Source organism: Stenotrophomonas sp. Bg11-02 (genome assembly GCF_002836635.1).
GTDB classification, from domain to species: domain Bacteria; phylum Pseudomonadota; class Gammaproteobacteria; order Xanthomonadales; family Xanthomonadaceae; genus Stenotrophomonas; species Stenotrophomonas lacuserhaii.
Genome location: NZ_PJAY01000067.1, coordinates 57,672 through 115,342, shown reverse-complemented (window position 1 = coordinate 115,342; position 57,671 = coordinate 57,672). Strand labels below are relative to the sequence as shown.

Genomic DNA, 57,671 nt, shown 5'->3' with positions numbered 1-57,671 from the left:
CCAGGTCATCCGGGGTGAACGGACGCTCGGACTGGATGTCGTAGTAGAACCCTTCGGCGATGACCGGACCGATCACCATCTTGGCGTCCGGGTACAGCTGCTTGACTGCATGACCGACCAGGTGCGCGCTGGAGTGGCGGATGATCTCCACGCCCTCCTCGTCCTTGGCGGTGATGATGCGCAGGGTCGCGTCCTTGGCGATCACGTCGCTGGCATCGACCAGCACGCCATCGACCGAACCGGCGATGGTGGCCTTGGCCAGGCCGGCACCGATCGACTGGGCCACCTCCATGACGCTGACGGGATGTTCGAATTCGCGGCGGCTGCCGTCGGGAAGAGTGATCGTGATCATCGAAATGGCTTCTTGCTGTGCCCGCGCGGCGGGCTGGCATGCGGATCCGGGCAAGGCCCGGGCAATAAAAAAGCGCCGCGAGGGCGCCTGGATGGGAGCCTTCGGGTGCAGGTCAGCAGTGGGCGATGGTAGTGCTCATGTCACACGCTCGGCCGGCGCTTGGCGCGGGCCACCTGGATCCAGTGGGAGGGCTGTGGTTGATCTTAAACCAGCGCGGCACAAAGCCCAAGGGCATCGGCCGCAGTCGCCTGAATAGCGGATACTGGATCGCGCAAAAGTCAATGATTACCATACGCGTGTGTCGCTGCACCTTCTACCCTCCGGATCCCCGATGACCCCGCTTCCTGATCGTCGTCCCTCGTTGTACCTGGCGGGACTCCCACGCTGATGCAGGTGCCCACCATCGGATTGTCCTCGCTGGGCTTCTGCTCGCTGGCGATGCTGGCCACCGCACTGTCCGCACTGGCGTTCTATGCCGCTTCGCCTCATTGCCGCTGGCCACGGCTTCATCGCGCCGGCCGGCTGGGCCGGGAGATCGGCACCGTGGCCGCCGTTGCCGGCCTGTGGCTGTGGATGGCCGACCTGGGTGTCGGCGCCGGCCTGGTGATCGCCCTGTGCGTGTGGATGGCGATCGCCATGCTGCTGCCCACGCTGGCGGCCTGGCACCGTCCGGCCGCGCTGCCGGCCAGGAAGCCGCGCTGATGTGGCCGCGCGCCTTTGCCGGCCTCATTGCGGGCCTGTTCGTGGCCGCCGCGATCACCGGACTGGTCGCATGGTTGCCGCCCGGCCCCTGGGCCTCCGCGCTGGTGCCCAGCCTGATCGCCTTCATCCCGCTGTGGATGCTGGCGGCGGTGTGGGCCTTCAGCTTCCGCAGCGGGGCGCGCGCATGGGCCGTAATGGGCGCCTGTGCTACCGGTGGCTTCCTCCTGCTGTGGCTGCTGCGCCTGTCCGGCGCAGTGCAATGAGAATGATCCAATGAAGTTCAGCTCGCAGACCCTGCGCACCTTCACCACGCTGCATACCTGGGTCGGCCTGGTGGCCGGCTTCGCGCTGTTCGTGGCGTTCTACGCCGGCGCGCTGACGGTGTTCCACCATGACATCCCGCTGTGGCAGACGCCGGCATCGGTGGACCAGCCCGCCGCCACCCTGGCCGACGCGCAACGCCTGTTGGACGGCGTGCTGGAACGCCATCCGGCCGCGCGCGCGCACATGGGCATGACCTTCCCCGGCGGCGACCATCCGCAGCCGATCGCCTACTGGCAGGACGCCAAGGGAACCTGGCAATACGCCTGGCTGGACCACTACGACGGCAGCCTCACCCCGCCGCAGACCGGGCTGGCCGAACTGGTCAACGAACTGCACTACACGCTGGGCCTGCCGGTGGCCGGCATCTACCTGATGGGCATCGTCAGCCTGCTGTACGGCGTGGCGCTGCTCAGCGGGCTGGTGATCCACCTGCCGAAGCTGGCCGGCGACCTTTTCGCGCTGCGCCCGGGCCGCAACCTGAAACAGTTCTGGCAGGACGCGCACAACATCATCGGCGTGCTCAGCCTGCCCTTCCACCTGATGTTCGCGGTCACCGGAGCACTGCTGTGCCTGGTGTTCCTGCAGATGGCCCTGCTCAACCCACTGATCTACGACGGCAAGCTGATGCAGGCGGTACCGTCGGCGATGGATACCGCGCCGGTCCGGGCAGCCCGCGGCACCGCCGGCGACGCGGTCAAGCTGGCCGACCTGCATGCGCGTTCGCTGCAGGTGGCCCGCGATCAGGGCGTGCAAGGCTTCGAACCGGCCTACCTGAAGCTGGCCAACGCCGGCGACGCCGCCGCCACCATCGAGATCACCGGCGAGTCCGAAGGCACGCTCGGTCCTGCCGGCGCGGTCGCCTTCGACGTCGCCAGCGGGCGCCTGCTGGCCAGCCAGTTGCCGGGCCGCCGCGATGCCAACCATGCCACCCTGAGCGCGGCCTATGCCCTGCACTTCGGCGAGTTCGGCAATGGCGTGGTGGCCTGGCTGTATTTCCTGCTGGGCCTGGGCGGCGCCTTCCTGTTCTACTCCGGCAACCTGTTGTGGATCGAATCGCGGCGCAAGCGGCGACAGGTCGAGCAAGGCCGCGCGCAGGTCAACATGGCGCGCGCCACGGTCGGGGTCTGCATCGGGCTGGTGGTGGCGATCTCGGCCGCCTTCGTCGCCGCGCAGGTGCTGGAGCGCGTGGCACCGCCGTCGGTGGAGGCCGGCATCCGTTGGGTGTGCTTCCTGACCTGGGGCGCATGCGCACTGTGGGCCGCACTGCGTCGCCCGGCCCAGGCCGCGCGTGAACTGCTGTGGGCCGCCGCCGTGGTAACCGCACTGGTACCGCTGGCGCACGGCGCGCTGAGTGGGTGGTGGTGGTGGACCAGCGCCGGCCATGGCCACTGGGCGTTGTTCTGGGTGGACGCGGTGGCGCTGGCCATGGCGGTGGGGTTTGCGGTGCTGGCGCGTGCGACGACGCGACGGGCCCGGCATGGCGATCCACACAGCGTGTGGGCGGACTGACGATCAACGCATGCGCAGGATCACTCACTGCACGCGCAGGCGCCCAGGCACGGATGGACCCGTCGCGTGCTATCGACATTGCCCATGCGCCAACGGTAATGCCCTAGCCATCATTGCGCTTTCGACCCGCCCTTTCCTGGTGCATTTTCCGCTGCCGCCAGCGCGCTGGTGAGCTGAAGCTTGACGCACCAACCGGTCCGTCAAAGCGAGGTCAGCCAATGAAGCGTCATGATTTTCCCGCCACCGACACGGCTCAGGCGGTCCCCCGCGACCCCGTCCGCAGAAGACTGATGGCCGCTGCGGCACTTGGATGCACGTCTCTCGCAGCCGGTTCCCTGCAGGCCTCGCCAACCCGGCAGACGACGCTCCGGATCGATACCCGGCTACCCGCCATCACGGCGCCCAGCGAGCCAACCGGCGAGCTCTACGACCTGATGCGCGAGTCAACGCTTGGCGCCCTTTATCAAACTCCCGTGGTGGGTGGGCTGCTCTCCTACGTGGGAGCCCTGTTTCTTCCCAAACAAGGCAAGACGCCTGAGCAGATGTGGCGCGAATACACCGACAAGCGCATTTCTGAAACCGTGTTCAATCAGGTGAAGGCCGATCTTGAAGGATTGACCAGCGTCTCAAGACTTTACCGGGATGCAGTAACGGCGCAGGATCGTCCGACAATCCATTCGCAGAGCATAGCGAGCAATACCCAGTTCTCGGCGCTCATTCCACGCTTCCAGCTGCAGGCTGAGCAGATAGCGTTGCTACCTCTGTTCGTCGTCGCTGCGACGCTGCATCTGACGCTGCTGAGGGATATCGCCCTGACCGGACTGGGGATCGGTTTCAGCGTCGAATCGGTGCAGAACTACAAAAGCGAGCTCAGCAACCGGATCGAAGCCTATACACGCCACGTCGACGCTACCGTGGAAGCGGCCATCGCCAAAGCGCGCAGGGAGAACCCGAACGACGGCACGCCCCTCCGACGCAACCAGCCACTATCGGCGATGCTGGCCGAGAAGGCGCGTCTGCAGCTTGAAGTCATCGACCAGCGTGACACCTGGTACGCATTCGATGCGGCAAAGTACCCCGACAAGAAACGCGTATGGCTGCTGCGGGAGATTTTCTCCCCGATCGCCGGCTGGTGGGACCTGGATTCACGCGCACCCGACGAAATTCCGGACTGGAAGACGCCTGGGACACGCATCAACAGGCTCGAAGTCTGGGTTCGTTCGCAGTGGCGCACTCACTGGTTGTCTGCAGTAAAGCTGCATTACGACCAGACGGACGAGACATTGCAGACCGGCGAGATCTGGGGGGAGCGTTCTGAACTCGCTATTGACCCTTCCTTCTGGTTCAAAAGCGCAGTGACGGCGCACAGCGCCGGCGTCGCCCAGATGGCATTGACCGACAGTCATGGGCGGACCGTACGTGCGGGGAGACGCGAGCTCGAAGGCAGCGAAATCAAGGCAAAGAGCGGCTATGCACAACATGGGCTCCAATCGATCCGCAGCGTGGGCAAAGGCCGCAGCAGTAGCGCAGCGCATGGCGCGATCAGCGGCCTCGTCTACGGTTTTGGCCTGGAGCGACCCGGCGTCATGCGCATCCACCCGGAAACCGATGCACGGATTGCTCCCGTCATTGCGCCCCACCTGATCGATTGGATACGCAGACCGGTGCGCTGACAGCGAACTCCACAGCATGTTCCGCCGGGAGAAAGCGGGCTTTACGCCCACTTTCTCTTCCAGGAGCCCACTGCTGGCGCATCGGTTGCCTGCGATGAAGGGGTCTTCAATGACCGTTACTCAAGCAGACATTCTTGCCCAACAGGCGAGACCACAATGGTTCAGTCCGCAATCCATCTGAGCAACTGCGGCGCCATGTTGGGCGCCAGCCGATCGTAGCTCTGCAGACTGATCGGGACGGCCTCCTGGTTGAGCAACTGGAAGCCCACGATAAGGCTGCCCACTGAGGTCAGCGCGGGCGCCCGGCCATGACCCACCGACCTGATGGATGACACGCGATGCCCCGCGTAGCTGATGGAGGCTGTATTGGCGCCGGAGTTGGGACCGCCACCCTGCCAGAACGTTCCGTTGTTATGGTCGACTTCCAGACGCGTAATGCCCTGCAGGTATCTCGCCCTGACCCTGCTCAAATGGAACGAGGTGTTCCGCAGGAACAAGCGCTTGCCTTGGGTCGCACGAGATCCGGTTTCCAGCTCGGATCCATCCTGGTAAACGACGTGGATTCCCTGGAGCCATGACGCACCGCCGGCTGTGCTGAATGTGCTCAATCCCAGCTCTTTTATCCGCGATGCCGGCGGCTGCCACGTCGGCAGGGCGTCTGGCGAAATATTCTTCCTGTCCCACTTGCCGATGATTGGAGAGAGAACTTCGCGGTTCAGCCGGACCGCGACCGGCGCGGGGAAGCGTACCGGATCGAACGCATACCAGGTATCGCGCATGTCGATGACGGCGATCTGCAGTGCTGCCTTTACCTGCAGCATCTGCGTCAACGGCTTGTTGCTCTCGTAGTAATCCCCCTTGCGCCAGTCGTAGGGATTGTTCACCCTGGCCGCCTGGATGGCGGCGGCGACGTATCGGTCAACATGCGCGGTGTAACGGGCAATGCAGTCCTTGGCCTGTGCTTCCAGCGTACTGCGATAGGCCGGCGTGTAACCCAGGTCGACCGCCTTCAATGCCATGTCGCGCAGCAAAGCAAGATGCAGCGAGGCGGCAATGACGTAAAGGGGGAGCAAGGATACTTCCTGTCCCACCTGGGCGAAGCGGGGCACAGCGCCCACGAACTGGGTATTGGCGGCAATGCTCTGCGTGCTGATCGCTACCAGGTCCCCGGAGCGCACCGCATCGGCGTACAGCTGCACTACCCCGGTGAGGCCAAAGAGATCAGCCTTCACCAATTGCAACAGCGCCTCGGAAATCCGCGCGTCGACAATCTCACGCCACAGCTGCTCTGCGGAGTTTCCGACGGCAGGAATGAACAGCGCGCCCAGGTAGGAAAGGAAGCCGCCCACTACCGGCACCAGATTCAGCCCTGCCAGCAGTGACTCGCGCAGGACCGTGAGCGCATCGTCACCAGCGCTGGCTTTGGCTTCCCTGCCAATGGGTTCACCCCATGAATCCACCAAGCCTTGGTGGGCCAGCAACGGTGCCGCTACCAGGCAGGCTGAACCGGCCAGCGCGGACTGCATCAGGCGGCGCCTGCCGGGATCCTCGATCGGAGCGACCGGGTTACGGAGATGGGAATTACGGAATTCTGACGACATGGGCGTGGACCTCTTTGACTTCTGCGTGGATGCGCCAACACCAGAGGAGTTCTTCGCGACGGGGACCAGGTCCTTGCCCGCAAGAATCACGATGGTGGCGGCGTGCCCACTGTTGGTCAGCCAGGGTCGACCCCGCGCATCCCCGGTGCATCGCCTGCCATGTACAGCACCCTGCATCGCAGCTGCCCCTCATCCGGATGTCCGGGACGCAGCCGTCCATGCCGATGGCGCGCCCCGGCGTGCCGTCGGTGCCCCGTTCCGTGCCGGAACCACAGGCAAAGAAAAAGCGGGCCGAAGCCCGCTTTTTCATTCCAGCAGAGGTACGGCGGCCGATTACTCGGCAGACACACCCTCGCCTTCTTCGACGGCCTTCATCGACAGGCGGATACGGCCCTGCTTGTCGACTTCCAGCACCTTGACCTTGACCACATCGCCTTCCTTCAGCACGTCGCCGACCTTCTCGACGCGGTCGCTGGAGATCTGCGACACGTGCACCAGGCCATCCTTGCCCGGCAGGATGGTGACGAAGGCACCGAAGTCCATGATCTTGGCGACCTTGCCTTCGTAGATGCGACCCGGCTCGACGTCCGAGGTGATCTGCTCGATGCGGGCCTTTGCAGCCTGCGCAGCGATGGCATTGACCGAGGCGATGATGATGGTGCCGTCATCCTGGATGTCGATCTGGGTGCCGGTCTCCTTGGTGATCGCCTGGATGGTGGAACCGCCCTTGCCGATCACTTCGCGGATCTTGTCCGGGTGGATCTTGATGGTCAGCAGGCGCGGCGCGTAGTCCGACAGCTCCTGGCGCGGTGCCGTCAGGCCGTGGGCCATCTCGCCGAGGATGTGCAGACGGCCGGCCTTGGCCTGCTGCAGTGCCTGCTTCATGATCTCTTCGGTGATGCCTTCGATCTTGATGTCCATCTGCAGGGCGGAGATGCCCTCAGCGGTACCAGCCACCTTGAAGTCCATGTCACCCAGGTGATCTTCGTCACCCAGGATGTCGGACAGGACGACGAAACGCTCGCCTTCCTTGACCAGACCCATGGCGATACCGGCCACCGGCGACTTGACCGGCACGCCGGCGTCCATCAGGGCAAGCGAGGAACCGCACACCGAGGCCATCGACGAGGAGCCGTTGGATTCGGTGATTTCCGACACCACGCGGATGGTGTACGGGAAGGCTTCCAGCGATGGCATCACGGCGAGGACGCCGCGCTTGGCGAGGCGGCCGTGGCCGATTTCGCGACGCTTCGGGCCCATCATGCGGCCGGTCTCACCCACCGAGTACGGGGGGAAGTTGTAATGGAACAGGAAGTTGTCCTTGTACTCACCGGACACGGCGTCGATCACCTGACCGTCGCGGGCGGTGCCCAGCGTGATGGTCACGATGGCCTGCGTTTCACCGCGGGTGAACAGCGAGGAGCCATGGGTACGCGGCAGGATGCCGGTCTTCACGGCGATCGGGCGGACGGTGTCCAGCGCACGGCCATCGATGCGGACCTTGGTGTCCAGCACCGAGTTGCGCATGGTGCTGTATTCCAGCTCACCGAACTCCTTGGACAGCTCGGCCGGATTCCAGCCTTCGGCGGCCACGCGGCCAGCCAGCGACTCGAACACGTCCTTCTTGATCGCCGAGATGGCGTCACGGCGCTGCAGCTTGTCGCGCACCTGGAAGGCTTCGCCCAGGCGCGGGCCGATGGCTTCCTGCAGGGCGCTGATCAGCACGTCGTTCTTGGCCGGGGCGGTCCAGGTCGACGGCTTGGTGCCGGCTTCCACGGTCAGCTCGTTGATCGCGTTGATGACCTTCTGCATTTCGCGGTGACCGAAGGTCACGGCGCCCAGCATCACGTCTTCGGACAGCAGCGCGGCTTCGGATTCGACCATCAGCACGGCGTTGGAGGTACCGGCGACAACCAGTTCCAGCTCCGAATCCTTCAGCTCGGTCACGGTCGGGTTGAGGATGTACTCACCGTTCTTGTAACCGACCTTGGCAGCGGCGATCGGACCCTTGAACGGGGTGCCGGCCAGCGACAGCGCGGCCGAGGCACCGATCAGCGCGGCGATGTCGCCGTCGATGTCCGGGTTCAGCGACATCACCGTGGCGATGATCTGCACTTCGTTCTTGTAGTCTTCCGGGAACAGCGGACGGATCGGGCGATCGATCAGGCGCGAAATCAGCGTCTCTTTCTCGGTCGCACGGCCTTCACGCTTGAAGAAGCCACCCGGGATACGGCCACCGGCGTAGAACTTCTCCTGATAGTCACAGGTCAGGGGGAAGAAGTCCTGGCCCTCACGCGCGCTCTTTGCGGCAACGGCGGAGACCAGCAGCACGGTATCGTCGAACTTGACGATGACGGCACCGCCGGCCTGGCGGGCGATTTCGCCGGTCTCAAGCGTGACGGTGTGTTTGCCGTACTGGAAGGTTTTGGTGATTTTTGCCACGGAGGGTGTCCTTGGGATGCTGTCTGCGAATGGACCGTCGGCGACCCGTGCCGCCTGCGGGTGACCGGTCGTTCCGGTCTGAATGCGATGGGTATTACGGTGCTACAAAACAAAACCGCGGCGCATTGCTGCGCCGCGGAGGATTCGTTGCTTAGCGACGCAGGCCAAGCTTTTCGATCAGACCCTTGTAACGGGTCACGTCTTTCTTCTTCAGGTAGTCGAGCAGGCTGCGGCGGCGGTTGACCATCTGCAGCAGGCCACGACGGCTGTGGTGATCCTTCTTGTGGGTCTTGAAGTGGCCGGTCAGCAGTTCGATGCGGGCGGTCAGCAGGGCGACCTGGACTTCCGGGGAACCGGTGTCGGCGGCGCTGCGCTTGTTGTCTTCAATAACCTTCTGGGTGTCGATCGACATTTTCTTTTCTCTTCTGATGCGGGGCCAGCAGGAACGTGTTCACGCACCGCTTGGCTCGCCGTAGGCTGATGATGATCCTGCACGACGCAGGGTGCCCGTGAAAGGGCCGCAAAATTGTAACGGGAGCGCCCTCCCGGAACAAGGTCCGGGGCTGAATGGCCCCGGCGGATGTCACCGATTGAAGCGCCGCTGGGACGCCAGCAGCCCGCTTTCATCGACCTGCCCCAGCCCGCAGGCAGCGCCGTCAGCGCCATGGACCACCACCAGGCCTTGCGGCCAGCGGGTGTCGCGTTGACGCTGGCCCAGGCAGAAGCGGGCCGCCTGCTGTTCATCCAGGTCGACCCGGGGGTAATCCACCAGCCCGGCCGAAAGCGGCAACAACAGGGCTTCCATACCGGTTTCATCACCGGAATCGGCCATGCTGCGCAGCTGATCGACGGTGACCATCGCCGGTTCGGCGAACGGCTCCACCCACAAGCGGCGCAGCGCGCTGATGTGCGCCCCGCAACCCAGCGCCTCGCCGAGGTCGCGGGCGATGCTGCGGATATAGGTGCCCGAGCCGCAGGTGACGCGCAGCCGCAGGCGGTCCGGCTGCTGCTCGAGCACCTCGATGGAGCGCACTTCGACGTCGCGTTCGGGCGCCTCGATGGCATCGCCACGACGGGCCTTCACATACAGCGGCTCCCCACCCTGCTTGAGCGCGGAATAGATCGGGGCACGCTGGCGGATGTGGCCGGTCAGCGCCGCAAGTGCAGCCTGCAGGGCATCGGCACTGATCTCCGGCACCGGGCGCTGCAGCAGCACCTGCCCTTCAGCATCATCGGTATCGGTGGTCTGGCCGAGCACGACTTCCGCATCGTAGGCCTTGGCCGAGCCGAGCAGCAGGCCGGCGATCTTGGTGGCCTCGCCGAAACACAGCGGCAACAGGCCGGTGGCCAGCGGGTCCAGGCTGCCGGTGTGGCCGCCCTTCTCGGCACGGAACAGGCGCCTGGCGACCTGCAGGGCCGCGTTGGAGCTCATGCCGCTGGACTTGTCGAGCAGCAGGATGCCGTCCAGGCGACGGAATTGGATACGTGTCATGGATATTCATCGTAGCGCCGCGCACTCCGCGGCGGGCAGGATCCGTGATGCAGGCAGTCGCCGGGCTTCATCCGGCGCCAGCGGACCCTTACTCTTCGTTGCCTTCGCGCTTCTTTTCCGCCGCGACGGTGTCGGGCAGCTCACGCAGCAGGTTGTCGATGCGCTCGCCGCGATCGACCGAATCGTCGTAATGGAAATGCAGCTCGGGCACGTGGCGCAGCTTCATCGCACGCGCCAGTTCCATGCGCAGGTGCCAGGCCAGTTCCTTCAGACCCTTCATCGCCTCTTCGGAGCGCTCGGCCATCAGCGCGGTCACGAAGATCTTGGCATGGGACATGTCGCGGGTGATTTCCACATCGGACACGCTGACCGAGGGCAGCCCGTGTTCGCGCACGGCGTTATGCACCAGGGTGCCAAGTTCGCGGCGGATCTGGGCGGAAACACGGTCGGTTCGATGGAAAGTCTTGGGCACGCGGCAGGGCTCTTTTATTTGGGGGGTGACACGGTGAACGGTGATGCCTTGAAGCAGGACCGGGCCTTTCGGCCCGGTCCCTTGCAGCATTACAGGGTGCGCGGCACTTCGATACGCTCGAAGCACTCGATCTGGTCACCCGGCTTGACGTCGTTGTACGCCTTCACGCCGATACCGCACTCGGTACCATTGCGGACTTCGTCGACGTTTTCCTTGAAGCGACGCAGCGATTCCAGCTCGCCCTCGAACACCACGACACTGTCGCGGAGCACGCGGATCGGCTTGTTCCGCTTGACGATGCCTTCCACGATCATGCAGCCGGCGACAGCGCCGAACTTCGAGCTGCGGAAGACGTCGCGGACATCGGCGATACCGATGATCTCTTCGCGGATCTCCACACCCAGCAGACCGGAAGCCACCTGCTTCACCTGGTCGATCACGTCATAGATGATCGAGAAGTAACGCAGGTCGACGCCGTTGGATTCAATGATGCGACGGGCCGAAGCATCCGCACGCACGTTGAAGCCGATCACGGTAGCCTTCGAAGCCACCGCCGAGTTGGCGTCCGATTCGGTGATGCCGCCCACGCCGGAGTGGATCACGTTGATGCGGATGTCGTCGTTGGACAGACCCACCAGCGCCTGGCTGAGTGCCTGCACCGAACCCTGCACGTCGGCCTTGATGACCAGGTTGAGCACCTGCTGGCCCTCGCCCTTGCCGAGCGTGGCCATGATGTCTTCCATGCGGCTGCCGGCGGACTGCACCAGGCGCGATTCACGGCGCTTGGTTTCGCGCTGCTGCGCCACGTCCTTGGCCAGACGCTCGTCTTCGACCACCACGAAATCATCGCCCGCTTCCGGCACGCCGGACAGACCCAGCACCTGCACCGGGATCGACGGACCGGCCTGGTCAGGCTGCTTGCCGGTTTCGTCGAACAGGGCACGCACGCGGCCGTACTGGATGCCGCACACCAGGTAGTCGCCCTTCTTCAGCGAACCCTGCTGCACCAGCACCGTCGCGACCGGGCCACGGCCCTTGTCCAGCGAGGATTCGATGACCACGCCGCTGGCGCGGCCGTCGGCCACGGCCTTCAGTTCCAGCAGTTCGGCCTGCACGGAAATGGCTTCCAGCAGGTCGTCGATGCCGAGACCGGCCTTGGCCGAGATCTCCACCATCTGGATGTCACCACCGAAGTCTTCGGATACGACCTGCTCGGTGAGCAGTTCGTTCTTCACGCGCATCGGGTCGGCACCGGACTTGTCGATCTTGTTGATCGCCACGATCAGCGGCACGTTCGCCGAACGCGCGTGCTGGATCGCTTCCTTGGTCTGCGGCATGACGCCGTCATCGGCAGCCACCACCAGCACCACGATGTCGGTCAGCTTGGCGCCACGGGCACGCATGGAGGTGAAGGCGGCATGGCCCGGGGTATCCAGGAAGCTGATCACGCCCTTCGGCGTTTCCACGTGGTACGCACCGATGTGCTGGGTGATGCCACCCGCTTCGCCGGTGGCGACCTTGGTGCGGCGGATGTAATCCAGCAGCGAGGTCTTGCCGTGGTCGACGTGGCCCATGATGGTGACCACCGGCGGACGCGAGACGGCTTCGCCGCGCTCTTCACCGGTAGCAGCCAGCAGTGCCTCTTCGACGTCGTCATTGCCGGCGCGGACCACCACGTGGCCGAGTTCTTCGGTCACCAGTGCCGCGGTGTCGTGGTCGATGCTCATGGTGATGGTCGCCATGACGCCCATCTTGAACAGGGCCTTGACCACTTCGCCGCCCTTCAGGGCCAGCTTCTGCGCCAGGTCGGCGACGGTGATGCTGTCGCCGATCGCCACTTCACGCACGACCGGAGCCGTCGGCCGCTCGAACGCGTGCGGACCACTGTTCTGGCTGCCGCGCATGTCGCGACGGCCCGGCTGCGGGCGGCTGCCCGGACGGCCACGGTTGTTGCTGTTGCTGTTGCCACGGCGCGCACGGTCGGCGGCGGACAGATGCATCTGGCCGGCGAAACGATCACCACCCGGGCGATCGGTACGGGCCGGGCCGCGGTTGTTGCGGTCATCCGAACGCGGCGGTGCGGCACCACGCGGCGGCGCGGACGGGCCACCGGCCGGCGGACGTGCGGCGCGCGGGGCGGCCGGCGCGGCATCGGCAGCCGGGCGCGCAGCAGCCGGACGGCTGGCGGCAGCGGCTTCGGCGGCCTTGGCGGCGATGGCAGCTTCTTCAGCAGCCTTCTTCTCGGCCTCGGCACGTTCCTTGGCGGCAACTTCTTCCTCGCGCTTGCGCACGATGGCTTCATCGCGCAGGCGGTCCTTCTCCGCCAACGCTGCCTGTTCATCAAGATTGCGCTGGCGGGATTCCTCCAGCTTGCGCAGGATGTCGGCGCGCTCCTCATCCGGGGTCATGCGCGCGGCCGCCTTGTCGTAGGTGCGCTTCTGGCGCACTTCCACGTTCACGGTGGTCTTGCTGCGACCCGCGTTCACCGTCACTTCCTGGTGCTTGCGGCGGTTCAGGGTGATTTTCTTGGAAGCATCGGTGGCTTCTTCGACGGCCTGCTCGGGCTTGCCGTGGGCACGACGAAGGAAGCCCAGGAGCTTCACTTTCTCGGTGCTGGTCACGACCTGTTCGGGACCGCTGAACTTCATGCCGGCACCCGCCAGCTGTTCCAGCAGTTTTTCAACCGGTGTATTGACCAGTTCGGCAAGCTTGCGGATGGTGGTTTGCTGCGACATTCGGATCCTATGATCTTGAGGGCGCCCCCCCGTTTGTGGAGGTAGCGCGGATTCTACGCCCTGATCGGCTCAGGGCCCTGTTCATTGCCGGCTCATTCGCCGCGTTCCAGTCGGGCGATCTCCTCGGCGCGGGCGGACAGGATCAGCGCCGCGGCGCGCTCCTGGTCCAGCCCCTCGATGCCGAATTCAACCACCTCGTCGGCAGCCAGGTCCGACAGGTCCTCACCGGTGCGCACGCCATGGCTGGCCAGGGCGTAGGCGGTAACCTCGTCCATGCCTTCCAGGGCGAGCAGGTCGTCGGCAGGAACGCCGTCTTCCAGGCCTTCTTCAACGGCCAGCGCCTCGTTGAGCAGCGCGTCACGGGCACGTGCGCGCAGTTCTTCGACGATGTCCTCGTCGAAGCCTTCCACCGCCAGCAGTTCGCCGACGGGTACATAAGCGATTTCTTCCACGGTACCGAAGCCTTCGCTGACCAGGATGCCAGCGATTTCCTCGTCCACTTCCAGCTTGTCCATGAACAGCTGGCGGGCCGAGGTCTGCTCGGCTTCGGACTTGGCGGTGACCTGGTCCTGGGTCATCACGTTCAACTGCCAACCGGTCAGGCGGCTGGCCAGGCGCACGTTCTGGCCGCCCTTGCCGATCGCCTGGGCCAGCCGGTCTTCGGCGACAGCCAGGTCCATCGAGTGCTTGTCTTCATCGACGATGATCGACTGCACTTCTGCCGGCGCCATCGCATTGATGACGAAGTTGGCCGGGTTCTCGTTCCACAGCACGATGTCCACGCGCTCGCCATTGAGCTCGTTGGACACCGCCTGCACGCGCGAACCACGCATGCCGATGCACGCACCGATCGGATCGGTACGGGTGTCGTGGGCCAGCACGGCGATCTTGGCGCGGTCGCCCGGATCACGTGCACAGGCCATGATTTCCACCAGGCCCTGGCCGACTTCCGGCACTTCCAGCTTGAACAGCTCGATCATGAACTCCGGCGCAGCGCGGCTGATGAACAGCTGCGGGCCACGCGGTTCGGAGCGCACTTCGGCCAGGTAGCCGCGCACGCGGTCGCCGGCACGCAGCACGTCGCGCGGGATGCCCTTGTCCTTCGGGATGAAGCCCTCGGCGTTGCCGCCCAGGTCGACGAAGATGTTGCCGCGCTCGGCGCGCTTGACCACACCGGTGATCAGCTCGCCGACGCGATCCTTCCAGGCATCGACGACCTGCTGCCGCTCGGCTTCGCGCACACGCTGCACGATGACCTGCTTGGCGGCCTGGGCGGCGATACGGCCGAAGTCCGGGTTTTCGATCTGTTCTTCGACGTAGTCACCAACGTCGACGCCTTCGGCTTCGTCGATGGCGTCCATCAGGCGGATCTGGCGGTCCGGGGACTCCATGACCACGTCGTCTGCCACCACTTCCCAGCGGCGGAAGGTCTGGTAGGTGCCGTCCTTGTGGTCGATGACCACGCGCGCCAGCACTTCCTCATCGGGGTAGCGCTTCTTCGCCGCCGAAGCCAGGGCGGCCTCGATCGCGTCGAAGATCACTTCACGCGGCACGCCTTTTTCATTGGCGACCGCGTCAACTACCAGCAGAAGTTCCTTGCTCATTGGCTCACTCCGCGCGCGGCTTCTTGGCCGCAGGCTCGTTGGATGGATTTTTGGTCGGCTTCGGACGCTTGGCCGGACCGGTCGGCTTGCTCGGGGCCAGCCCCAGCGCCACCCAGTCGGGCATGATGCGTGCCTTGTCGATGTTGTCGGCCGACACCACCAGGGTGGTTTTGTCGACGGTGAAGCTGATCGTGCCCTGCTCGGCATCGACCGAATCGATCCGGCCCTGCAGGCGGCGACGGTTGTCCTGCGGCAGCTTCAGCTGCACCTTGGCGTTCTGGCCCAGGTGCTGGCCGAACTGCGCCAGGTTGAACAGCGGGCGATCCACGCCCGGCGAAGACACTTCCAGCGTGTAATTGCCGCTGATCGGGTCTTCGACGTCCATCTGCGCGGACACTTCGCGACTGACGCGCTCGCAGTCCTCGACGTTGATGGTGCGCTCGTCCTGCTCGGCGATCAGCACGTCGATGTAAAGACGCAGCGTAGCGCCGCCGGGTGCGGGCAGATACTCGACGCCCAGCAGTTCCAGGCCCAGCGCATCGACGGTGGGGCCGAGCAGATTCGCGATTTCGGTTGCCTTGTCGCTCACAGCCTGCCTTGTTGTTGAATGTGGAAGATATCCGGACCGCGGTGGGCCCGTTCCGGAAATGCAAAAGGGCCCGCTGGGCCCTTTGTCCGGTGAAATCCGGTCATTGGATTCCGGCCGCAGGGCGCGCTGACGCGATCCCCTGCGAAGCCCAGCTTCTGGTCGAAGCCGGTGGCGGGATGATCGCGCTCCATGCAGAGCCAACCATCAGATATACCGCCAGCCCGCTGATGATAGACCTTGCACCGGGTTGGTGCAAGCTGCGCGCGCCTTTGAAGCCCCTGAAACGAGAAAAGCGACTCCGTTTCCGGAATCGCTCTCGTCTGATGCCCAGTTGGTAGCGGGGGCAGGATTTGAACCTGCGACCTTCGGGTTATGAGCCCGACGAGCTGCCAGACTGCTCCACCCCGCATCAGAAGTGGTTGAATTGCTGCCCCGCGAGGGAGGCCTCTTGCAACGATGTTCTGGCAGAACCGCTGCAGTCACAACTCAGGAAACGAATATTACACTAATTGCGCAGCTTTGTATCGTTTTTCAGGAAATATGTGCAAATGCCTGCTGGCACCACACCATGATCGGGTTCCAGGCCAGGCCCAGCGCCAGCAGCGCCAGCGCGTTCACGCCCAGCACCACGCCCAGCACGCGGTCGTTGTTGCGCGGCAGCGGCTCGCCCACCGGCTCATCGAAGTACATGACCTTGATCACGCGCAGGTAGTAGAACGCACCGATCACCGCGCAGATCACACCCAGCAGCGCCAGCCACAGCATGCCGCCGTTGACCGCCGCGCCCAGCACGGCCAGCTTGGTCCAGAAGCCCAGGAACGGCGGAATACCCGCCATCGACGCCATGATGCACAGGATCAGCGCCGCCATCCACGGGTTACGGGCGTTCAGGCCCTTGTAGTCGTTGATGTTCTCGGCTTCGAAGCCGTTGCGCGACATCGCGATGATCGCGCCGAAGCCGGCGGTCGACATGATCGCGTAGCTCACCGCATAGAACAGCGCGGCGGCATAGCCCTGCGAACCACCACCGGCGATGCCCATCAGCAGGAAGCCGATGTGCGACACGGTGGAGAAGGCCAGCATGCGCTTCAGGTTGTGCTGGGCGATCGCCATCAGGTTGCCGATCACCAGCGACAACGCGGCCAGGCCACCGATCAGGAGCTTCCACTCATCCGACAGCGGACCCACGCCGACTTCCAACAGGCGGTAAGCCATGCCGAACGCAGCCAGCTTCGGGGCCGAGCTGATGAACAGCGCGACCGGTGCCGGGGCACCCTGGTAGACATCGGGCAGCCACATGTGGAACGGCGCCGCACCCAGCTTGAAGGCCACGCCGGCGATCATGAACACCGCGCCGGTCAGCAGCAGCATGCGCTCATCCGACTGCGGGATGGCGGCATTGATCGCGTCCAGGTGCAGCGAACCGGTGGCGCCGTAGATCAGCGACATGCCGTACAACAGCAGGCCGGAGGCCAGCGAACCGAGCACGATGTACTTCATCGCCGCTTCCGAGGCCAGGCCGTTGTCACGGTTGCTGGCGACCAGCGCGTAGGAGCACAGCGCCAGCAGTTCCAGGCCCAGGTAGACCATCAGCAGGCTGCCGGCGGAGACCAGGATCATCATGCCGGCGGTGGCGAACAGCACCAGCACCGGAATCTCGCCCTGGAACAGGTCGCGTTCGCGCAGGTAGCTCCAGCCGTACACCAGGCTCAGCCCGCTGCACAGCACGATCACCACCTTCATCACGTCGGCAGCGGTGTCACGCACGAACATGCCGTGGAAGACCTCCCCCTGCCCGCCCGTGCCGGTGGCCAGCATGACCAGCACCACCGCCAGTGCGGCGAGCGAGAACAGATGGGTGATCAGCTTGTTCTGCTTGCTGACGAACAGATCGAGGATCATCAGGGCGAAGGCGCTCGCGACCAGCACCAGCTCGGGAGCGAGCGGGGGCAGGTCAGCAGCGGTCAGTGGCAGCAACGGCGAGGTGGTCATTATCAAATCCTGGAATCAGTTCGCTCGGCGGGCCGATCAGAGCAGTTTGCTGGAAGCAATCTGCATCGCCAGCTTGGCGATCGACGGCTCCATCAGGTCGGTCAGCGGCTTGGGGTAGATGCCCAGGGCCAGTACGCCAATGGCGAACACGCCCAGCACCAGCCACTCGCGGCCGTTGATGTCCTTCAGTTCGGCGACGTGGGCGTTGGCCACTTCACCGAAGAAGATGCGCTTGTACAGCCACAGCGTGTAGGCGGCGCCGATGATCAGGGTGGTAGCAGCGCCCAGTGCGATCCACGGATTACGCTGGAAGGCCGCCATGATGACCATGAACTCGCCTGCGAAACCGGAGGTGCCCGGCAGGCCGGCGTTGGCCATGAAGAACAGCATCGCGAAGGTGGCAAACCACGGCATCACGTTGACCACGCCGCCGTAATCGGCGATGCGGCGGCTGTGCATGCGGTCGTACAGCACGCCCACGCAGGAGAACATCGCACCGGACACGAAGCCGTGCGAGATCATCTGCACCATCGCACCCTGCAGGCCCAGGCGGGCGGCGTCGGCATTGCCGGCCTCACGCACCAGCCACAGGGCGATGAACGTACCCAGGGTGACGAAGCCCATGTGCGCGATCGACGAATAGGCGATCAGCTTCTTCATGTCGTCCTGCACCAGGGCGACCAGGCCGACGTAGATCACCGCGATCAGCGACAGCGCGATCACCAGCCAGGCCCATTCCATCGAGGCGTCCGGGACGATCGGCAGGTTGAAGCGCAGGAAGCCGTAGCCACCGATCTTCAGTGCGATGGCGGCCAGGATCACCGAACCGGCGGTCGGGGCTTCCACGTGGGCGTCCGGCAGCCAGGTGTGCACCGGGAACATCGGCACCTTGACCGCGAAGGCGATCAGGAAGGCGAAGAAGATCCAGGTCTGCTCGGTGGCGGTCAGCTGCAGCGCATACAGGTCTGCCAGCTGGAAGCTGCCGCCCTTCAGGTACAGGTAGACCAGGGCCACCAGCATCAGCACCGAGCCGAGGAAGGTGTACAGGAAGAACTTCAGCGCGGCGTAGATGCGGCGCGGGCCGCCCCAGACGCCGATGATCAGGAACATCGGGATCAGCATCGCTTCGAAGAACACGTAGAACAGCATCGCGTCGGTGGCAGCGAAGATGCCGACGGTGACGCCTTCCAGGATCAGGAAGGCCGCCACGTACTGGTTCACGCGCTTGTCGATGGCACTCCAGGCGCCGATCAGCGCGAGCACGCTGACCAGCGTGGTCAGTGCGATCAGCGCGATGGCGATGCCGTCCACGCCCAGGTTGTAGCCGATGTCGTAGGCCGGGATCCAGGCGCGGGTCTCGACGAACTGCAGCGCGTCGATGCCCGCGTCGTAACCGGTGAGCAGCGGGATGCTCAGGGCGAAGGTCAGCAGCGCGACACTCAGCGACGCCCAGCGGGCGGTCTGCGCATCACGGATGGCAAGGACCAGGGCGCCACCGATGATCGGCAGCCAGATGAGGACACTAAGTAGGGGCCAGTTCGACACGTTTTCTTATTCCGTACAGGTCATCAACGCAGGTAATGCATCAGCAGGCCCAGGAGGGCAATCAGGCCGATGATCATCGCGAAGGCGTAGTGATAGAGGAAACCGGATTGGGTACGACGCAGCACATTGGCTGCCACGTCCGCCCCACGTGCGACCAGGTTGACGGTGCCGTCGACGATGTTCGTGTCGAGCCAGCGTGCCACCCTGCCCAGCTTGACGCTGCCGCCGGCAAAGCCGTCGATCCACAGCGTGTCCATGCCGTACTTGTTTTCCAGCACCGACACGATCGGCGCGAAGGTCCTGCGCGCCCGGCCCGACAGGTCCGGCTTCCACAGGTAGAAGATCACGGCGAGCAGGAAGCCTGCCACGGTCAGGAAGAACGGCCAGGCGGTCATGCCATGCAGCGCGAACGCCACCGGGCCATGGAAGTGCTCGCCGAGGAAGCCCACGGTGTTCTTGGCCGGGTCGTAGAAGTCCACGATGCCGGTGAAGAAGTTGGTGGCCTGACCCTTGATGCCTTCATGGGCGTGGTGCCCGGCCCAGTCGGTGCCATGCAGCATCGGACCGATGCTGAAGAAGCCGATGATGATCGACGGGATCGCCAGCAGGATCAGCGGCAGCGTCACCACCCACGGGGTTTCGTGCGGCTCATGCGGGCCATGGCCATGACCATGGTCGTCGTGGCCGTGGTCGGCATGTGCATCGGCGTGGTGCGCATCGGCGGCATGGGCATGGTCATCGTGCGCATGCGCATCGTGGCCATGGCCGTGGTCGTCATGCGCCACGTCACGGAAGCGCTCCTTGCCATGGAAGGTCAGGAACAGCAGGCGGAAGCTGTAGAAGCTGGTCACCAGCACGCCGCCCAGCACCGCCCAGTAGGCATAGGTCGCCACCCAGCTGCTGGACATGTGCGCGTGGATCTCGGCCGCCTCGATGATGGTGTCCTTCGAGTAGAAGCCGGAGAAGAACGGGGTGCCGACCAGGGCCAGCGTACCGATCCACATGGTGATGAAGGTGATCGGCATGTACTTGCGCAGGCCGCCCATCCTGCGCATGTCCTGCTCGTGGTGCATGGCGATGATCACCGAACCCGCACCGAGGAACAGCAGCGCCTTGAAGAAGGCGTGGGTCATCAGGTGGAACACTGCGGCCGAGTACGCCGATACGCCCAGCGCCACGGTCATGTAGCCCAGCTGGGACAGCGTGGAGTACGCGACGACGCGCTTGATGTCGTTCTGCACGATGCCGATCAGGCCGGTGAAGAACGCAGTGGTGGCACCTATGAACAGCACGAAGTTCAGCGCGGTCGGCGACAGCTCGAACAACGGCGACATGCGGGTCACCATGAAGATGCCGGCGGTGACCATGGTCGCGGCGTGGATCAGGGCCGAGATCGGGGTCGGGCCTTCCATCGAGTCCGGCAGCCAGACGTGCAGCGGCACCTGTGCCGACTTGCCCATCGCGCCGATGAACAGGCAGATGCAGATCACCGTGGCGCTGGCCCAGACGACCGGCTGTTCCAGTACCTGGATGGTATGCAGGCCGAACAGATCGATGGAACCGGACCACACCTGGATGGCACCGTTGGCCAGTTCCGGATCCATGATCTTGGCGAACACGGTGGCGTAGTCGAGGGTGCCGAACACCCACAACACGCCGCCGATGCCGAGCAGGAAGCCGAAGTCACCGACACGGTTGACCAGGAAGGCCTTCATGTTGGCGAAGATCGCGGTCGGGCGCTTGAACCAGAAACCGATCAGCAGGTAGGACACCAGGCCCACCGCTTCCCAGCCGAAGAACAGCTGCAGGAAGTTGTTGCTCATCACCAGCGTCAGCATGGAGAAGGTGAACAACGAGATGTAGCTGAAGAAACGCTGGTAACCCGGGTCTTCTTCCATGTAGCCGATGGTGTAGATGTGCACCAGCAGCGACACGAAGGTGACCACCACCATCATCATGGCGGTGAGCTTGTCGACCATGAAACCAACGTGCGCCGAGTACTGGCCCACTTCGAAGAAGGTGTACAGGTTCTCGTTGAACGGCTGCGCGCCGCCCCACAACAGCTGGTAGAACACGTACATCGACAGGGCGCAGCTGACCGCCACGCCGAGGATGGTGATGGTCTGCGCGCCGAGGCGCCCGACCTGACGACCGAACAGGCCGGCGATGATGCTGCCGAACAGCGGTGCAAGCACCACTGCGATCAACAGACTCTTGGCGAGTGTGATTTCCATCTGTTAATCAGCCCTTCAACGAATCGACTTCGCCGACATTGATCGTTCGACGTGTACGGAACAGGGTCACCAGGATTGCCAGGCCGATGGCGGCCTCGGCGGCTGCGACGGTGAGGATGAAGAACACGAACAGCTGGCCGGCCGTGTCACCCAGTTCGCGCGAGAACCCGACGAAATTGATGTTCACCGACAGCAGCATCAGTTCGATGGACATCAGCAGGACGATGACGTTCTTCCGGTTGAGGAAGATGCCGGCCAGGCTGATGCAGAACAGCACCGCACCCAGCGCCAGGATATGGCCCAACGTGATCATGGCTTGGTCTCCTCGCCGGCTGCCGGCATATCGACGGCGGCCTTGGTGTTGCTGTGCACGAACGGCTGGTCGACGTCCATCTTGACCACGGTGAGGCGGTCACGCGACTTGACCATGGTCTGCTCGCCGGGGTTCTGCGTCTTGATGCCGGTGCGATGACGCAGGGTCAGCATCACGGCGGCGACCACCGCGACGGTCAGGATGACCGCGGCGAACTCGAACGGCAGCAGGTACTCGGTGAACAGGCTGCGGGCCAGCCAGGTGATGTTGGACGTGTCTGCGGCCAGCGCAGCGGCGTTGTCGGCCGGGAACGGGTTGACCGCCCTGCCCCGCACGCCGATCAGGGTGACGATCTGCAGCAGCATCACCACCGCGACCACCAGCCCGACCGGCAGGTAACGTACCCAGCCTTCGCGCAGGTTGTCGGTGTCGATGTCCAGCATCATCACCACGAACAGGAACAGCACCATCACCGCGCCGACATACACCAGCACCAGGGCCACGCCGAGGAACTCAGCGCCGACCAGGATCCAGATGCAGGCCACGGAGAAGAAGGTCAGCACCAGGCAGAGCACGGCGTTGACCGGGCTGCGCGCACTGATCACCGCCGCGGCCGAAACACCGGCTGCGATGGCGAAAACCCAGAAAGCGATATTTACCCAATCCATGTCTCGACCTCAGCGGTAAGCGGCGTCGGCGGCACGGCGCTCGGCGATTTCGGTTTCAAGCCGATCACCCAGGGCCAGCAGCTGCGGCTTGGTAACGATGTTTTCGCCACGATTCTCGAAGTGGTACTCGAGGATGTGGGTCTCCACGATCGAGTCCACCGGGCAGCTTTCTTCGCAGAAGCCACAGAAGATGCACTTGAACAGATCGATGTCGTAACGCGTGGTGCGGCGGGTGCCGTCCTCGCGCTTGGCCGAATCGATGGTGATGGCCAGTGCCGGGCAGACCGCTTCGCACAGCTTGCAGGCGATGCAGCGCTCTTCACCGTTGGGATAACGGCGCAGGGCGTGCAGGCCGCGGAAGCGCGGGGACTGCGGGAACTTCTCCATCGGGTACATCATGGTGTACTTCGGCTTGAAGCTGTACTTCAGCGTCAGCCACAGCCCGGCCAACAGCTCCAGCAGCAGCAGGCTCTTGAAGTAATGGGTAATCCTGTTCATTACGTTAGACACCCTTTTGAATCACGCCGAAGAACACCATCAAGGCGGTGACCGCGATCCAGAAAATGGTCAGCGGGATGAAGACCTTCCAGCCCAGCCGCATGATCTGGTCATAGCGGAAGCGCGGGAAGCTGGCACGGAACCAGATGTAGGCGCTGGCGAAGAAGAACACCTTGATGAACAGCCACGGCCAGCCACCGGTCCAGATCCAGTCGATGAACGGCGAGATGGCGCCCGGGTTCACCCAGCCCTGGATCGGGCTCAACCAGCCACCGAGGAAGAAGATCGCGATCAGGAAGCTGATCAGGATCATGTTCGCGTATTCGGCCAGGAAGAACAGCGCGAAGGCACCGCCGGAGTATTCCACCATGTGGCCGGCGACGATTTCCGATTCGCCTTCCACCACGTCGAACGGCGCGCGGTTGGTTTCGGCCACGCCGGACACCCAGTACACGACGAACAGCGGGAACAGCGGCAGCAGGAACCAGTCCAGGAAGCCGGAGTTGCCGGCCTGCGCCATCACGATGCCGGTCAGGTTGAGGCTGCCCGAGGCGATCATCACGCCGACCAGGGCAAAGCCCATGGCGATTTCGTAGCTGATCATCTGCGCCGAGGCGCGCATCGCACCGAGGAAGGCGTACTTGGAGTTGGATGCCCAACCGGCCAGGATGATGCCGTACACGCCCAGCGAGGTCATCGCCAGCAGGTACAGCAGGCCGGCGTTGGCGTTGGACAGCACCAGCTGCGCATCGAAGGGCACCACCGACCAGGCCGCGAAGGCCGGCGCCAGGGTGATCAACGGCGCCAGCAGGAACAACACCTTGTGCGCGTTGGCCGGCTGCAGCACTTCCTTGAACAGCAGCTTGAAGACGTCGGCGAAGGCCTGGAAGATGCCCATGCCCACGTACATCGGGCCGTGGCGGACGTGCATCCAGCCGATCAGCTTGCGTTCCCAGACCACGTAGAAGGCCACCGAAATGATCACCGGCATGGTGATCACCAGGATCTTCAGGATGATCCACAGCAGGGCGCCGATCTCACCAAGGCCAAGCAGCCACTGGTGCAGCGGGTCCACTGCGTTCAACAGCAATTCGTTCATGCAGCCACCACCGTTACGCGTGCGGCGCCCAGCGGTGCGGTTGCACCGTGGCCCGATTCAATCCAGACCGAACCCGCGGCGACGCGGGCGTCGACCACCACCTGCAGCGTGGCGCGGCCGGCCTCGGTGCCGACCTTGGCCATCTGGCCTTCCTGCAGCTGCAGGCGGGCGGCATCGGTGGCATTGAGCACGATGCGCGGGGCGGTGTTGAGCGGATGCGACTGCAGCGCCGGTGCACGACGGACCACCGCGTCGGTGCGGTAGATCGCCGCGGTCGAAGCCACTTCCAGGCCTTCGCTGGCCACGGGAGCGGCCGACGAAGCGGCGACGGTCACGCTCACCGGTGCCAGGCTGGCGCGCAGGCCGGCCAGGTCGATGAACTCGAAACCGGCCAGTGCCATTTCGCCACCCAGGGCGCGCAGCACGCGCCAGCCCTCGCGGGCCTCACCCGGCAGCTTGCCGCCGGCGCGTGCCGACTGCGAGCGACCATCGAGATTGGTCAGCGTGGCGTCGATTTCCGGCAGTGCGCCGATCGGCAGGATCACGTCGGCGACATCGCGGGTGGAGGCGCAGGCGAACTGGCTGAAGGCCACTACCTGGGCACCGGCCAGCGCCTTGCGGGCGGCGGGGGCGTCGGCGAAATCCAGGCCCGGCTCCAGGCCGTAGACGACGTAGGCCTGGCGCGGCTGCGCCAGCATGCCCGCCACATCCTTGCCGGCCGGCAGCACGCCGGCGCGGGTCAGGCCGATGGCGTTGGCGCCCTGCGGGATACGGCACAGCCTGGCACCGGTTGCAGCGGCGAAATCACGCGCAGCGGCGCGGATCGCAGCGGCCTGCGGGTGGTTTTCGGCGATGCCACCAACGATCAGCACGGTGTTGCGACCGCCCTGCACCGCCGAACGCAGGTCTGCGTTTTCCAGCGCGCCGGCGAAGGTCGACGGGGCGACGATCTGCTTGCTGGCGATGCTGAAAGCGAAGTCGAAATCGACCGGGTTGACCACGTGGATCTTCGCGCCATTGCTGGTCTGCGCCTTGCGCAGGCGGGCATGCAGCAGCGGAAGTTCGTGACGGATGTTGCTGCCCAGCACCACGATCTGGTCGGCACCTTCGATTTCGGCCAGCGGCAGCCCGAACACTTCGGCGGTGGAGGCGTCGGAGAAGTCGCGGTTGTTGATGCGGTGGTCGATGTTGGTCGAACCCAGGCCCGATGCCAGGCGGGCCAGCAGCGCGCCCTCCTCGTTCGAGGTGGACGGGTGTACCAGCACGCCCAGGGCGTCGCCCTGGTGGGCCTTCAGGATGTCAGCGGCGGCAGCCAGGCCTTCGGCCCAGCTCACTTCCTTCCACTCGCCATTGACCTTGCGCAGCGGCTTGACCGCACGGTCTTCGCTGTACAGGCCCTGGTGCGAGTAGCGGTCACGATCGGACAGCCAGCATTCGTTGACCAGCTCGTTGTCGCGCGGCACGGTGCGCAGCACTTCGCCGCGACGCACGTGCAGGAACAGGTTGGAGCCCATCGCATCGTGGTAGCCCAGCGATTCGCGCGCGGTCAGTTCCCACGGACGCGCACGGAACTGGAACACCTTGTTGGTCAGCGCGCCCACCGGGCACACATCCACCACGTTGCCGGACAGCTCGGTGGTCAACGGCTTGCCGTCGTAGGTGCCGATCTGCAGGTTCTCACCGCGGTACATGCCGCCCAGTTCATAGGTGCCGGCCACGTCGGCGGTGAAGCGGACGCAGCGGGTGCACTGGATGCAGCGGGTCATCTCGGTGGCCACCAGCGGCCCCATGTCCTCGTCCACCACCACGCGCTTGCGCTCGTTGAAGCGGCTGACCGAACGGCCATAGCCCAGCGATACGTCCTGCAGCTCGCACTCACCGCCCTGGTCGCAGACCGGGCAGTCCAGCGGATGGTTGATGAGCAGGAACTCCATCACCGAACGCTGGAACTTCAGCGCTTTCTCGCTGCGGGTGGCAACCTTCATGCCATCCATCACCGGCGTGGCGCAGGCAGGCGCCGGCTTCGGCGACTTCTCCACGTCCACCAGGCACATCCGGCAGTTGGCGGCGATCGGCAGCTTCTCGTGGTAGCAGAAGCGCGGGATCGGGATGCCTGCCTTGTCGGCGGCCTGGATGATCATCGAACCCTTGGGCACCACCAGCGACTGGCCGTCGATTTCGACGGTCACGTGGTCCGGTGGCACGTTGGGCGTTACGGGTTGCGCGCTCATGCGGCAGCAGCCTCCACCTTCTTGCCGTCAACCATCGAATGACCGTTGACGATGTAGTACTCGAATTCGTCCCAGAACTGGCGCAGGAAACCCTGGATGGGCCATGCCGCCGCTTCACCGAACGCACAGATGGTGTGGCCTTCGATCTGGCCGGCCACGGCCTTCAACTGGTGCAGGTCTTCCATCGTGGCCTTGCCGGCGACGATGCGCTCCAGCACCCGGTGCATCCAGCCGGTGCCTTCACGGCACGGGGTGCACTGGCCACAGGATTCCTTGTGGAAGAACTGGCTGATGCGGCAGGCGAACTTGACGCAGCACACGCTGTCATCCAGCACCACGATGGCGCCCGACCCCAGGCCGGTGCCGAGTGCACGCAGGGTGTCGTAGTCCATCTGCAGGCCCTTCAGCTCGTCGGCCTTCAGCACCGGCATCGACACGCCGCCCGGGACCGCGCCCTTCAGCGTGCGGCCCGGCTTCAGGCCGCCGGCCATTTCCAGCAGCTCGTCGAAGGTGGTGCCGAGCGGTACCTCGAAGTTGCCCCCCTTCTGCACGCAGCCGGACACCGAGAAGATCTTCGGCCCGCCGTTCTTGGTCAGCGACAGGCCCTGGAACCATTCCGGTCCATTGCGGATGATCGCCGGCACCGAGGCATAGGTCTCGGTGTTGTTGATGGTGCTGGGTTTGCCGTACAGGCCGAAGTTCGCCGGGAACGGCGGCTTGTAGCGCGGCTGGCCCTTCTTGCCTTCCAGCGATTCCATCAGCGCGGTCTCTTCGCCGCAGATGTAGGCGCCGGCGCCCAGCGCACCGTAGATATCGATGTCCACGCCGCTGCCGAGGATGTCCTTGCCCAGCCAGCCGTTGGCGTACGCGTCGGCCAGGGCCTGTTCGAAGTTCTCGAACGGCTCGTGGTGGAACTCGCCACGCAGGTAGTTGTAGCCCACGGTGCTGCCGGTGGCGTAGCAGGCGATCGCCATGCCTTCCACCACCGAATGCGGGTTGTAACGCAGGATGTCGCGGTCCTTGCAGGTACCCGGCTCGGATTCATCCGAATTGCACAGGATGTACTTCTGCATCGTGCCCTTGGGCATGAAGGACCACTTCAGTCCGGTCGGGAAACCGGCGCCGCCACGGCCGCGCAGGTTGGACTGCTTGACCATCTCGATGACCTGCTCCGGCGGGATCTTCTCTTCGAGGATCTTGCGCAGGGCGGCATAACCACCGGTCTTGAGGTAGCTTTCGTACGACCACGGGGTGTCGTAATGCAGGGTGGTGTAGACCACCTGGTGCGGCAACGGTGCGGGACCGACCGGACCACTGGGTGCGTGATGATGTGCCATGGCTTACTCCAACCCGTCCAGCAGCTCGTCGACTTTCTCGACGGTCAGGCGCTCGTGGTAATGGCCGTTGATGACCATCATCGGTGCACCGGCACAACCGGCCAGGCACTCTTCTTCGCGCTTGAGATAGATACGTCCGTCAGCGGTGGACTGACCGGTGCGGCAACCGAGTTTCTTCTCGGCGTGCGCGACCAGGTCCTCGGCACCGTTCAACCAGCAGCTGATGTTGGTGCAGAACGCCACGTTGTGGCGACCGACCTTCTCCAGCTCGAACATCGAGTAGAAGCTGGCGACCTCGTAGGCCCACACCGGCGGCAGGTCCAGGTACTTGGCCACCCCGGCGATCAGCTCGTCGGTCAGCCAGCCGGCATTCTGCTCCTGCGCGGCGTGCAGGCCCTGCAGCACGGCCGAGCGCTTGCGGTCCGGCGGGAACTTGGACAGCCAGTGATCGATGTGAGCACGGGTCTTGTCGCTCAGCACCACCATCGGATCGACGTCGCGCGCCGCCTCGAAATTACCTGTCGCCTTCATCGGCCGACCTCAGCGAAATGCATGTCTTGGAATTCCATATGCTGCGGCGCCGGCTTGCGCCGGCTGCCTGCAGGAAAGAGGGTCAGATCGGCCGGGTTCACCGGTCGACCTCGCCGAACACCAGATCGTAGGTACCGATCATCGCCACCACGTCGGCCAGCATGTGGCCGCGCACGATCGAATCGATCGAGGACAGGTGGGCGAAGCCCGGCGCACGCAGGTGCACGCGGAACGGCTTGTTGGCGCCGTCGGACATCAGGTAGCAGCCGAACTCACCCTTCGGCGCTTCGACGGCGGCATAGGTTTCGCCGGCCGGCACGCAGTAGCCTTCACTGAACAGCTTGAAGTGGTGGATCAGCGCTTCCATGTCGTCCTTCATCGCCTCGCGGGACGGCGGCGCGACCTTGAAGTTGTTGACGATCACCGGGCCCGGGTTGGCCTTCAGCCACGCTACGCACTGCTTGATGATGCGGTTGGACTCGCGCATCTCGGCCACGCGGCACAGGTAGCGGTCGTAGCAGTCGCCTTCCTTGCCCAGCGGGATGTCGAAATCGACGGCATCGTACTTGGCGTACGGACGCTTCTTGCGCAGGTCCCAGGCAACGCCCGAACCCCGCAGCATCACGCCGGTCATGCCCCACTGGTGGGCCAGCTCCGGGGTGACCACGCCGATGCCGACGGTACGCTGCTTCCAGATGCGGTTGTCGGTGAGCAGGGTTTCGTACTCGTCGACGCGGCCCGGGAATTCGTTGGTGAAGTTCTCGATGAAATCGAGCAGCGAGCCTTCGCGCGATGCGTTCAACTGCTTCAGGGCGTTGCCCTTGTGCCAGCGCGATTCCTTGTACTTCGGCATGTGGTCCGGCAGGTCGCGGTAGACGCCGCCCGGACGGTAGTACGCCGCGTGCATGCGGGCGCCGGACACTGCTTCGTAGCAGTCCATCAGCTCTTCGCGCTCACGGAAGGCGTACAGCATCACCGCCATCGCACCCAGGTCGAGCGCGTTGGAACCCAGCCACATCAGGTGGTTCAGGATGCGGGTGATCTCGTCGAACATGGTGCGGATGTACTGCGCACGCTCCGGCGCTTCGATCCCCATCAGGGTCTCGATGGCACGCACGTAAGCGTGCTCGTTGCACATCATCGACACGTAATCCAGGCGGTCCATGTAACCGATGGACTGGTTGAACGGCTTGGATTCGGCCAGCTTTTCGGTGCCACGGTGCAGCAGGCCGACGTGCGGGTCGGCACGCATGATGGTTTCGCCGTCCATTTCCAGGATCAGGCGCAGCACACCGTGCGCGGCCGGATGCTGGGGGCCGAAATTCATCGTGTAATTGCGGATTTCCTGCCGGTTCTCGGCAGCGTTGCTGGCGAAGGCGCCGTGCGCCTGTTCGACCGGCTTGATGACCTGTGCACTCACTTCATTGCCTCCTGCGAACGCTCGCCGGCTGCGGTCTGCAGGCGGGCGTCGTCACGGATCACGCGCGGCACGCCGACGCGCGGCTCCACCGAGGTGACCGGCTCATAGACCACGCGCTTCTTCTCTTCGTCGTAACGCACTTCGACGTTGCCGATCAGCGGGAAGTCCTTGCGGAACGGATGGCCGACGAATCCGTAGTCGGTCAGGATGCGGCGCAGGTCCGGGTGGCCTTCGAAGATGACGCCGAACAGATCGAACGCTTCGCGCTCGAACCAGTTCAGGCCCGGCCACACGTCGGTCAGCGAACGCACGACCGGCAGGCCCTCGTTCGGAGCGAAGCAGCGCAGGTGCAGCATCAGGTTGTGCTGGTACGAACGCAGCTGCGCGACCACGGCAAAGCGCTGGGTCGGCATGTGCTGCGGCTGTGCGCCGCCGGCATCTTCTTCGCTGGGGAATTCACCCCAGGCAAAGCGGCCCGCGCCCTTGCCTTCGACACCGCGGCTGAAGCCCTGCGAGGACACGTCAGCGGTGTCCCATTCGTCAGAGCCGTAACCGAGGTAATCCACGCCGCACAGGTCGACGGACTGCTCGAAACCAAATTCGTCACGCAACGCGAGCGCGGTGGCGTGCCAATCCGAGGCAGGCACTTCCAGCGTCACTTCGCCGCGGGGTTCGACCACGATGACCTTGCCGCCGGTGAAGCGGGCGGAAAGTCGGTCGATGAAGGATGCTTGCTCTGCCATGGGGGCTTGGCGCGCTCTTGTAGTGTGGAAGGGTCAGCGGGCGATGGTCTGCGTACGCCAGATCTTCTTCTGCAGCTGCAGGATCCCGTACACCAGCGCTTCGGCGGTTGGCGGGCAGCCCGGGACGTAGATGTCCACCGGCACCACGCGATCGCAACCGCGAACAACCGAATAGGAGTAATGGTAGTAGCCGCCACCGTTGGCGCAGCTCCCCATCGAGATGACCCACTTCGGGTCCGGCATCTGGTCGTAGACCTTGCGCAGCGCCGGGGCCATCTTGTTGACCAGCGTACCGGCCACGATCATCACGTCGGACTGGCGCGGCGACGGGCGGAACACCACGCCGTAACGGTCCAGGTCCAGGCGCGCGGCACCGGCGTGCATCATTTCAACGGCGCAGCAGGCCAGGCCGAAGGTCATCGGCCACATCGAACCGGTACGGGCCCAGTTCAACAGGGCATCGACGCTGGTGGTGACATAGCCCTTTTCCAGCAGCGGATTATCGCCAGCCGGTCGCAGGATGTCGTCAACCCGCCCTTCCGGGGTGGGGTTGTTCATCAGGCCGTCGAGAGTTTGGATCACTCCCATTCCAGCGCTCCCTTCTTCCAGACGTAAATGAAGCCGAGGAACAGCATGCCCACGAACAGGCCCATGGTGACCAGCGAACGCGCGCCGAGCTCCATGAAGACCTGGGTCCAGGGCACGATGAAGATGATTTCCAGATCGAAGACGATGAACTGGATCGCGATCAGGTAATAACGCACGTCGAACTTCATGCGTGCGTCTTCAAAAGCCTCGAAGCCGCATTCGTACGGCGAGAGCTTCTGCAGATCGGGACGGCGTGGGCCGAGGAATCGTCCAATCAGCATCAGCGTGATGCCGATACCGGTAGCGACGATCAGAAACAGCAGAGACGGCAAATATTCGGCCAGCACAGCGATTCTCTCTTGCCTCTGCCGCCGCGCCTGCAGGCGCTTTGGCATGGGGGAGTGGACGGGGACAACGCTACCCGGCGCAGAGCGCGCCGGACGTACCCGCTTTACTTACTAAATGGTGCCCAAGAGGGGACTCGAACCCCTACGACCTAAGTCGCTACCACCTCAAGGTAGTGCGTCTACCAATTCCGCCACCTGGGCTTACGATCACGCTGGACTATCCATCCAGTGCGCGGCGTATTGTAACCGTCTTCAGTCTTTCTGGGAGCCTTCCGGCTGCTTTTCTTCGCCAGAATTTGAAGATTCCGCCTGAGCCGGCACAGTCGCGGCCGGAACCGGCTGCTGGGCAGGCTGCTGCACCGGCACCGGATCGGCCGCCGGCACGCTGGCCGGACGCTCACCCGCTGGTGCAGCCGGGACGCTGGCGGCCGGCGCGGCCATCAGGCCGAGGCCCTGCTGCTCGGCCGGGCGGCTGCCATGGCCGGCATACCACGCCATGAACAGGCTGATGCCAAAAAACACCACGGCCAGCCACTTGGTGGACTTGGACATGAAGTTGGAGGCACCACGCGCGCCGAACACCGTGCCCGAGGCGCCGGCACCAAAGCCCGAACCAGCGGCGGCACCGGAACCACGCTGCATCAGGATCAGCGCGATCATGGCCACTGCGACCAGCACGTAAACGACATTGAGGATCAACATCAGCATCTGGAATCCGTCCTCGGACTACTTCTAATCAGGTTGCAGCCGCCGCCTGGGCGATGGCCAGAAAATCGGCGGCCACCAACGAGGCGCCACCCACCAGCCCGCCATCGACGTCGGGCTGTGCGAACAGCTCGGCGGCATTGTCAGGCTTCACGCTGCCACCGTAAAGGATGGTCAGGGAATCGGCGATTCTAGCATCCACCTTGGCCACTTCGCCACGGATGAAGGCATGCACCTGCTGGGCCTGCGCCTTGCTGGCGGTGCGCCCGGTGCCGATCGCCCAGACCGGCTCGTAGGCCACCACGGCGTTTTCGAAGCCCTGCCCGCCGACCAGCGCCAGCACCGGAGCCAGCTGGCTGGCGATCACCGCTTCGGTCTGGCCGGCTTCGCGCTGCTCCAGGGTCTCCCCCACGCACAGCACCGGCACCAGGCCGGCATGCAGCGCGGCGGCGAACTTGCGCGCGACCAGCTCACTGCTCTCGTGATGGTACTGGCGGCGCTCGGAATGCCCGACCAGGCCATAACGGGCCCCCACTTCGTGCAGCATGCTGGCCGAGACTTCGCCGGTGTAGGCGCCCTTCTCGTTGCTGCTGACGTCCTGGGCACCAAAGGCAACGGCGGTATCGGCGAAATCATCGGCGAGCTCGCCGAGGTACGGCAGCGGCGGCAGGATCACCAGCTCGACCCCCTGCTCCGGCGCCCCGTTGGCGATGTCGGTGACCAGGGTGGTGGCGAACTCACGGGTTCCGTGCAGTTTCCAGTTTCCGGCGACGATCTTGCGGCGCATGGGCGATGGCTCCGTTTCGTATCAGCCGGACATGATAACGAATGAAATTATCCGCCGTTGGGCCGTAACCGGTTACATCGTGTCTGCGGGTAGTCGAACGGGTGAGACCCCCTCGCGGCTGGCTTGAGAGGTGGAGCTGCGGGTGGGCCGGGCGGGGAGGCTATGCGGGGCACGCGCAAGTACGTCCCTGTAGCTCTTCGCGGCTCCTGCCGCTCAAGGCCCCGCATAGCCTCCCCGCCCGACCCATGACAGGTTCCGGGCCGCCAGCCGCGTAATAAAAGAAAGAAAAGCGGTAGCGCCGAAGGCAGCGGCAGGAGCCGCTGCCAACGTCGCTTGCGACGGCCCGCAGGGTGCCGGTCAGGACGACCGGCATAGCCATGGTCGGCGAGCGCAGCGGGCCTTTGGCGGAAACATTCCGCCGACCATGGGTCGGCGCTACCAAGGCCGCCGTGGACCTGTCGATGGCGGGGCGGGGTGGCGTGTCCTGCACAGCCACCCCGCCCCGCCAACACACAGCCCTGCAGCCTTTGTCGTTGCCGTGACGTTGCCTGATTGCCGGCCAGCGGCCGGCACTACTTCAGTTTGATTTCGCGCAGGCGCTCTTCGAGGAAGCCGTGGGCGGTGATCGGCTCCGGATACCGGCTCGGATTTTCCGGGGTGATGCACGAGGGCAGCACGTCGATCAGGTAATCCGGGTTCGGATGCAGGAAGAACGGCACCGAATAACGCGGCTGGCGCGCCAGCTCGCCCGGCGGATTGACCACGCGGTGGATGGTCGAGGGATACACATGATTGGTCAGCCGCTGCAGCATGTCGCCGATGTTGACCACGATGGTGTCCGCATCCGAAGTGAACGGCACCCACTTGCCATCATGCGACTGCACTTCCAGGCCGGCGGCACTGGCGCCGACCAGCAGCGTGATGAAGTTGATGTCGCCGTGCGCGCCCGCGCGCACGTTGGGAATGTCGTCGGTGGTGATCGGCGGGTAGTGGATCGGACGCAGGATCGAATTGCCGTTGTTGGTCTTGTCGGCGAAGAAATCCTGCGGCAGCCCGATGTGCAGCGCCAAGGCAGACAGCACCCGCGAACCCAGGTGGTCCAACGCCTGGTACAACGCATAGCCACGCTCACGGAACTCCGGCACTTCGCTCGGCCACAGGTTCGGCGCCATCACCTCGCGGTATTTGGAATCATCGGGAATCTCGCGCCCGATGTGCCAGAACTCCTTCAGGTCGAAGTGGCTGGAGCCCTTCGCCGTTTCCACGCCGAACTGGGTATAGCCACGCGCGCCGCCGCTGCCGGCGACGTGGTAACGGCGCTTGACCTCTTCCGGAAGCGCGAAAAAGGCCTTGAAGACGTCGTAGGCCGCGTCGATGTCGGCCTGCGGAATGCCATGGTTGCGGATGCCGGCGAAGCCCCACTGGCGGTAGGCGGCGCCCAGCTCGGCCACGAAGGCCTCGCGGTCGCTGTCGAAGCGGGTGATATCGAGGGTGGGGATCTGGCTCACAACGGTACCTGGTTGGTCATGGGTCTGGACAGCGGCAAACGCTGCCTACGGGCCGCGTTCCGCGCCTGCATTGTGACAGATCAGGCTGCGGCACGTTGCCTCCCAGGCGGCCCCAGGCGCGCCGCCACCATGTCGCATCAGGCCCGACGGCCCACGCCGGGCACCCCTCCGACCCGGCCGATATCGTCCCTGTATGTCGCAGTGAACATCGTTGATCTCCAGCGCACGTTCCGCCGCTCGAGCGCCCGCATCTTCCGCGTCACGCTGGCCTCCCTGCCCCATCGCGTGCACTGGCTCCACATGCAACGTCCCCTGCGCATTCTGCATACCGAAGCGGCGATGGGCCTGGGTGGCCAGGAGATCTACATCTTCCGCCACATGATCGCCATGCGGGCGCGCGGCCATGATGTCTCGCTGCTATGCCAGCCAGGCGCTCGCCTGGGCGCATTGGCGCAAGCCAATGGATTCATCGTGCACCGGCTGCGGATGGGCGGATTGGTCCGGCTGCTGCGGGGAATCGACCAGGTAGCCGCGCTGGTAAGGTCGCATCGCTTCGACGTAGTGAACACCACCAGCCGCCGTGACGCCCTTATCGCCGCGGCCGGTGCGCGCCTGGCGCGCGCGCCGCTGGTGGTGCGCTCACGCCATCTGATGAGCCCGGTGAACTCACTGTTGACCTACACCGGCCTGCCCCATCGCGTGCTGACCGTCAGCCGTTTCGTGAAGCAGCAGCTGGTGGCGCGAGGCATCCAGGAGGGGCACATCGGCGTGGTACCGCCCATCGCGATGCCGCCGCAATGGCATGGCGTGCGCGGACCGGATCCTTGGCAGTGCCTGCAGGATACCCGCGCCCGGGTGCGGGCCGAGCTTGGATTCGACACCGGTGATGTGGTGGTCGGCTGCGTCGCGGTGCTTCGTCGCCCGAAGGGCCACATGGACCTGCTGCGCGCCATCGCGCCGCTCTGCCACGCCCATCCCTGGCTTCACCTGGCGGTGATCGGAGATGGCGAGCCGGTCATGACCGAACTGCGCACCGCCAGCCAGCGGCTGGGGCTGCAGCGGCAGGTGCATCTGCTGGGCCACCGTTCCGATGCACAGCGTCTCATGGCAGGACTGGACGTGTTCGCCCTGGCCACGCACAAAGAGGCGGCCGGCACCGTATTCCTGGAGGCCGCCTTCGTCGGCGTGCCCATCGTGGCCACGCGCGTTGGCGGCGTGCCGGAGATGGTGCGCGAAGGTGACAACGCACTGCTGGTCGAGCCGGGCGATCCAACCGCATTGACCACGGCCCTGCAACGCCTGGTCGAGCAGCCGGGGCTGCGCAGGCAGATGGGCCGTGCCGGCTGGGACTGGATGCGCAGCGACGACCGATTCAGCCCCGTCGGGCACTGCCGCGCGACGGAAGCCTGCTACTACCAATGGTTGGAGGAACTTGGACATGCGTAAGGCCCGCAGCGTGCCGGTGTTGATGCACCATCATGTCAGCCCTTCTCCGGGGATGATCACCGTGTCCCCGGCGAACTTCAAAAGCCAGATCGCATGGCTCGCCGACACCGGCTGGACGTCGTTGACACTGGATCAGTACGCCGGCTTCCTGGCCGGCAAGCCGGTCCCGCGCAAGTCCATCGTCATCACCTTCGACGACGGTTATCTGGACAACTGGGTGTATGCCCACCCGATCCTGCAGGCACATGGCATGCATGCCGTGGTCTTCGTCGTTACCGGCTGGATGGGCCAGGGACCGGCACGTCCGCACGCGGGCCATTCCGGCGCACTGCTGCCCGCCACGGCGGACCATCGTGGATGCGAAGACGCGATATTCCGCCAAGGGCAGGCCGACCAGGTGATGATGCGCTGGGACGAGGCACGCGCGGCCATCGCCGCCGGCACCTTCGAAGTGCATTGCCACACGCACTCGCACACGCGCTGGCTGCAGCGGCAGGACCTGGACCGCAGCCAGCGTAGAAGCGGGCTGGATGCCGATCTGGCGAAAGCACGCCAGGTGCTGCAGCAGGAACTGGGCAGCGCCTCGGACACACTGTGCTGGCCCTACGGCGACTTCGACGCGGACCACGTGGAGATCGCCCGCGCGCACGGATTCCGTTACCTGCATACAACGCACCCGTTCGGCCGCAACCGCATCGGGGGCGACGCCGGCCACATCTATCGCTTCGCCGTGCGCGACCGCCCGGCCGGGTGGCTGCGCAGGCGCATTGCCTGCAGCTACCTGCCCGCACTGGCCCCCCTGTTCAACGGCTTCAAGGCCCGTCGCAAGGGCCTGCCCGCCGGCCCCTGAGCGCCGCCTACCGGCAGCGGGCATCGGCGGAGCGATACAAGCCGATACAATGCGCCCCCGCCACGACAGACGCCTGCGTGCCGTCCTCCCCTGCACGATGAACCCCTCGATGTCTGCACGCCCCTCTTCCGCCCCCCCCTCCCTGCGGTGGCAGCGCCTCGCATGGGCGAGCTTGATGACCGCCGTAGGCGCTGTGCTGGCGATCGGCATCAGCGCGACCAACATCCCGTGGACGGCCAACCCAGGCGGAATGCTCGGCAGGCTGTACCTGGCCCTGGCCGTACCTGGCCATTTCCTTGCCTTCGGCGCGCTGGTGATGCTGCCGGCGCTGCTGGTCGGCCTGTGGACGCGCAGCGCGCGGCCGCTCACGATCACGGCGGTGGTCATGCAGGGCCTGTGGCTGTGCCTGCTGATGGTGGATGCGAAGGTCTTTGCGCTGTACCGCTTCCACCTCAATGCGATGGTGCTGAACATGGTGTTCGGCGGCGCAATACAGGACCAGGTCAGCCTGTCCTGGAGCAACTGGCTGCAGATCGCCAGCGTGGTCATGGCGGTGTTCGCTGCCCAGGCGCTGCTGGCCTGGGGCTGCTGGCGGCTGCTGCCACCGCGTCCGCGTCGCGCCTGGGTGCTGGGCGGATGGACGGCAGCGGCCGTGCTGATGACGGCGGGCCAGATCGCCACGGCCTACTACGACGCGCGCGGCGAACGCGCGGTGGTCAGCCAGTGGGCCTACCTGCCATGGGCGCAGCCGATCACCGCCAAGCGGCAGATGCGTGCGATGGGCGTGCCGGTGGTTGATCGCGCCGCCACGCTGACCGATCCGAAGCTCAGTGAACTGGCCTACCCGAGCGCCCCGCTGCGTTGCCAGAGCCACCGGCGACCGAACGTGCTGGTGGTAGTGCTGGAATCGCTGCGCGTCGACGCACTGGATCCGCAGGCGATGCCCGGCACCTGGGCGCTGGCCCGGCAATCGCAGGTGTTCGAGAGACATTACAGCACCGGCAACGCCACCCGCTTCGGCCTGTTCGGTCTGCTGTACGGCCTGCCCGGCGGCTACTGGCAGCCGATGCTGGCCGAGCAGCGCGGCTCGGTTTTGTTCGACGTGCTCAAGCAACAGGGCTATGCGATGTACCTGCATGGCAGCGCGCCGCTGTACAGCCCGGAGTTCGACCGCACCGCCTTCGCCGACGTGCGGGAGCTGCTGCAGACCGCACCGGCGGCACTCAGCGTCGCCGAACGTGACCGCCACTTGGTCGACACGCTGCGTGCGGAAATCAGCGCGACCCCCTCCGGCACGCCGTGGTTCGGCTTCGCCTTCCTCGACGCCACGCATGCGCCTTACCACCTGCCCAAAGGCTACCCCGCGCTGGACACGCCGATGGCCAAGGACATCAACTTCCTGGCGCTGGACCAGGACCACGATGCCACCCCGGAGCGCAATCGCTACCGCACCGCCGTCCACTATGCGGACAGTCTGGTCAGCCAGTTGCTGCAGTCACTGCGCGAAGCCGGCGTGGAGGACAACACCATCGTGCTGGTCACCGGCGACCACGCCGAAGAATTCAACGACCTCGGCCTGAACTACTGGGGCCACAACGGCAATTTCTCCGACTTCCAACTGCAGGTGCCGTTCGTGCTGCATTGGCCGGGAATGACGGCATCGCGGCAGGCGCGCATCAGTTCGCATGAGGACTGGGTGCCCACGCTGATGCGGCATGCACTGGGCTGCGAAAATCCGCTGGAAGACTTCAGCACCGGCCAGGACCTGCTTGCACCGGCACCGATGGCACCGCGTTCGCTGCTGGTGGAAAGCTGGTCGCAGCGTGGCATCCGCCAGGGTCCGGATACCTACGTGTTCGATAAATTCGGCAACAGCACGGCACTGGGGCCTGACTACCTGCCGTTGCCCGTGCAGCAGCCGGACAGCAGCGGCCTGCGCGAGGCCTGGGACGAACTGACCCGGTTCCGCCGGCGCTGAGGCACGCCCTGCGCACTCCGCGCGCGCCGCCGATGCCCGGCGGCGCCGCGGAACGGGGTCAGGCCGCAGCAGCGGCCTTCACTGCATCGGACAAACGATCCAGCGTTTCCTGCATCAGCGTGGCCTCGTCGGCCTCTACGGTCACCCGCACCACCGGTTCAGTGCCGGACGGGCGCAGGAACGCGCGGCCGCGGCCGGCCACCGCCTGCTGCGCCTGCAGGAGCGCCTGCTGCACGCTTGCAGCCTGTACGGTGGCCTTGGCCGACACGTTGCCGAGCCGTACATTGACTGTTTTCTGCGGCACCCGGGACAGCGGCTGCAGGGCTTCCCGCAGGCTCTGCCCGCTGCGGCGCAGTTCAACCAGCACCTGCAGCGCACTGACGATGGCATCGCCGGTGGTGGCGCGATCCAGGCACAGAAGATGCCCCGACGCCTCACCGCCGAGCACGCCGCCGCCTTCCACCAGCGCCTGGTGCACGTAGCGGTCGCCGACGTTGCTGCGCACGAACGGAATCTGCAGCTTTTCCAGTGCCTGTTCCAGCCCGAAGTTGGTCATCAGCGTGCCCACCACGGGACCGCGCAGGCGGCCATCGGCCTGCCAGGCGCGGGCCAGGATGAACAGCAGGTCATCGCCATCGACCGGGTTGCCCTGGTCGTCGGCCATCAGCACCCGGTCACCGTCACCGTCGAAGGCAATGCCCAGGTCGGCACCGGTTTGGCGCACCTTGGCAGCCAGGTTATCGATGTGCGTCGAGCCGACGCCGTCATTGATGTTGACCCCGTCCGGCGCCGCGCCGATGGCGATCACCTCCGCCCCCAGCTCGCGGAACAGCAGCGGTGCGATGTGGTACGTCGCGCCATGCGCGCAGTCCAGCACCAGCCGGACCCCGCGCAGGTCGAAGTCGCGCGGCACGCTGGCCTTGCAGAATTCGATGTAGCGGCCGATCGCCTCGCGCGCACGCATCGCCTTGCCCAGCTTTTCCGATTCGGCGGTGGTGAACGGCTCATCGATGCCCGCTTCCAGCGCCATTTCGGTGGCGTCGTCCAGCTTCTCGCCCTGGGCGGAAAAGAACTTGATGCCGTTGTCATGGTGCGGGTTGTGCGAGGCGCTGATCACGATGCCGGCGTCAGCCCCCAGCGTTCGGGTCAGGAAGGCAACAGCCGGCGTGGGCATCGGTCCCAGCAACTGCACGTCCACGCCCGCAGCAACCAACCCCGCTTCCAGCGCCGCTTCGAACATGTAGCCGGAAATGCGCGTGTCCTTGCCGATGACGACGATCGGGCGACGGTTGCCCGCCGCCTGCTGGGCCAGCAGCACGCGGCCGAACGCATTGCCCAGCCGCAGTACGAAATCAGCCGAGATCACGCCCTGGCCGACCCGGCCACGGATACCGTCGGTGCCGAAATACCTGCGCGTTCCCATCAGGCCTCCGTCGGCGCAGGTTCGCGGCGCATCATCGCCAGAAGCTCGGAGAGCCGGTCGCGCAGCTCGCGACGATCACAGATCTGGTCGATGGCACCGTGTTCGAGCAGGAACTCCGAGCGCTGGAAGCCTTCCGGCAGTTTCTCGCGCACGGTCTGCTCGATCACGCGCGGGCCGGCGAAGCCGATCAGCGCCTGCGGCTCGGCGATGTTGATGTCGCCGAGCATCGCGAACGATGCCGACACGCCCCCGGTGGTGGGATGGGTCAGCACCGAAATATACGGCAGGCCAGCAGCGCGCAGCTTGCCCAGCGCCGCAGAGGTCTTGGCCATCTGCATCAACGAGAACAGACCTTCCTGCATGCGCGCGCCGCCGCTGGCGGAGAAGCAGATGTAGGGTGCACCGATCTCCAGCGCGGTTTCCGCGGCCAGCGCGAAACGCTCGCCGACCACCGAACCCATCGAGCCACCCATGAAGGCGAAATCGAACGAGGACGCGACCAGCGGACGGCCTTTGAGCAGGCCGCGCATGGCGATCAGCGCATCGTACTCACCGGTATTCTTCTGCGCGATCTTGATGCGCTCGGCGTACTTTTTCTGGTCCTTGAACTTCAACAGATCGTTCGGGCCCAGCCGGGCGGCGATCTCGGTCATGCTGTCGGCGTCGAACAGCGAAGCCAGCCGCGCGCGCGCGCGGATCGCCATGTGGTGCCCGCAGTTGGGGCAGACCTCCAGGTTCTTTTCCAGCTCCGGGCCATAGAGCGCGCTGCCGCAGCTGCTGCACTTCTCCCACAGGCCTTCGGGGACGCTGCGCTTCTTGTTGGGGACGTTGTCGGTGCGGATGCCCGACGGCATCAACTTGCTGAGCCAACTCATGCGGGTTGCTACTTCCGTTCAGGGCGGCCCGAAGGCCGCAAAGGCCGACAGTCTAGCTCAGCCCTTCCCCACCCGTGCACCCCCAAAAACCGTGCCCCAGCGTACGTTTGCAGCAAAACCACGCCATCCACCACCCCGCCGCCATGATCCGCCGACCATGGGTCGGCGCTACCAAGGCCACCAGCAACCTGTCGAAGGTGGGGCGGGGTGGCTGTGCAGGACCGTCTGTTGCCATGGATGGCAACAGCGAGCCCCCCAAGGACGGGTTTACGGCGTGTCCTGCACAGCCGCCCCGCCCCGCCCCCCGCCAGCCCTGCAGAAGCGTCAAGCGTCCAGCGCCTGCCGCAGCGGCGCCAGGAACGCCCCCGCCGCCTGCACCGCTTCATCCACCGTGGTCGCCTGCGCCAACACCGACACCAACGCACTGCCCACCACCACGCCATCGGCCTGGCGCGCCATCGACGCCGCACTGGGCGCATCCTTGATCCCGAACCCGGCCACCACCGGCACGCTGGCCCGGTTGCGCAGCGCCTGCAGGCGGGCGCCCGCCGCATCATGGTCGAGCAGGTCCGATGCCCCGGTAACACCGGCGAAACTCACGTAATACAGATAACCGCGTGCCAGGCCCAGCAGCGTATCGGCACGTGCATCGCTGGTGGTCGGCGAGGCCAGCAGCACCAGCGCCAAGCCCGCCGCGTCGAACGCTTCATTGGCCTCCGCCGCTTCTTCCGGCGGCAGGTCCACCAGCAGGATCCCATCCACGCCAGCGGCAACCGCCTCGGTGGCGAAGCGGACATAACCGTGGATCTCAACCGGATTCAGGTAGCCCATCAGCACCACCGGCGTTTCAGTGTCGCGGTGGCGGAATCCAGCGACCGCCTGCAGCACGTAGCGCAGCCCGGCACCCCGCGCCAGCGCGCGCTCGGAACTGCGCTGGATGGTCGGGCCATCGGCCATCGGATCGGAAAACGGCACGCCCAGTTCCAGCACGTCGGCGCCGGCCTGGACCAGCGCGTGCATCACCGGGACGGTGGCCTCCAGCGATGGATCGCCGGCGGTGATGAAGGGAATCAGCGCCTTGCGCTGCGCATCACGCAGCCGCTGGAAACGGGCATCAAGTCGGGATACAGGCATTTCAGGCACGTCCTTCAATCAATACAGGGATGGCAGACATCACAGGATCAGGCCTTCGCGCGCGGCGATGGTGTGCACGTCCTTGTCACCGCGGCCGGACAGGTTGCACAGCACCAGCTGGTCGCGCGGGCGCTCACCGGCCAGCTTGATCGCCTGCGCCAGCGCATGGCTGGACTCCAGCGCCGCCAGGATGCCCTCGGTGCGCGACAGCAGGTGGAAGGCCTGCAGGGCCTCCTCATCGGTGATGCCCAGGTACGTGGCGCGGCCACTGTCGGCCAGGAACGCGTGCTCCGGCCCGACACCCGGGTAATCCAGGCCAGCGGACACCGAGTGGGTCTCGATGATCTGGCCATCGTCATCGCACAGCACATAGGTGCGGTTGCCGTGCAGCACGCCGGGGCGGCCTGCCGCGATGGAGGCGGCATGGCGCCCGGTCTCGATGCCGTCACCGGCCGCTTCGGCGCCGAATATCTGCACCTCACGATCATTCAGGAACGCATGGAACAGGCCGATGGCATTGCTGCCGCCCCCCACGCAGGCGGTGATCGCATCGGGCAGGCGGCCGTATTCCAGCAGCATCTGTTCGCGTGCTTCACGGCCGACGATGGCATTGAAGTCACGCACCATGCGCGGATACGGATCCGGGCCTGCCACGGTGCCGATGATGTAGAAGGTGTCCTGCACGTTGGTGACCCAGTCGCGCATCGCTTCGTTGAGGGCATCCTTCAGCGTCGCCGAACCCGACGTCACCGGCACCACGGTCGCGCCCAGCAGCTTCATCCGATAGACGTTGATCTTCTGCCGTTCGATGTCGGTGGCGCCCATGTACACCACGCATTCCAGGCCCAGGCGTGCGGCAACCGTCGCGCTGGCCACGCCGTGCTGGCCGGCGCCGGTCTCGGCGATGATGCGCTTCTTGCCCATCCGCGAGGCCAGCAGCGCCTGGCCGATGGTGTTGTTGATCTTGTGCGCGCCGGTGTGGTTCAGGTCCTCGCGCTTGAGCAGGATCTGCGCACCGCCAACGTGGTCGCTGAGCCGCCGCGCATGGTAGATCGGGCTGGGACGGCCCACGTAATGGGCCAGGTCGTGGTCGTATTCGGCGATGAAGGCGGGATCTTTGCGCGCCTGGTCGTAGGCTGCGGCAAGCTCCTGCAGCGGTCCGACCAGGGTCTCGGCGACGAAGCTGCCACCGTAACGCCCGAAGTGCCCGTTGGCATCGGGATAGGCATGGAAATCAGGAATCGGGGGGAGCGACATGAGGGCAACCGGGTCGAGCAGGTGGACCGCCACTCTAGCGCACGGGTTGTACCGGGAATATCGATATTTCAGCCACATCATGTCAGTATTTCTCACATGACGACGCGCCCGCTGCCCGCCCTCAACGCCCTGCGCGCCTTTGAAGCGACGGCCCGGCTGGGTGGCGTGGGACGCGCAGCGCAGGCCCTGCATGTCACCCACGGCGCGGTCAGCCGCCAGATCAAGCTGCTCGAGGCCGATCTCGGCCTGGCGTTGTTCGAGCGCGACGGCCGCGGCCTGCGCTTGACCGCCAGCGGCCAGACCCTGCAGGCCGCCTGCAAGGATGCGTTTGGACGCTTGCACGCCGCAGTGGACCAGCTGCATCGCCCGGCCCTGCACGACGCCCTGGTGCTGGGCTGCAGCAGCAGCGTGCTGGCGCGCTGGATGATCCCGCGCTTGCCGCGGCTGCAGGCCGCCCTGCCCGCGCTCAACGTGCACTGGTCGGCGCTGGATGGCAGCTTCAGCGAAGCCCAGGCACGGCTGGATGCGGTGCTGCTGCTGGCTGAACCGCCGTGGCCGAACGGCTGGCAGGTGATCGAGCTGGCACCGGAACGGGTCGGCGCGGTGCTCTCCCCACAGCATCCGGCGGCGGCCCGACTGCAGGGTCGGCCGGCGTCCGCATTACTGCCAGAGGAACTGCTGCATACCACCTCGCGGCCACAGGCATGGCCGGCCTGGGCCGCTGCGCATGCACTGGACGCGCGCGCACTAAGGCCGGGACAGGGCTTCGAACACCTGTACTACCTGCTGGAAGCGGCGGTGGCGGGACTGGGCGTGGCGATCGCGCCGGAGCCCCTGGTTGCCGATGACGTAGCGGGCGGGCGACTGATCGCGCCGTGGGGATTCACCGCCACCGCCGGCGCCTGGGTGCTGGCGCGGCACGCCGCGCGTGCGGATCCGCGTGTGGATGCATTGGTGGCCTGGCTGAAGGCCGAACTTGCTGATCGGTGAACCGGCAGCAGGGTGCGCTCAATCGAGACTGGCGCAGTCCGCGCGACGGACTTCTTCAACGAACTTGCGCATCAGGTAACCGTCCTTGATGCCCGGCTCGGATTCGATCCCGCTGGACACATCCACGCCCCACGGCAGCGTCGCCACGGCCGCGTCGAAGATGTTTTCCGGGGTCAGCCCGCCGGCGAGCAGGAAGGGTCGGTGCAGGCCGCTGGGGATGCGCGTCCAGTCAAAGGCAACGCCGGTCCCGCCGCCGCCACCCGGCGCATGGCTGTCGAACAGGAAGCCGGCCGCGCTGGGGTAGCGCAGCTGCAGGGTGCGCGCGTTGACCTCTTCGCGGCCACCCATCGCGATGGCCTTCAGGTAGGGCATGTTGAAGCCGCGGCAGAAACCCTCGTCTTCATCGCCATGGAACTGCAGCAGCGTAGGACGCACGGTGCGCAGCACTTCGCGCACTTCCTCGCGCGTGTTGTCACGGAACAGGGCCACCACATCGACCATCGGCGCGATCGCCTGGCGCATCGCACGTGCTTCGGCGGGTGCCACGCGGCGCTTGCTCTCGCGGGCGAAGATGAAGCCCACCGCATCCACGCCGAGCTCGCCGGCCAGGCGGACATCGCCGGCGCGGGTCATGCCACAGAACTTGATGCGGGTACGGTAGTAGGAGCGGCTCATAGGGTGACCTCGGCAGGCAGTTGCCAGTTGTCGGGGTACAACGGGCCCAGGAACACCAGGCCCTGAGGGGGTGCAGTGGGCCCGGCAACAGTACGGTCCTGGCCGGCCAGCAGCTCACCGATCCACTCGACCGGACGCTCCCCGCTGCCCACCAGGATCAGCGAACCCACGATATTGCGAACCATGTGATGAAGGAATGCATTGGCCTGCACCGACACTTCGATCACCTCCTCATTGCGCAGCACGCTGACCGACTGCATCTGGCGACGCGCGTGCAACGCTTCGCACTGGATGCTGCGGAACGCGCTGAAGTCGTTTTCGCCAAGCAGCGCCTGCCCAGCCTGGTGCATCAGGCCGGCATCCAGCGGGCGCCGTTCCCAGCTGAGCGTCTGCCGCTGCAGCGCCGGTCGTATCGAACGGTTCAACAGACGGTAGCGATAGCGTCGTGCGCGCGCGGAAAAGCGCGCATGGAAGTCATCGGCGACCGGCGTGCACCAGCGCACCGCGATCGACCTGGGCAGCCGCGCGGTAGTGCCCAGGGTCCAGCCGCGCGGATCACGCACGGCATCGGTATCGAAATGCACGACCTGGCACTGACCATGCACGCCTGCATCGGTACGGCCGGCGCAGACCACGCGCACCGGCGAATCGGCGACCGAAGACAGCGCCTTTTCCAGGCTGGCCTGCACGCTCGGGCCGGCTTCGCCGAGGTTCTGCCAGCCCTTGTAATCGCTGCCGTCGTACTCCACGCCCAAGGCGTAACGCATGCTGCTTCCTCTGAATCTCTGAAAAGACGCCAAGCCGGCCGCCGCTGCCGGCGTCAGCCGGCTGGATCGCGCTCGGACCATACCGCCAGCGCGTTGCCGCCGGGCTCGCGGAAGTGGAACCGGCTGCCTCCCGGAAACGAGAAGACCGGCTTGAGCAGCTCACCGCCCGCAGCGAGGATCGCCTCGATCACCGGCTGCAGCTGCTCGGCATACAGCACCACCAGGGGCGCGCCTGCGGTGTCGGTGGACACCGGTGCGGCACGATAGAAGCCGCCCTGCAGCCGCCCGTCGTCGAAGGCGGTGTAGTCCGGGCCGTAATCCTGGAACTGCCAACCGAACACGGCCTGGAAGAACGCGCGACTCGCCGCCGGATCCTGCGAAGCGAATTCGATGTAGTCGATGCGATGGTCGCGTTGCATGGTCGATACTCCGTACAGCCCTGGGGTCAGCCGAGGCGCGCCAACAGCTCGCGCGCCTGCGCCTGCAGATGTGGATCATCGCTGCGGGCCACCTCTTCCAGCAGTGAGCGCGCAGTCTGCGCATCGCCCAGGTCCAGATAGGCGATGGCCAGTTCGAGGCGGTCATGGCCACCGGCATGCGCTGGCGTGGCGGCGGCCGCGTCGGGGGCGTGCGCCGCTGCATCGTCCGATATCTCCGGCGCGGCCGGCGCATCGCCGGCGGGAAGCTCGAAGACGCCGCGGAAGGCGTCCTGCTGCTCGGCATGGCGGGCGTAGGCGGGCACCGGGTCAACCACCGGTTCGGGCTCCAGGAAAGGTTCCGTGGCAGCCGGCGCCGCGGTCGAAACGCTTACCGGTGTTTCCAGATCGAAATGCACCGGCGCTTGGCCGGCAATCCCGGTGCCGGTGTCGGTGTCGGCGTCGGCCTGCTCCCGAGGATCCTGCTCCCAACCCGCGCGCTCGGCCAGCACGTCCAGCCCGGCACCGGCCGGGACGGCCGCCGACAGCGCACTGTCGTCGTGGTCGTCACGGCGCAGCGGCGGCAGGGGCGAGGGTTTACGGCGACGCGACAGCCACCAGCCCACGGCCACCAGCAGCAACAAGGGCAGCGCCAGCCAGAACCATGGGCCACTGGACGCCTGCTGCGGGGTCTCTGCCAAGCGCGCCTGTGCGGCCGCGATCTCGGTGTCCTTCAGGCTGACCAGCGCCTGCTGCTGCGCTTTCAGCTTTTCCAGATCCGCGACGCGTTGCTTGAGTTCATCGATTTCGGCATCGCGCGTGGCGACGTCTTCCCTTGCCTGACGCAGTTGTTCGTTGCCGAGCATGTCACCCTCGTTGCCATCACCGGTGCCGGTGGTTGAGCCAGCCGTGGCAGCGGCAGCCGCCACCGCCGGAGCGATTTCAAGACGCGCGCCGCTGCTGCGGGCCGCCGCTGCGGCGGGAGCCGGCGTGGCGGCCGCAACGCTGGAATCGGCTGCTGCAGGCTGCGGAAGGGTGCGCGACTGCCGCCATTGCGCAGCGTGCTCCCTCACCATCGCTGCCGCCTCGCTGCCATCAACGGCGGCCAGAGAGGCCGCATCGGGCACGCGCAGTACCGCACCCTGCTTGAGCAGGTTGATGTTGCCGCGGATGAAGGCTTCTGGATTGGCCCGCAGCAGGGCGATCATCGCTCGCTCGCGGCTGATCTGCTGGCCGACGGCCAGCGACTGTGCAATCTGCGAAAGGGTCTGCCCCTGCCGCACCGCGATATCACCGGCAGCGCCGGTGGCCTCGGGCACCGGCGCGCGTGGTGAAGCCGTGTTGGCGGTGCGCGCCGCAGGTGCAGGCGCAGGGGCAGCGCCTGCAGTCGACGTTTCAGGCGGCAACTGCGCCGGTACGGCCTGCGGCTCACGGATGATCGCATTGGACATCGCGCCGGCCGGCGCCTCGATCTCCGGCTCGCTCAGTGCAACCGCGCTTGTCGGTGCATCCATGAGCGCCGAGTATTCGCGCACCAGCCTGCCCTGGCCCCAGTCGGCCTCGATCAGGAACGCCAGCGCGGGGGTTTCCACCGGCGAAGCCGAGGTGACGCGCACCACCGCCCGTCCCTGTGCGGTACGGGTGAGTTCGAACTGCAGTTCACTGACCAGGCCGGTCGGGCGCTGCAGGCCCACCCGTTCGAACGTCACCGGCGAAGCCAGCCCGACCCGCAGGTTCTGCAGTTCGGACGGATCAGCGGAAATGATCGGAATTTCAGCTACCAGCGGCTGCCCGGGACGGGACAGCACACGGATGTCACCCAGCCCCAGCGCCATCGCCGAGCTGCTGGCGAGCGCCAACAGGAGGGTGGAAAGATACTTGAGCGGTCGCATGACGCCGCGGGCCCCGTTGTTCATGGCGGCCAATATAACGGCTGGCCGCCACAAAGTGGGGGGTCGTGACCGGCACGCCCCCCCCCGCCCTGCTCAACGCGGTTCGGCGGCGACCAGCTCGGCCAACTGCACCGCATTGAGTGCAGCGCCCTTGCGGATGTTGTCCGAGACGATCCACAGGTTCAGGCCGCGCGGGTGCGAAAGGTCTTCGCGGATGCGGCCGACGTATACCGCATCGGTACCGGATGCATGGGTGACCGGGGTCGGGTAGCCGCCCGCCTCGTGGCGATCCACCACTTCCACGCCCGGCGACTGCGAAAGCAGTTCACGCGCCTCGGCGGCGGTGACCTTGTCGCGGGTTTCGATCGCCACCGCTTCGGAGTGGCCATAGAACACCGGCACGCGCACCGCCGTGGGATTCACCAGGATGCTGCTGTCGCCGAGGATCTTCTGGGTTTCCCAGACCAGCTTCATTTCTTCCTTGGTGAAGCCGTTTTCCAGGAAGTCGTCGATGTGCGGGATCAGGTTGAAGGCGATCTGCACCGGGAAACGCTGCGGGTCGATCTCCTGGAAGCTGAGCAGCTGGCCGGTCTGCTTGCCCAGCTCTTCCAGCGCCGAACGCCCGCCGCCGGACACCGACTGGTAAGTGGCCACGTTGATCCGCTCGATGCCGTAACGGCGATGCAGCGGCGCCAGTGTCACCAGCATCTGCATGGTGGAGCAGTTGGGGTTGGCGATGATGCCGCGCGGACGGTTGGCGACCTGGTCTGGATTGACTTCCGATACCACCAGCGGCACGTCGTCGTCGTAGCGGAAGGCCGACGAATTGTCGATCACCACCGCACCGGCAGCGGCGAACTTCGGCGCGTACTCCTTGGACACGCTGCCACCGGCGGAGAACAACGCGATGTCCACGCCGGTCGGATCGAAGTCGGCGAGGTCCTTGATGATGTGCTTCTGGCCGTTGAACTCGACTTCACCACCGGCCGAGCGCGAGGAGGCGAGCAGGGTCAGCGTGCCGACCGGGAAGTCGCGCTCGGCCAGGATCGACAGCATGGTTTCGCCGACCGCACCGGTGGCGCCGACGACGGCGACATGGAAGGAACGTTGTTCGGTACTCATGTGGAAATTCTCAAAAAAAGTAGGGGATTCACGCAATGCGGCCGGGTTCGGGGAACCTCCTCGTGCAGGCGCGGAGGCTCCCTATCGTTTTTTGCTTTTATCGCCCGAAGCAGCGCGCGCGGCCAGCGCCGCATCGGCATTGATCGCGCTTGGCATGCGCGTCGCTTCACCGGCCACGCACAGTGCGGCCAGCAGGTTGTCCGCCGCCAGCTGCACCATCGCCTTGCGCGTGCCCAGCGAGGCGCTGCCGATATGCGGGGTCAGCACCACGTTGCGCAGCGCCAGCAGCTCCGGGCGCACCTGCGGCTCGCCTTCGTAGACGTCCAGCCCGGCCGCTGCCAGCCGGCCGTGGGCCAGTGCATCGGCCAGCGCCAGCTCGTCGACGATTCCGCCGCGGGCGATGTTCACCAGCGTCGCGGTGGGCTTCATCTTCGCCAGCGCGGTCGCGTCGATCAGGTGATGCGAGGCTGCCGTGTACGGCAGCACCAGCACCAGGTGGTCACTCTGCGCCAGCAGGTCATCCAACTCGGCGTACTGCGCGCCCACGTCCGCTTCGGTCGCAGCTGGAAGCCGCGAGCGGTTGTGGTACAGCACGCGCATGCCGAAGCCGTGCGCGCCGCGGCGGGCGATGCCCTGGCCGATGCGGCCCATGCCCAGGATGCCCAGCGTGCTGCCATGGATGTCCGCGCCCAGCATGGTCTGGAACGACCACTGGCCCCACTGGCCGTCGCGCAGCCAGCGTTCGGATTCGGTGATCCGGCGCGCGGCGGCCATCAACAGGGCAAAGCCCATGTCCGCGGTGGTTTCGGTCAGCACGTCCGGGGTGTTGCTGGCCAGGATGCCGGCCGCACTCAGCGCATCGACATCCAGGTTGTTGTAGCCCACGCCGACATTGGCGATCACCTGCAGGCGATCGGCATCGACCAGCTGTGCCGCGCCGATACGCTCGTTGAGGGTGATGATGGCACCGTCGACGCCTGCCAGCCGCTCTGCCAGCTGTTCCGGCGTCCACACGGTCACCTCGTCGGTGGTGATCAGTTCCACCTGCGCACGCAGCGGCTCGATCACCGCATCGATGAGCGGCTGGCTGACCCAGACGACGGGGCGCGCATCAGCCATCCATGTGGCCCGGGATGCGCGGGGTGATGCTGCCGACATCGCCGCACTGCGCACGGTGGCGCAGCGCCTGGTCCATCAGCACCAGCGCCATCATCGCCTCGGCGATCGGTGCGGCGCGGATGCCCACGCACGGGTCATGGCGACCGGTGGTGACTACTTCGATGACCTTGCCTTCGCTGTCCAGCGAGGCGCCCGGAAGGCGCAGGCTGGAGGTGGGCTTGAGCACGATCGATGCCGTCACCGGCTGCCCGGTGGAAATGCCGCCGAGGATGCCGCCGGCATGGTTGCTGGCAAATCCCTGCGGGGTCAGCAGGTCACGGTGCTCGGTGCCCTTCTGCGCGGCGCTGGCGAAGCCATCCCCGATCTCCACGCCCTTCACCGCATTGATGCTCATCAACGCCGAGGCCAGCTCGCCATCCAGCTTGCCGTAGATCGGTTCACCCCAGCCCGGCGGTACGTTGTCGGCCACCACGTCCACGCGCGCACCGACCGAATCGCCGGACTTGCGCAGCGCATCCATGTAGGACTCCAGTTCCGGCACCTGCGCGGCGTCGGGCCAGAAGAACGGATTATCTTCCACCGCAGACCAGTGGAAAGCACGCGGGGTGATCTCGCCCAGCTGGGACAGGTAGCCACGCACGGTCACCCCGAAGCGCTCGGCCAGCCACTTCTTGGCGACCACGCCGGCCGCCACGCGCATCGTGGTTTCGCGCGCCGAAGAGCGGCCGCCACCGCGTGGATCGCGGATGCCGTACTTGTGCCAGTAGCTGTAGTCGGCATGGCCGGGGCGGAACTGCTGGCCGATGTTGGCGTAATCCTTGCTGCGCTGATCGGTATTGCGGATCAGCAGGGCGATCGGGGTGCCGGTGGTCAGCCCCTCGTACATACCTGACAGGATCTCGACCTCATCGGCCTCGCGGCGCGCGGACGTATGCCGGCTCTTGCCGGTGGCGCGTCGCTGCAGGTCGTGGGCGAATTCGGCCGCATCCAGCGCCAACCCCGGCGGGCAGCCGTCGATCACGCAGCCGATGGCCGGACCGTGCGACTCGCCGAAGGTGGTGACGGTGAACAGCTTGCCGAACGAATTGGAACTCACGGCCGCTGTGCCGCCAGTTCGGTGATGCGTGCACTGTGGGCGATCAGTTCACGGCATTCCACCGCGAAGATGCCCATCTGGCCGACCTTGAACTCCACCCAGGCGAAGTCGACTTCCGGCAGCAGCTTGACCAGGTGCTGTTCGGATTCGCCCACTTCGCAGATCAGCAGGCCGTCTTCGCTCAGGTGCAGCGGCGCATCGCGCAGGATCTTCAACACCAGGTCCAGGCCATCGTCGCCGGCGCGCAGGCCCATTTCAGGCTCGTAGGAGTACTCCTGCGGGAGTGCGTCGGTTTCGTCATTGGTGACATACGGCGGGTTGGTCACGATCAGGTCGTAATGACGTCCGGCCAGGCCGGTGAACAGGTCCGACTTCAGCAGGGTCACGTTGTGCGCCTGCAGGCGGTCCTTGTTCTCATGGGCCAGCGACAGGGCATCATCGCTCAGGTCCACGCCGTCCACTTCCCAGTTCGGGTAGTAATGGCCCATGGCGATGGCGATGCAGCCCGAACCGGTGCACAGGTCCAGCGCGCGGTCCACGTGGCGGCCAGCCAGCCACGGCTCGAAGCCGGTTTCGATCAGCTCGGCGATCGGCGAGCGCGGGACCAGCGCACGGCTGTCGCTCTTGAAGCTCAGCCCGGCAAACCACGCCTCGCCGGTCAGGTAGGCGGCCGGCACGCGCTCGTCGATACGACGTTCGAACAGCGCCAGCACTTCCTGCTTTTCCGACTGCAGCAGGCGCGCCTGCCCGTACGCCGGACCGAGGTCGTGCGGCAGGTGCAGGCCGTGCAGCACCAGCTGGGTCGCTTCATCCAGCGCATTGTCGTAGCTGTGCCCGAAGGTCAGCCCCGCGGCGTTGAAACGGCTGGTGCCGTAGCGGATCAGGTCGATGATCGTGTGGAGTTCGGCGGCCGGTTCGGCGGTCATGGCGGTACGACGGGTAGATTGGCCCCCGATTATAGGGTCTGGCGCCTGCCTCGGCATCCGTTGCAGGGGAAACCGCCGCCCCGCTGCCGTTATGATGGGGGCCGATCCCTCGGCAGCGCAGGCCCTCATGTTCAATCGCAACGTCGGCATCATCCTGCTGATCGCCCTGGCCGCGGGCCTGGGCCTGCTTGCCGCGCAGAAGGTGTTCGCGCCCAAGGCGCCCACCGGCCAGCCCGCCACCGAAGCGATCACGTTCTATCCCCAGCCGCGACCGCTGCCGGACTTCAACCTGGCCCAGGCCGACGGCACCCGGCTCATCCCCGGCGAGCTGAAGGGACACTGGACCCTGGTGTTCCTGGGCTTCACGTTCTGCCCGGATGTCTGTCCCACCACCCTGCTGGAACTGGCGGGGGCGCAGAAGCAGTGGGAAGCAGTGCCTGAGACCCTGCGCCCGCGCGTGCTGTTCGTGTCGGTGGACCCGGAGCGCGACAGTGCCACCCGGCTCGGCGAGTACGTCCACGCCTTCAACAAGGACACCCTGGCCGCCACTGGCGACGTGCCGTCGCTGGAAAAATTCGCGACCTCGCTGGGCCTGGTGTTCCAGAAGGTGCCCGGCAAGACCTTCGAGGAGAACCCCGAGGACTACACGATGGAACACTCGGCCACGCTCGCCGTGCTGGATGCCGAAGGCCGGCTGGCCGGCATCATCCGCCCCCCGTTCAATGCGCCGGCCATCGCCCGCGACCTGCAGAAGCTGACCGAGAAATCCGCCCCATGAGCTTGATGACCACCCTGAGCTACGCCCTTCCCCACCGCCTGTTGTCTTCGATGGCGCGTGCGCTGGCGTACTCGGACAACCCGCGCGTAGCGCAGTGGTTGATCGACACCGTCACCGCGAAGTTCGGGGTGAACCTGGGCGAGGCCGCCGACCCGGACCCGCGCAGCTACAGGACGTTCAACCAGTTCTTCACCCGGGCATTGAAACCCGGCGCGCGCGTGGCCGATGCCGACCCGCGCAACCTGGTGATGCCTGCGGACGGCCGCATCAGCCAGCTCGGCCGCATCGAAGATGGAAGCATCTTCCAGGCCAAGGGCCAGTCGTTCACCGCGGCCGAACTGCTCGGCAGCGCCGAGGATGCGAAGCCGTTCAATGACGGCCTGTTCGCCACGGTGTACCTGTCGCCCAAGGACTACCACCGCGTGCACATGCCGTGGACCGGCACCCTGCGCGAAACCGTGCACGTACCGGGTCGATTGTTCAGTGTGGGCCCGGCGGCGGTCAGCAGGGTGCCCGGGCTGTTCGCACGCAACGAGCGGCTGGTCTGCCATTTCGATACCAGCTTCGGCCCGATGGTCAGCGTGATGGTCGGTGCGCTGCTGGTGTCCGGCGTGGAGACCGTCTGGAGTGGCGAGGAGATCCCGCATTACGGTGATCGCATCACGCGCAAGGATTACCGCGGCCAGGGCATCACGCTGGAGCGCTTCGCGGAAATGGCGCGTTTCAACTATGGCTCCACGGTGATCGTCCTGCTGCCGCCCGGCGTGGCCGATTTCGCCCCGCACCTGGATGCCGAACACGCGGTGCAGCTGGGGCAGGCACTGGCCACGCTGCGCTGATCCGGGCGGTCTGGCGCTGCCGCTTCGGTAGCGCCAGGTCTTGCCCGGCGAGCGCAGCGGGAAGCAACAGCGTGACGACCAACGGTCGTCACCCACCGAAGGCGGGAGCTGACGACCAACGGTCGTCACCCACCGAAGGCAGGAGCCGACGGCCAGCGGTCGTCACCTACTGAAGGCAGGAGCCGACGGCCAGCGGCCGTCACTACCGGGACCAGGCAGCGAGCGCAGCGGCGACAGCGCTGGGGATAGAATGCGGCCATGACTGAATTCATTCCGCCCGGCACGCTGTTCCACGCCCTGCCCTCGCCTTTCCCGTTCAAACGCGGCGGCGAGCTGATCGATGGTCGCGTGGCGTATGAAACCTGGGGAACGCTGGATGCCGACGCCGGAAATGCGATCCTGATCGTCACCGGGCTCTCGCCCGACGCGCACGCCGCCAGCAACGCTGCCAACCCTGCCGCTGGCTGGTGGGAAGGCATGGTAGGCCCGGGCAAGCCGATCGATACCGAGCGCTGGTTCGTCATCTGCGTCAACTCGCTGGGCAGCTGCAAGGGTTCCACCGGGCCGGCGAGCATCAACGCGGCGACCGGCGAGCCCTATCGCCTGACCTTCCCTGAGTTGTCGGTCGAAGACGGCGCACGCGCGTCTGTGGAGGTGGTGCGCGCGCTGGGCATCACGCAGCTGGCCTGCCTGGTCGGCAACTCGATGGGTGGGATGACCGCGTTGGCGTTGTTGCTGCTGCATCCGGGCATCGCGCGCAGCCACGTCAACATTTCAGGCAGTGCCCAGGCCCTGCCGTTTTCCATCGCCATCCGCTCGCTGCAGCGCGAAGCCATCCGCCTTGATCCGCAGTGGAACGGGGGACAGTACGATGACGATCACTATCCCGAATCGGGCATGCGCATGGCACGCAAGCTGGGGGTGATCACCTACCGCTCGGCGCTGGAGTGGGATGGTCGCTTCGGTCGCGTGCGGCTGGATTCGGATCAGGCCGACGACGATCCGTTCGGGCTGGAATTCCAGGTCGAAAGCTACCTGGAAGGCCACGCACGTCGCTTCGTCCGCTTCTTCGATCCCAACTGCTATCTGTACCTCAGCCGCTCGATGGACTGGTTCGACCTCGCCGACCAGGGTGATGGCGATGTACTGGCCGGCCTGGCCCGGATCAAGGTGGAGAAAGCACTGGCCATCGGGGCGAACACCGACATCCTGTTCCCGGTGCAGCAGCAGCAGCAGATCGCCGACGGGCTGCGCGCGGGCGGTGCCGAAGCGCGCTTCATCGGTCTGGATTCGCCGCAGGGACACGACGCGTTCCTGGTCGATTTCGACCGTTTCGGTCCTGCGGTGCGTGGCTTTCTCGGCGAACTGTGAGTCGTCGCGCCACGCCACGCAAGCGCGCAAAGGCCACGGCCGATGCACCCGCACTGAGCCCGCGGACCGCCCTGGCGCTGCTGGTGGCGGGGATGCTGCTGGGCTGCACGGTGGCCGGCTGGCTGCCGGCCTGGCTGGCTGGCTGGATGCTGCTGGCCAGCGTGTGGACCTTCGCCCTCTATTGGCGCGACAAGCGCGCGGCGACCCGCGCCCAGCAGCGCACGCCGGAGCGCACGCTGCAGGTGCTTGCGCTGCTGGGGGGCTGGCCGGGCGCCCTGTTTGCCCAGTCGCTGTTGCGCCACAAGAACCGGAAAGTTTCTTTCCAGCAGGTGTTCTGGATCTGCGTGGTGGCAAACGCAGCGTGCACCATGGCGCTGCTGCGCGCGTTCGCTTGACGTGCCGGGTAGTGCCTACGGCACGACGTTGTTGAAGTACTGTTTTACCTGCGGCCAGATCAGGTCGATCCTCGCCCCGGAATTGGTGCAGTTGCCCCAACTGAGGTGATGAAGTGCGACCACCCGGTTGCTGGCACGCCCGATGACAGGCGAGCCGGAGCTTCCGCCCTCGGTGTCGCAGCTGTAGCTGGCATCGCGCCCGCTGTTCGCGGTGGTGCTGATGAGCGTGCAACGCCCCCCAGCCTGCGTGTCGCTGGTGACCGACACCTCTTTCAGGCGACCGCCAGGATGCTGCGGGACGAAGATCTCCTGCCCGGGCCGCGCGGTGCCGACCTCCAGACCGAGGTGGCCAAAGCGTGCGATGTTCGCGAACTGGTTGACCGTGAACAGGCTGTAGTCGAGTGCGGCGTCGGTTTTCAGCAAGTTGGCGCCACTCACTTTCGTCACCGCCGCTGCGGCCCCGCTGCCACACTGCGCTGCCTCATGGTTGAACCAGACCTCCGTGGAGGCGACCCCTGCGGCGCTGTTGAAGCAGTGATTGTTGGTGAAGAGCCGGTTGTCGCTGCCCACCCGCCACGCGGTGCACAGAGAGCGTCCACCGATCAGCAATCGTGCCACCGGCCTGGCTGCGTTGTACGCCTGGCGGTCATTGCCTGCCAGGCACGCGACCGGCTGCAGGTCACGGGCGCCGCAGATCGCGCGCGTCACTGCGGTCGCGCCCTTCGCGGAGCTGGGCGCAGCGGCCCGGGCAACCTGGTCAAGCGGCAATCCTTCGTCATAGTGCGCGACCTGCACGCCGCGATGGCTGTCCCACGGCTCTTGCGCCGTGCCGGTGAGGCGCAGGATGGCGGTGTCGCCGTGGATGGACATCGCACCGAACCGGGAGCGACCGTCCTCATCCAGGGCGGCGTCCACCGTGTGGGCATCACGCGCTGGCTGCTGTAACGGTGGACTTCGGATCCGTCCGGGCTGGAAACCTCAAGCGTTACCCCCCGCGGCAGATCGAACTGGCCCAGATGGACCTTGATGTAGGTGGCATCCTGTGCCGACACGACGATGGGCGTGGTTTCACCCGCATCGCGCCACGCCGAGGGCATCAGCCGCAGGTCCGTCGCGCGGGTGATTCCTGCGACAAGCGGCTCAGCTGCACTGGCAGCCACGGAAAGCGTTGAGCCCAGGGCCAGGACACAGCTCAGGCGACGGACGTGTGATGCTGCATGTTTCATTGCGCGCTCCGGGGAAAGGACACAGCTCGACTGTGCAGTGCTGCACCATGAAGCAACCTCGAGCAAACACCCGACGCCTGCCGGGCAGATGGCCCTGGCAGACATCGGAGTTCGCCGGGAAACGTCCTGTCATGGCATGCCGGCAAGCCGGTCCAGTGCCGCACGCAGGTTGGGCAGGGGGCCGATGTGGCCATTGTTGCCGACCTGTGGCGTACCGGTTTCCACCAGCAGGCTGCGCATCTGCAGCGGTGTGAGCGTCTTGCCGCGGGCCTTGGCCGCACCCGATACCGCAGCAACCGCCGAAGCCACGATCGGTCCCGCGCTGGAGGTACCGTTGAAGCGCTGCGTGTAGCCCGCATTGGGCCCACCGTTGTACAGGTCGCGGCCACCGGTGGTGGCCACGCAGCCGCCCCACCCCTGCAGGTTGACCCGGCGTCCATGGGTGGAGAAACCCAGCCGTGAGCGGGGTACGACGGCGTCCCTGCACCACGGCGTGGCCGCCGCGCCGCCGGCACCCGCCAGGATGGCGCCGGAGTCCGGCCGCCCCCGCGGGAAACCGGGACCAAAGCAGCCGGCGTCCAGGTTGACGTTGCCGTTCCCTGCGGTCTCCACCACGTGGATGCCACGCCTGACCGCGGAGACTACCGCATCGTAGATCGAGGGGATCCATTCCGGCGCTACGTAGCCGTTGCAGGGCGCCGGGCCGGGGAACTGCTGTTCGATCAGGATCACATCGCCCCGCCCCAGTCTCGCCGCCGCCAGCGCAACCGCGTTGGCTGCGTTGTAGCCGGTCTGTGGACTGGTGACATTGACGTAGTGCGGCGTGGCGCCACTGACCAGCCCGCGCACCCCGAAGCCGTTGTCATCGGCGATCATCTCGCCAAGCACCGATGTGCCGTGGTTGTTGTCGTTGAACGGATCGCTGATGCTGGCCCCCTGCCTGATCCAGGTTCCCGGCACGCGCAGTTTGGTCAGGTCCTCGTGCTGCCAGTTCCAGCTGTATTCGATGTCGACCACGCGTATGCCCGTTCCGTCGCCGCCCGGCACCGTGCGTG

Annotated in this window: 52 protein-coding genes and 2 tRNA genes (2 of these 54 cut by a window edge); 12 read left to right on the top strand and 42 right to left on the bottom strand. The window is 65.8% G+C overall.

The annotated features are described in order from the left end of the window. Positions 1–352: the beginning of a threonine--tRNA ligase gene (gene thrS / locus CXG43_RS15590; RefSeq protein ID WP_101100742.1), read on the bottom strand. The gene continues 1,550 nt to the left of window position 1, outside the view; 352 of the gene's 1,902 nt are visible here — the first part of the coding sequence; its start codon is at positions 350–352; its stop codon lies beyond the left edge, outside the window. A gap of 387 nt (positions 353–739) precedes the next feature. On the opposite strand from thrS, the gene CXG43_RS15585 reads away from it, so the two are divergent. The 4 genes from CXG43_RS15585 (at position 740) to CXG43_RS15570 (ending at position 4,560) form a co-directional block, all read left to right on the top strand. Continuing rightward, the gene (locus CXG43_RS15585) at positions 740–1,054 is read left to right on the top strand and encodes a hypothetical protein (protein WP_220550369.1); all 315 of its coding nucleotides are present in this window, start codon (positions 740–742) and stop codon (positions 1,052–1,054) included. Then, positions 1,054–1,317: a hypothetical protein gene (locus tag CXG43_RS15580; protein ID WP_101100741.1), complete on the top strand. Its 264-nt coding sequence runs from the start codon at positions 1,054–1,056 to the stop codon at positions 1,315–1,317. The genes CXG43_RS15585 and CXG43_RS15580 overlap by 1 nt, the downstream gene beginning before the upstream one ends. A gap of 10 nt (positions 1,318–1,327) precedes the next feature. Next, a complete protein-coding gene (locus CXG43_RS15575) occupies positions 1,328–2,887 on the top strand; it encodes a PepSY-associated TM helix domain-containing protein (protein WP_101100740.1) in 1,560 nt (519 codons plus the stop codon). Between the two features lie 218 nt (positions 2,888–3,105). Then, positions 3,106–4,560, top strand: coding sequence for an insecticidal delta-endotoxin Cry8Ea1 family protein (locus CXG43_RS15570; protein WP_101100739.1), 1,455 nt, complete (start codon positions 3,106–3,108; stop codon positions 4,558–4,560). A 161-nt stretch (positions 4,561–4,721) separates the two neighbouring features. On the opposite strand, the gene CXG43_RS15565 is transcribed toward CXG43_RS15570, so the two are convergent. From CXG43_RS15565 to CXG43_RS15435, 27 genes are all read right to left on the bottom strand, one after another. Further along, complete coding sequence (locus CXG43_RS15565; RefSeq protein ID WP_157825143.1) at positions 4,722–6,161, bottom strand: insecticidal delta-endotoxin Cry8Ea1 family protein; 1,440 nt, start codon at positions 6,159–6,161, stop codon at positions 4,722–4,724. 333 nt (positions 6,162–6,494) lie between these two features. Then, positions 6,495–8,603 carry a polyribonucleotide nucleotidyltransferase gene (gene pnp, locus CXG43_RS15560; RefSeq protein ID WP_101100737.1) on the bottom strand — a complete coding sequence of 703 codons (2,109 nt, stop codon included), beginning with the start codon at positions 8,601–8,603 and terminating at the stop codon, positions 6,495–6,497. A 151-nt stretch (positions 8,604–8,754) separates the two neighbouring features. Then, a complete protein-coding gene (rpsO, locus tag CXG43_RS15555) occupies positions 8,755–9,015 on the bottom strand; it encodes a 30S ribosomal protein S15 (RefSeq protein ID WP_057507957.1) in 261 nt (86 codons plus the stop codon). 171 nt (positions 9,016–9,186) lie between these two features. Further along, positions 9,187–10,095, bottom strand: coding sequence for a tRNA pseudouridine(55) synthase TruB (gene truB, locus CXG43_RS15550; RefSeq protein WP_101100736.1), 909 nt, complete (start codon positions 10,093–10,095; stop codon positions 9,187–9,189). An 88-nt stretch (positions 10,096–10,183) separates the two neighbouring features. After that, positions 10,184–10,567, bottom strand: coding sequence for a 30S ribosome-binding factor RbfA (gene rbfA, locus CXG43_RS15545; protein WP_042613000.1), 384 nt, complete (start codon positions 10,565–10,567; stop codon positions 10,184–10,186). Positions 10,568–10,656: 89 nt separating this feature from the next. Next, on the bottom strand, positions 10,657–13,302 hold the full coding sequence (gene infB, locus CXG43_RS15540) for a translation initiation factor IF-2 (RefSeq protein WP_101100735.1): 2,646 nt from the start codon (positions 13,300–13,302) through the stop codon (positions 10,657–10,659). Between the two features lie 92 nt (positions 13,303–13,394). Beyond that, entirely contained in the window at positions 13,395–14,906 is a 1,512-nt protein-coding gene (gene nusA, locus CXG43_RS15535) for a transcription termination factor NusA (RefSeq protein ID WP_042613002.1), read from the bottom strand. A 4-nt stretch (positions 14,907–14,910) separates the two neighbouring features. Further along, positions 14,911–15,495 carry a ribosome maturation factor RimP gene (gene rimP / locus CXG43_RS15530; RefSeq protein ID WP_042613003.1) on the bottom strand — a complete coding sequence of 195 codons (585 nt, stop codon included), beginning with the start codon at positions 15,493–15,495 and terminating at the stop codon, positions 14,911–14,913. Between the two features lie 332 nt (positions 15,496–15,827). Continuing rightward, positions 15,828–15,904 (bottom strand) — tRNA-Met (locus CXG43_RS15525). Positions 15,905–16,026: 122 nt separating this feature from the next. Next, positions 16,027–17,487, bottom strand: coding sequence for an NADH-quinone oxidoreductase subunit NuoN (nuoN, locus tag CXG43_RS15520; RefSeq protein ID WP_101100734.1), 1,461 nt, complete (start codon positions 17,485–17,487; stop codon positions 16,027–16,029). A 36-nt stretch (positions 17,488–17,523) separates the two neighbouring features. Then, entirely contained in the window at positions 17,524–19,032 is a 1,509-nt protein-coding gene (locus CXG43_RS15515) for an NADH-quinone oxidoreductase subunit M (protein WP_101100733.1), read from the bottom strand. A 23-nt stretch (positions 19,033–19,055) separates the two neighbouring features. Then, the gene (gene nuoL, locus CXG43_RS15510; protein WP_101100732.1) at positions 19,056–21,266 is read right to left on the bottom strand and encodes an NADH-quinone oxidoreductase subunit L; all 2,211 of its coding nucleotides are present in this window, start codon (positions 21,264–21,266) and stop codon (positions 19,056–19,058) included. Positions 21,267–21,273: 7 nt separating this feature from the next. After that, entirely contained in the window at positions 21,274–21,579 is a 306-nt protein-coding gene (gene nuoK, locus CXG43_RS15505; protein WP_042614969.1) for an NADH-quinone oxidoreductase subunit NuoK, read from the bottom strand. Further along, a complete protein-coding gene (locus CXG43_RS15500; RefSeq protein WP_101100731.1) occupies positions 21,576–22,247 on the bottom strand; it encodes an NADH-quinone oxidoreductase subunit J in 672 nt (223 codons plus the stop codon). The genes nuoK and CXG43_RS15500 overlap by 4 nt, the downstream gene beginning before the upstream one ends. 9 nt (positions 22,248–22,256) lie before the next feature. Next, positions 22,257–22,745: an NADH-quinone oxidoreductase subunit NuoI gene (gene nuoI, locus CXG43_RS15495; protein ID WP_042614967.1), complete on the bottom strand. Its 489-nt coding sequence runs from the start codon at positions 22,743–22,745 to the stop codon at positions 22,257–22,259. Positions 22,746–22,749: 4 nt separating this feature from the next. Beyond that, positions 22,750–23,844, bottom strand: coding sequence for an NADH-quinone oxidoreductase subunit NuoH (gene nuoH, locus CXG43_RS15490; RefSeq protein WP_042614966.1), 1,095 nt, complete (start codon positions 23,842–23,844; stop codon positions 22,750–22,752). After that, positions 23,841–26,075 (bottom strand): NADH-quinone oxidoreductase subunit NuoG, encoded by a 2,235-nt coding sequence (gene nuoG / locus CXG43_RS15485; RefSeq protein ID WP_101100730.1) that lies wholly within the window; start codon positions 26,073–26,075, stop codon positions 23,841–23,843. Before nuoG ends, nuoH begins: the two co-directional genes overlap by 4 nt. Next, positions 26,072–27,412, bottom strand: a complete 1,341-nt coding sequence (nuoF, locus tag CXG43_RS15480) for an NADH-quinone oxidoreductase subunit NuoF (RefSeq protein ID WP_101100729.1) — start codon at positions 27,410–27,412, stop codon at positions 26,072–26,074. The genes nuoG and nuoF overlap by 4 nt, the downstream gene beginning before the upstream one ends. 3 nt (positions 27,413–27,415) lie before the next feature. Further along, positions 27,416–27,943 (bottom strand): NADH-quinone oxidoreductase subunit NuoE, encoded by a 528-nt coding sequence (nuoE, locus tag CXG43_RS15475; protein WP_042614963.1) that lies wholly within the window; start codon positions 27,941–27,943, stop codon positions 27,416–27,418. 97 nt (positions 27,944–28,040) lie between these two features. Beyond that, positions 28,041–29,270, bottom strand: a complete 1,230-nt coding sequence (locus CXG43_RS15470) for an NADH-quinone oxidoreductase subunit D (protein ID WP_197974278.1) — start codon at positions 29,268–29,270, stop codon at positions 28,041–28,043. Positions 29,271–29,359: 89 nt separating this feature from the next. Beyond that, positions 29,360–30,106, bottom strand: a complete 747-nt coding sequence (locus CXG43_RS15465) for an NADH-quinone oxidoreductase subunit C (protein WP_101100728.1) — start codon at positions 30,104–30,106, stop codon at positions 29,360–29,362. A gap of 33 nt (positions 30,107–30,139) precedes the next feature. Beyond that, complete coding sequence (locus CXG43_RS15460) at positions 30,140–30,694, bottom strand: NADH-quinone oxidoreductase subunit B (protein ID WP_042614961.1); 555 nt, start codon at positions 30,692–30,694, stop codon at positions 30,140–30,142. After that, on the bottom strand, positions 30,685–31,041 hold the full coding sequence (locus CXG43_RS15455; RefSeq protein ID WP_042614960.1) for an NADH-quinone oxidoreductase subunit A: 357 nt from the start codon (positions 31,039–31,041) through the stop codon (positions 30,685–30,687). The genes CXG43_RS15460 and CXG43_RS15455 overlap by 10 nt, the downstream gene beginning before the upstream one ends. Positions 31,042–31,157: 116 nt before the next feature. Then, positions 31,158–31,242 (bottom strand) — tRNA-Leu (locus CXG43_RS15450). A 51-nt stretch (positions 31,243–31,293) separates the two neighbouring features. Then, positions 31,294–31,749 (bottom strand): preprotein translocase subunit SecG, encoded by a 456-nt coding sequence (gene secG / locus CXG43_RS15445; RefSeq protein ID WP_101100727.1) that lies wholly within the window; start codon positions 31,747–31,749, stop codon positions 31,294–31,296. A 28-nt stretch (positions 31,750–31,777) separates the two neighbouring features. Next, positions 31,778–32,533: a triose-phosphate isomerase gene (gene tpiA, locus CXG43_RS15440; protein ID WP_101100726.1), complete on the bottom strand. Its 756-nt coding sequence runs from the start codon at positions 32,531–32,533 to the stop codon at positions 31,778–31,780. 572 nt (positions 32,534–33,105) lie between these two features. Further along, positions 33,106–34,041, bottom strand: coding sequence for a 2-oxoglutarate and iron-dependent oxygenase domain-containing protein (locus CXG43_RS15435; protein WP_101100725.1), 936 nt, complete (start codon positions 34,039–34,041; stop codon positions 33,106–33,108). Positions 34,042–34,341: 300 nt separating this feature from the next. Here CXG43_RS15435 and CXG43_RS15430 point away from each other — a divergent pair, with 300 nt between their 5' ends. The 3 genes from CXG43_RS15430 (at position 34,342) to CXG43_RS15420 (ending at position 38,315) form a co-directional block, all read left to right on the top strand. After that, positions 34,342–35,487, top strand: coding sequence for a glycosyltransferase family 4 protein (locus tag CXG43_RS15430; protein ID WP_101100778.1), 1,146 nt, complete (start codon positions 34,342–34,344; stop codon positions 35,485–35,487). After that, complete coding sequence (locus CXG43_RS15425) at positions 35,480–36,337, top strand: polysaccharide deacetylase family protein (RefSeq protein ID WP_101100724.1); 858 nt, start codon at positions 35,480–35,482, stop codon at positions 36,335–36,337. The genes CXG43_RS15430 and CXG43_RS15425 overlap by 8 nt, the downstream gene beginning before the upstream one ends. A gap of 97 nt (positions 36,338–36,434) precedes the next feature. After that, positions 36,435–38,315, top strand: coding sequence for a sulfatase-like hydrolase/transferase (locus tag CXG43_RS15420; protein WP_101100723.1), 1,881 nt, complete (start codon positions 36,435–36,437; stop codon positions 38,313–38,315). A gap of 58 nt (positions 38,316–38,373) precedes the next feature. Here CXG43_RS15420 and glmM read toward each other — a convergent pair whose 3' ends face one another. The 4 genes from glmM to trpB form a co-directional block, all read right to left on the bottom strand. Then, positions 38,374–39,738, bottom strand: coding sequence for a phosphoglucosamine mutase (gene glmM, locus CXG43_RS15415; protein WP_101100722.1), 1,365 nt, complete (start codon positions 39,736–39,738; stop codon positions 38,374–38,376). After that, complete coding sequence (gene accD / locus CXG43_RS15410; RefSeq protein WP_042615364.1) at positions 39,738–40,613, bottom strand: acetyl-CoA carboxylase, carboxyltransferase subunit beta; 876 nt, start codon at positions 40,611–40,613, stop codon at positions 39,738–39,740. Before accD ends, glmM begins: the two co-directional genes overlap by 1 nt. Before the next feature lie 324 nt (positions 40,614–40,937). Further along, complete coding sequence (gene trpA, locus CXG43_RS15405) at positions 40,938–41,747, bottom strand: tryptophan synthase subunit alpha (RefSeq protein ID WP_101100721.1); 810 nt, start codon at positions 41,745–41,747, stop codon at positions 40,938–40,940. 39 nt (positions 41,748–41,786) lie between these two features. Continuing rightward, positions 41,787–43,004 (bottom strand): tryptophan synthase subunit beta, encoded by a 1,218-nt coding sequence (gene trpB / locus CXG43_RS15400; protein ID WP_101100777.1) that lies wholly within the window; start codon positions 43,002–43,004, stop codon positions 41,787–41,789. 96 nt (positions 43,005–43,100) lie between these two features. On the opposite strand from trpB, the gene CXG43_RS15395 reads away from it, so the two are divergent. Further along, on the top strand, positions 43,101–43,994 hold the full coding sequence (locus CXG43_RS15395) for a LysR family transcriptional regulator (protein WP_101100720.1): 894 nt from the start codon (positions 43,101–43,103) through the stop codon (positions 43,992–43,994). Between the two features lie 18 nt (positions 43,995–44,012). Here the strand turns inward: CXG43_RS15395 and CXG43_RS15390 are convergent, their stop codons facing one another. The 8 genes from CXG43_RS15390 to prmB all read right to left on the bottom strand — a co-directional run bounded on the left by CXG43_RS15390 (position 44,013) and on the right by prmB (position 52,007). Beyond that, positions 44,013–44,669, bottom strand: a complete 657-nt coding sequence (locus CXG43_RS15390) for a phosphoribosylanthranilate isomerase (protein WP_042614042.1) — start codon at positions 44,667–44,669, stop codon at positions 44,013–44,015. Then, the gene (gene truA / locus CXG43_RS15385) at positions 44,666–45,436 is read right to left on the bottom strand and encodes a tRNA pseudouridine(38-40) synthase TruA (protein ID WP_101100719.1); all 771 of its coding nucleotides are present in this window, start codon (positions 45,434–45,436) and stop codon (positions 44,666–44,668) included. The genes CXG43_RS15390 and truA overlap by 4 nt, the downstream gene beginning before the upstream one ends. Before the next feature lie 53 nt (positions 45,437–45,489). Continuing rightward, positions 45,490–45,855: a VOC family protein gene (locus CXG43_RS15380; protein ID WP_101100718.1), complete on the bottom strand. Its 366-nt coding sequence runs from the start codon at positions 45,853–45,855 to the stop codon at positions 45,490–45,492. 26 nt (positions 45,856–45,881) lie between these two features. Beyond that, positions 45,882–47,768 carry a FimV/HubP family polar landmark protein gene (locus CXG43_RS15375; RefSeq protein ID WP_101100717.1) on the bottom strand — a complete coding sequence of 629 codons (1,887 nt, stop codon included), beginning with the start codon at positions 47,766–47,768 and terminating at the stop codon, positions 45,882–45,884. A gap of 69 nt (positions 47,769–47,837) precedes the next feature. Continuing rightward, positions 47,838–48,866 carry an aspartate-semialdehyde dehydrogenase gene (locus tag CXG43_RS15370; RefSeq protein WP_101100716.1) on the bottom strand — a complete coding sequence of 343 codons (1,029 nt, stop codon included), beginning with the start codon at positions 48,864–48,866 and terminating at the stop codon, positions 47,838–47,840. Between the two features lie 81 nt (positions 48,867–48,947). Then, positions 48,948–49,985, bottom strand: coding sequence for a D-glycerate dehydrogenase (locus CXG43_RS15365; RefSeq protein WP_101100715.1), 1,038 nt, complete (start codon positions 49,983–49,985; stop codon positions 48,948–48,950). Continuing rightward, positions 49,978–51,081: a chorismate synthase gene (aroC, locus tag CXG43_RS15360; protein ID WP_101100714.1), complete on the bottom strand. Its 1,104-nt coding sequence runs from the start codon at positions 51,079–51,081 to the stop codon at positions 49,978–49,980. The genes CXG43_RS15365 and aroC overlap by 8 nt, the downstream gene beginning before the upstream one ends. Next, complete coding sequence (prmB, locus tag CXG43_RS15355; protein ID WP_101100713.1) at positions 51,078–52,007, bottom strand: 50S ribosomal protein L3 N(5)-glutamine methyltransferase; 930 nt, start codon at positions 52,005–52,007, stop codon at positions 51,078–51,080. The genes aroC and prmB overlap by 4 nt, the downstream gene beginning before the upstream one ends. A 127-nt stretch (positions 52,008–52,134) precedes the next feature. Between prmB and CXG43_RS15350 the strand changes: the two genes are divergently transcribed. From CXG43_RS15350 to CXG43_RS15335, 4 genes are all read left to right on the top strand, one after another. Then, positions 52,135–52,785, top strand: a complete 651-nt coding sequence (locus tag CXG43_RS15350; protein WP_101100776.1) for an SCO family protein — start codon at positions 52,135–52,137, stop codon at positions 52,783–52,785. Further along, positions 52,782–53,624 carry an archaetidylserine decarboxylase gene (gene asd / locus CXG43_RS15345; RefSeq protein WP_101100712.1) on the top strand — a complete coding sequence of 281 codons (843 nt, stop codon included), beginning with the start codon at positions 52,782–52,784 and terminating at the stop codon, positions 53,622–53,624. The genes CXG43_RS15350 and asd overlap by 4 nt, the downstream gene beginning before the upstream one ends. 258 nt (positions 53,625–53,882) lie before the next feature. Beyond that, on the top strand, positions 53,883–54,995 hold the full coding sequence (locus tag CXG43_RS15340; protein ID WP_101100711.1) for a homoserine O-acetyltransferase: 1,113 nt from the start codon (positions 53,883–53,885) through the stop codon (positions 54,993–54,995). Between the two features lie 92 nt (positions 54,996–55,087). Next, a complete protein-coding gene (locus CXG43_RS15335; RefSeq protein ID WP_101100775.1) occupies positions 55,088–55,390 on the top strand; it encodes a DUF1294 domain-containing protein in 303 nt (100 codons plus the stop codon). A 15-nt stretch (positions 55,391–55,405) separates the two neighbouring features. On the opposite strand, the gene CXG43_RS15330 is transcribed toward CXG43_RS15335, so the two are convergent. Then, positions 55,406–56,305 carry a serine protease gene (locus CXG43_RS15330; protein ID WP_101100710.1) on the bottom strand — a complete coding sequence of 300 codons (900 nt, stop codon included), beginning with the start codon at positions 56,303–56,305 and terminating at the stop codon, positions 55,406–55,408. Positions 56,306–56,745: 440 nt separating this feature from the next. Next, positions 56,746–57,671, bottom strand: the 3' portion of a protein-coding gene (locus CXG43_RS15325) for a S8 family serine peptidase (RefSeq protein WP_157825218.1). The gene runs 568 nt beyond the window's last position; the window shows 926 of its 1,494 coding nt (coding positions 569–1,494); its start codon lies off the right edge, out of view; it ends in the stop codon at positions 56,746–56,748.

Bases quoted from the DNA above. Each gene is read 5' to 3' on its own strand.
- rpsO (WP_057507957.1), bottom strand. From the start codon at position 9,015: ATGTCGATCGACACCCAGAAGGTTATTGAAGACAACAAGCGCAGCGCC.
- asd (WP_101100712.1), top strand. From the start codon at position 52,782: ATGAGCTTGATGACCACCCTGAGCTACGCCCTTCCCCACCGCCTGTTG.
- CXG43_RS15395 (WP_101100720.1), top strand. From the start codon at position 43,101: ATGACGACGCGCCCGCTGCCCGCCCTCAACGCCCTGCGCGCCTTTGAA.
- nuoH (WP_042614966.1), bottom strand. From the start codon at position 23,844: ATGAACGAATTGCTGTTGAACGCAGTGGACCCGCTGCACCAGTGGCTG.
- nuoE (WP_042614963.1), bottom strand. From the start codon at position 27,943: ATGAAGGCGACAGGTAATTTCGAGGCGGCGCGCGACGTCGATCCGATG.
- CXG43_RS15350 (WP_101100776.1), top strand. From the start codon at position 52,135: ATGTTCAATCGCAACGTCGGCATCATCCTGCTGATCGCCCTGGCCGCG.
- nusA (WP_042613002.1), bottom strand. From the start codon at position 14,906: ATGAGCAAGGAACTTCTGCTGGTAGTTGACGCGGTCGCCAATGAAAAA.
- CXG43_RS15340 (WP_101100711.1), top strand. From the start codon at position 53,883: ATGACTGAATTCATTCCGCCCGGCACGCTGTTCCACGCCCTGCCCTCG.
- CXG43_RS15425 (WP_101100724.1), top strand. From the start codon at position 35,480: ATGCGTAAGGCCCGCAGCGTGCCGGTGTTGATGCACCATCATGTCAGC.
- CXG43_RS15370 (WP_101100716.1), bottom strand. From the start codon at position 48,866: ATGAGTACCGAACAACGTTCCTTCCATGTCGCCGTCGTCGGCGCCACC.
- glmM (WP_101100722.1), bottom strand. From the start codon at position 39,738: ATGGGAACGCGCAGGTATTTCGGCACCGACGGTATCCGTGGCCGGGTC.
- CXG43_RS15375 (WP_101100717.1), bottom strand. From the start codon at position 47,768: ATGAACAACGGGGCCCGCGGCGTCATGCGACCGCTCAAGTATCTTTCC.
- CXG43_RS15500 (WP_101100731.1), bottom strand. From the start codon at position 22,247: ATGGATTGGGTAAATATCGCTTTCTGGGTTTTCGCCATCGCAGCCGGT.
- truB (WP_101100736.1), bottom strand. From the start codon at position 10,095: ATGACACGTATCCAATTCCGTCGCCTGGACGGCATCCTGCTGCTCGAC.
- CXG43_RS15570 (WP_101100739.1), top strand. From the start codon at position 3,106: ATGAAGCGTCATGATTTTCCCGCCACCGACACGGCTCAGGCGGTCCCC.
- secG (WP_101100727.1), bottom strand. From the start codon at position 31,749: ATGCTGATGTTGATCCTCAATGTCGTTTACGTGCTGGTCGCAGTGGCC.
- CXG43_RS15390 (WP_042614042.1), bottom strand. From the start codon at position 44,669: ATGAGCCGCTCCTACTACCGTACCCGCATCAAGTTCTGTGGCATGACC.
- CXG43_RS15565 (WP_157825143.1), bottom strand. From the start codon at position 6,161: ATGTCGTCAGAATTCCGTAATTCCCATCTCCGTAACCCGGTCGCTCCG.
- infB (WP_101100735.1), bottom strand. From the start codon at position 13,302: ATGTCGCAGCAAACCACCATCCGCAAGCTTGCCGAACTGGTCAATACA.
- CXG43_RS15470 (WP_197974278.1), bottom strand. From the start codon at position 29,270: ATGAATTTCGGCCCCCAGCATCCGGCCGCGCACGGTGTGCTGCGCCTG.
- nuoL (WP_101100732.1), bottom strand. From the start codon at position 21,266: ATGGAAATCACACTCGCCAAGAGTCTGTTGATCGCAGTGGTGCTTGCA.
- trpB (WP_101100777.1), bottom strand. From the start codon at position 43,004: ATGTCGCTCCCCCCGATTCCTGATTTCCATGCCTATCCCGATGCCAAC.
- CXG43_RS15380 (WP_101100718.1), bottom strand. From the start codon at position 45,855: ATGCAACGCGACCATCGCATCGACTACATCGAATTCGCTTCGCAGGAT.
- CXG43_RS15460 (WP_042614961.1), bottom strand. From the start codon at position 30,694: ATGGGAGTGATCCAAACTCTCGACGGCCTGATGAACAACCCCACCCCG.
- accD (WP_042615364.1), bottom strand. From the start codon at position 40,613: ATGAGTTGGCTCAGCAAGTTGATGCCGTCGGGCATCCGCACCGACAAC.
- CXG43_RS15580 (WP_101100741.1), top strand. From the start codon at position 1,054: ATGTGGCCGCGCGCCTTTGCCGGCCTCATTGCGGGCCTGTTCGTGGCC.
- nuoF (WP_101100729.1), bottom strand. From the start codon at position 27,412: ATGGCACATCATCACGCACCCAGTGGTCCGGTCGGTCCCGCACCGTTG.
- CXG43_RS15365 (WP_101100715.1), bottom strand. From the start codon at position 49,985: ATGGCTGATGCGCGCCCCGTCGTCTGGGTCAGCCAGCCGCTCATCGAT.
- truA (WP_101100719.1), bottom strand. From the start codon at position 45,436: ATGCGTTACGCCTTGGGCGTGGAGTACGACGGCAGCGATTACAAGGGC.
- trpA (WP_101100721.1), bottom strand. From the start codon at position 41,747: ATGCCTGTATCCCGACTTGATGCCCGTTTCCAGCGGCTGCGTGATGCG.
- CXG43_RS15585 (WP_220550369.1), top strand. From the start codon at position 740: ATGCAGGTGCCCACCATCGGATTGTCCTCGCTGGGCTTCTGCTCGCTG.
- CXG43_RS15430 (WP_101100778.1), top strand. From the start codon at position 34,342: ATGCAACGTCCCCTGCGCATTCTGCATACCGAAGCGGCGATGGGCCTG.
- prmB (WP_101100713.1), bottom strand. From the start codon at position 52,007: ATGACCGCCGAACCGGCCGCCGAACTCCACACGATCATCGACCTGATC.
- CXG43_RS15335 (WP_101100775.1), top strand. From the start codon at position 55,088: ATGCTGCTGGGCTGCACGGTGGCCGGCTGGCTGCCGGCCTGGCTGGCT.
- nuoK (WP_042614969.1), bottom strand. From the start codon at position 21,579: ATGATCACGTTGGGCCATATCCTGGCGCTGGGTGCGGTGCTGTTCTGC.
- CXG43_RS15575 (WP_101100740.1), top strand. From the start codon at position 1,328: ATGAAGTTCAGCTCGCAGACCCTGCGCACCTTCACCACGCTGCATACC.
- nuoI (WP_042614967.1), bottom strand. From the start codon at position 22,745: ATGAACAGGATTACCCATTACTTCAAGAGCCTGCTGCTGCTGGAGCTG.
- nuoG (WP_101100730.1), bottom strand. From the start codon at position 26,075: ATGAGCGCGCAACCCGTAACGCCCAACGTGCCACCGGACCACGTGACC.
- CXG43_RS15465 (WP_101100728.1), bottom strand. From the start codon at position 30,106: ATGGCAGAGCAAGCATCCTTCATCGACCGACTTTCCGCCCGCTTCACC.
- CXG43_RS15420 (WP_101100723.1), top strand. From the start codon at position 36,435: ATGAACCCCTCGATGTCTGCACGCCCCTCTTCCGCCCCCCCCTCCCTG.
- nuoN (WP_101100734.1), bottom strand. From the start codon at position 17,487: ATGACCACCTCGCCGTTGCTGCCACTGACCGCTGCTGACCTGCCCCCG.
- tpiA (WP_101100726.1), bottom strand. From the start codon at position 32,533: ATGCGCCGCAAGATCGTCGCCGGAAACTGGAAACTGCACGGAACCCGT.